This is a genomic window from Brevibacillus fulvus (genome assembly GCF_016908525.1).
GTDB lineage: Bacteria > Bacillota > Bacilli > Brevibacillales > Brevibacillaceae > Brevibacillus_G > Brevibacillus_G fulvus.
Genome location: NZ_JAFBEB010000015.1, coordinates 1 through 57671, shown reverse-complemented (window position 1 = coordinate 57671; position 57671 = coordinate 1). Strand labels below are relative to the sequence as shown.

The window sequence follows — 57671 nt, the reverse complement described above, 5'->3', positions numbered from 1 at the left end:
ATCAGCTCTGTTTGGTTGTAGCAGCTGTTATGCCGGGATTGGACGCGGAAAACTGCAAGTCGGCGCGAAAAAGCGATTTGGCGATGACGTCAGCCATTTGCATGACGACATGCAAACGCGTATTTTGCAACACGAAATATTCCATGAAGCCGCCTACATTAACGATTCCTGTAATATGGAAGGTTCCGACGGATGGCAGTTCTTTTTTGACACCGGCACCAGGCTTAAGCGGACCATCAATCACATTGATGTTTCCGACATTGCTATATTGCCCCAAACAAGCATCGATCGCAATGACAGTGGATTGCGGATGAGTTCGGTGGATGTAGTCGATGTTGTCCTGAAGGTTCATGGCATGTACGGGGTTTTCCAAAGTGCCATAAACGCGTAAATGCATCGGCTCAAATGATTGCAGTTTGCTGCCGACAAGCGGGCCTAATGCATCACCGGTTGAACGATCCGTGCCAATGCACAAAATCACGGTCTCATGCGGAACATGATGGTCATGCAAACGTTGTACCAGATGGTGACTCAGCTGATCAACCGCATGTTCATTTGTATACTCGACCTTGAAAGGGGATAAGGCATGCTCGTCTTTCCGTTCAAAAGGATACATAGTTACCTCCGCAAGCTAAAAGTATTCACAGTATATGCCAGATAGACGGAATCTAAACCTGTTAAACGAAGGTTAGGGAGGTTCGGAAAACTCAGCAAAACTGGCGCTTGTTTTAGGAAACAGGTAAAATAGTGAAGAGTGCGAGACGACAAGCAAGGGGGGAAGGAGATGATGCCAATGGAAGAGCAGAACTTTATACAAACGCTGTACACTCGGGTACTTTCATATCTAACTGATCCCAACCGCTGGGAACTGATTTTTTTAACCCTGATAAAAGTTATCGTCATAATTGTTGCAGCCAATCTTTTGCTGAAAATCATTCATGCCGCGGTCAATCGGATTTTTGGTAAAAGGGAAGGCGGGCTGATTGACAAGAGACGTATTGATACGTTACGGGAATTGGCCAACAATGGTGCTACTTATTTAATCTATTTTGTTGCGATCTTGTTGGTTGTACAGCAATTTGGCTTTGACCTGAGACCCTTATTGGTCAGTGCCGGAGTGTTGGGGCTGGCCATTGGATTTGGGGCGCAAAGCCTGGTTCGCGATGTGATTACCGGTTTTTTTATTTTGTTTGAGGACCAATTTGCCGTAGGTGATACGGTAACCATCAATAATTTCACGGGGACGGTTGAAACAATTGGCTTGCGAATTACCCGGATCAAAAGCTGGACTGGGGAAATTCATATTATCCCCAATGGAAGCATTACACAGGTGACGAATTTTTCTTTGCAGAATAGCATAGCCGTGGTGGATGTTTCAGTTGCTTATGAAGAAGACTTGACCCATGTCGAAAAGGTACTGGCTGAAGTGGCGGTACAAGCCAAACAGCAGTTGGACGATATTGTCAAAGAACCGCAGGTATTGGGGGTACAGGCATTTGGCGCACATGACATGGTGATTCGGATGACAGCGGAATGTAACCCGAATACGCATTTCGCGGTAGCGCGTAAATTGCGGGCGATGATAAAGGCGGAATTTGAAAAACAGGGAATTGAGATTCCATATCCCAAAATGGTGATGGCCAACAACCAGACCAAACAATCGGGAGGTAAAAATGGAACGGAAGCAATTTAATTTGGGGGACATTGTAGAAATGAAGAAGCCGCATCCATGTGGCAAAAACGCCTGGAAGGTAATCCGCATGGGCATGGATATTCGGATCAAGTGTACGGGATGCGAACACAGTGTGATGATTCCCCGGTTGGAGTTTGAGCGAAAACTAAAGAAGGTTCTGGTGCACGCGGCTGCACCTGAGAACGAGGATTAACAAAAGAGAAGGATGCCAGATCGTTGGCATCCTTTTTCATGATGACTGTACGCAAGTGGCTTGGTTCGTATGAAGGGCCCAACCGGCGAAGCGGGCACCGGTCGGGGTACAACTAATGGGCGAAGAGAAAACTGCTGGTTGTATTCAGGCAGTAAGTTCTCCGCAGTCCATCGGGGAATTGATGGGAGACAGATTATTCTTCAGCAGCACCAACAATTACGAGAAGAATGAACAAAACCAAAATCAACGCAAAATCATCAAAATCTCCGTTGAAAAGACCCATTAGTTAAACACCTCCTCCCGTAGATTCAATACATATGCTATGTAAGGATCTGACCAGAGGTATGGGCATTCGTCTAAAACAACTAAAAAAATATTATCCACAAAACATCCACAGAAATTGTGGATATTTTTTTGGCGAAAATTGCAGTTAAATTACGGCTTTGTGGATATTGCCGGAGAAATGTATAGAGTTATCCACAAAGTTATTCACAATCAGGGGATAAAATCGAGCTAGTTCTAGGCAGAAAGTTGCAATTTTAAAAAATAGGCTGTGGATACAAAGGTTTTTGTGCAACTGGATATAATTAGTAACTATGGATATAAACTAAAAAGGAAACGAAAAAAGGGGCGATGAACAGTGAACAGAAAGAAAACTTTCATGCTTGCAATAGCAGCCTTAACTTTTACGACGTCCACGGCTGTACCGTTTATCCCTTACAGCACGCAAGCTGTAGCGGCTGCTGCGGTATCGGCCGCGGTCGATTCAGTCCCTGTCTATAAAACGAGAGAGGAAATCCCCAGTGCGTACAAATGGAAAATTACTGATATTTATAAAGATGATGCAGCGTGGAAACGTGATGTGGAGAAAGTTGAGCAAATGGCCAATGCACTGACTCAGTATCAGGGAAAACTGGGGCAGTCGGCTGCGGAATTGCGTAAGGCGTTGGATGCTTACAGCAATCTGTCACGGCTTCACGACAAGGTGTACGTCTATGCCAATCTTTCCTTTGATGTCAATTCGGCCAATCCCCAAAAGCAGGAGCTCGCCGATACAGCAGAGCGGCTGTATACGTTTGTTCAACAAAAAACCGCCTGGATGACACCGGAAATCGTCGCCATTCCCGATGATAAAATGAAAAGTCTGCTGGCTTCGGCGGAACTGGAACCGTATAAGATGTTTTTGGCGGATATCGTGCGTACCAAGCCGCACACGTTAACGAAGCAGGAGGAAGAACTGCTGGCCCAATCAACAGCAGTGGCCAATTCCCCCAATAATATTTACGGCATGTTGTCAAAAGATATCGTCTTTCCAAAGATCAAGGATGAGCAAGGAAAGAAGGTTGAGCTGACCCAGGCAAATTTTGTGACCTATTTGGAAAGCAAAGATCCAAAGGTGCGGAAGGCAGCATTTCAGGCTTTTTACAGCACTCTTGAACAGTTTCAGGATACTTTTGCCCAGATTTTCTCCGCAAAAGTAAAAGCCGACAATTATTATGCCAGTGCGCGTCATTACCAGTCAGCCTTGGAAGCCAGCTTGACGCCGAACAACATACCGACGAAGGTTTATGACGAACTCATCAGTACGGTGAATAAAAACTTGCCGTTATTGCACCGTTACATGGATCTAAAGAAAAAAATGCTTGGGGTTAAAGAACTGCATATGTATGATATTTATGTTCCGATTGTTGAAGCGGACGATCGCTACATTCCGTTTGAGGAAGCGAAACAGATCGTTGCCGATGGATTGAAACCTCTGGGCGACGAGTATGTGAAAGTGTTGCAGCAAGGGTTAAACGGCGGATGGGTGGATGTCTACTCGACGCCTGACAAACGAACGGGCGCATATCAATGGGGCGCATATGATACGCATCCGTTTGTGTTGCTGAACTATCAGGGAACAACTGATGACGTTTCCACGATTGCCCATGAAATGGGCCATGCCATGCAGTCTTACTACACAAATAAAAAACAACCGTATATTACGTCCAACTATCCGACCTTTACCGCTGAAGTGGCTTCGACCATGAATGAAACGATCTTGTTCAAGAGCTTGTACGCAAAGGCGAAGACCAAGCAGGAAAAAATGTATCTGCTGAATCAGTATCTGGAGAACTTCCGCTCCACTTTGTTCCGGCAAACACAATTTGCTGAGTTTGAAAAAGCCATCCACGACAAGGAGCAAGCAGGGGAATCTCTGAATGCGGAGAGTCTGAAGAAACTATACCTGGACATTAACAAAAAATATTATGGAACGACGATGATTTCCGATAAAGAAATCGCCATGGAATGGGCGCGTATTCCTCATTTTATCAACTACCAATACTATGTCTACCAGTATTCAACCAGCTTTGCCGCGGCACAGGCATTAGCGAAGCAAGTGCTGGAGGAAGGTCAGCCTGCCGTTGAACGGATTCGGAAACATTTCCTCGAAGCGGGCAATTCGGCACCGCCTATTGAAGTGTTAAAAGCGGCGGGAGTGGATATGTCATCTCCAAAACCGATCGAAGATGCCATGAAAATTTTTGAAGAAACATTGGATGAGTTGGAAAAGCTCGTCAATGAAAAGTAACTAAAACAGCAACGATAAAAGGCTGCACCCGGGAGGAATGAGTGAATGGCCACTCAGATCTATACCGGGTGCTTTTTGTTTGAATGCGCTTCATCCACGGGAAGTTGGTTTGGCGATTTAAGAAAAAGGGTACAGAGCTTGTAGGAAGGGAGTGGACCACATGAGATTGCAAACAAAGTCACTGCGGAGCAAGTTAGTGATCTTTTGTATTCTTGTTTTGTTAATTCCAACGATCGTGATCGGAATCAGCACTTATCAGACGACCAAAAGCGAGTTGAATGAAGCGGGCAGAAACCAACTGAAGCAGAACGTTAAAATGGTTATCGCCATGATTACGCTAATGAACCAGCAGGTAGAGACCGGCAAGCTGACCTTGGAAGAAGCGCAGGAGAAGGTTCGCCAAGAATTGTTGGGACCGAAAAATGCCGACAATGTTCGTCCCATGAAACAGGAATATTTGGTGGGCAAGACAGGGTATCCGTGGGCAGTCAACAGAGAAGCGATTTCTGTGATGAACCCGAACAACGAAGGCCAGAATTTGATCGACGTGAAGACTGAAGACGGGGTCATGCTGGGGAAAGAAATTGTCTCGGTCGGGACAAGCGGCGGCGGATTCCTCACCTACAAATATAAACTGCCAGGCAATGTCAACCGGGTGGAAACTAAAGTCAACTATGTGGAAGTGGACCCGCACTGGGGTTGGATTGTTGGTTGCGGGGCATATTATTCCGAATTCAACAGTTCAGCCAACCTTATTTTATATATGGTTGGACTGATCAGCGTAATTTCTCTTTTAGCGGGGATTGTGATTGTTTATTATTTTGCGGGGCGTTTTACAAAACCGATTTTGCAGATTGCCCAAAAATTAAATGTAGTCGCTGATGGCGATTTTACCGTAGAAGCGGTAAAAGTAAAGTCGAAAGATGAAATCGCTGAGCTTGCCCGCGACTTCAATCATATGATCGAAAATATGAGAAAATTTGTCCAAACGGTTCATGCTTCGAGTCGGCAAGTTGCAACCTCTTCAGCCGAGTTGAGAATCAGTGCCGAACAGACCAGTCAGGCAACGGAACAAATTACCATTTCCATTACCGAGTCAGCAAGCGGAGCGGAAGACCAAAAAAACTCTTTGCAGGGTGCAATGCGTTCATTGGAAGAGGTAGCGATTGGCATGCAGCATATCGCAAAAAGTTCGGGGAGCATTTCGGAATCGTCCGCGGATACCTCGGGAATGGCGCAAGCAGGTGGTGCGGCCATTGAAAAGACGGTAGAGCAAATGAGTTCCATCTTTCAGTCAGTTCATGAATCCGATACGGTCGTTAAACTGTTGGATCAGCGGACAAAGGAAATTGAAGGTATGTTAAAAGTCATATCTGACATTTCCGCGCAAACCAATTTATTGGCGCTAAATGCAGCGATTGAAGCGGCGCGTGCCGGTGAACACGGCCGAGGGTTTTCGGTTGTCGCAGACGAGGTCAGAAAACTTGCCGATCAATCCAATCAATCTACGATGCAGATTGCCAAACTGATTGAGGAAATTCATGGCGACATGACCAAAACGATCCGGACAATGGGCAAGGTGAAAGAAGAAGTGGAGTCCGGTATGGATATTGCTACGGAAGCGAAGCAAAAATTCAGCGAGATTCTGCTGTCTACCGGGCAAATTTCACAACAAATTGAAGAGTTGGCCAGCTTGACACAGCAAATGTCAGCCAGTTTGCAGGAGGTTTCCCGAAGTGGCGATGAGGTATCCCGGATTGCGGAGCAAGCTTCGGATCGTTCGCAAAATATTGCTTCAGCTGCCGAAGAACAGCTTGCTTCCATGGAAGAAGTAACCGCTCTGGCAACGACTCTCGCCAATTTGTCAGAAGAACTGCAATCGGTACTTGGCCGGTTTAAATTTTAAGAGAATGCAACGCCCCTTCTTTTTTCTGATAAAGAGAAGGGGATTATTTTGTTTGGCTGCAAAGGTTTTTTTGACAATCGGATTAAGATGGGACATGATGAACGTAGGCAACATTGTATTCTGTCGGGCGACTCTTTATAATAGTAAAGATATGTGATAAAGAAAACGAGGAGTGTATATAGATGGGTGCATCATGTGGAATTGTAGGGCTGCCTAACGTCGGGAAATCGACCTTGTTTAATGCGATTACGCAGGCGGGGGCAGAATCAGCCAACTATCCGTTCTGTACGATCGATCCCAATGTCGGGATTGTGGAGGTTCCGGACCCGCGCTTGGTGAAACTGACCGAGATCGTCGTGCCGAACAAAGTGGTGCCAACCGCTTTTGAATTTGTCGATATTGCCGGTTTGGTAAAAGGAGCGAGCAAGGGTGAAGGATTAGGCAACCAATTTTTGGCGCATATACGCGAGGTTGACGCGATTGCCCAGGTTGTCCGCTGCTTTGAAGATGAGAATATTACCCATGTGGCCGGAAAGGTAGATCCGTTAAGCGATATTGAAACGATTAATCTGGAGCTTGTATTTGCCGATCTCGACTCTGTTGAGCGCCGAATCGAACGGATTGGCCGTAAGGTAAAGGCCGGGGACAAGGAAGCCAAACAAGAACTCGATGTACTGGAAAAACTGAAGGCGGCCTTCGACGAGGGACGGCCCGCGCGCAGCGTGGAGCTGGATGAAGAGGAGCAAAAATTGATCCGCGATCTGCACTTGTTGACGATCAAACCGATGCTTTATGTATGCAATGTAGCGGAGGATGGGATCGCTGACGCCGACGAAAATCCACATGTACAAGCCGTGAAAAAGCACGCGGCGGCTGAAGGCGCACAGGTGGTCGTGATCAGCGCGAAAGTAGAATCGGAGATTGCTGAGCTGGAAGGGGAGGACAAGCAAATGTTCCTCGAAGAGCTCGGTTTGAAAGAGTCCGGTCTCGACAGATTGATTCGTGCCGCGTATGAGTTGCTCGGCTTGATCACATATTTTACCGCCGGTGTACAAGAAGTAAGAGCTTGGACGATCCGGAAAGGTACCAAAGCGCCGCAAGCAGCAGGCGTCATTCACACCGACTTTGAACGAGGCTTTATTCGGGCTGAGGTCGTCGCATATGATGATCTGGTTGAAGCCGGTTCGGTCAATGCCGCTCGTGAAAAAGGCAAATATCGTTTGGAAGGAAAAGAATATGTCGTGCAAGATGGAGATGTCATGCATTTCCGGTTTAACGTATAGGCTTTTTCCTTGATTCATATCGACAGGTTTGTTATAATATCAAAATGCGAGTATTAGATTGGGTGCATATAAATTATGTAGTTCAATGGCACTCGCTCCTTGCCCTGTCAGGGCCGTTAGTCCAAAAGGAGGTGAAAAGGTTATGCGTCAATACGAAGTAATGTACGTATTACGTCCAGACCTTGAAGAAGAAAAAGTGAAAGCAAATGTTGCTCGTTACAGTGAAATCGTAACGAACTACGGTGGCGAAATCACAAAACTTCAAGAAATGGGTAAACGTCGTCTTGCGTATGAGATCAACAAGTTCCGTGAAGGATTCTACGTTCTGATGAACTTCAACGCGAATGCTGATGCTGTAGCAGAAGCTGAGCGACTCATGAAAATTAACGACGACATTATTCGTTTTCTGTTCGTAAGAGAAGATAAGTAATTGTTGTCGCTGGAAGAGGGGAACAAATAAATGAATCGTGTCATACTCATCGGCAATCTGACCAAAGACCCGGAGCTTCGTTACACCCCAAACGGTGTAGCTGTGACTACTTTTACCTTGGCGATCAATCGTCCCCGGACCAATCAGGCTGGGGAGCGGGAAGCTGATTTCATTAACATTGTTGCTTGGCAGAAACTTGCGGATTTATGTGCCACATATTTGCGCAAGGGAAGACAAGCTGCCGTGGAGGGCCGCTTGCAAACGCGTTCCTATGATAATAAAGAAGGTAGAAAAGTGTATGTGACAGAGGTTGTAGCGGAAAATGTCCAATTTCTCGGAACGAGAACCGGGAATGAAGGCGGCGGCTACGATCCAGGCTTCGGTTCGAGCAGACCTGCCGGACGTGATGATGCTGATCCATTTGGAGATCCCTTTGCCGGTGCTGGCAAGCCAATCAACATTTCTGATGATGACTTGCCGTTCTGATGGAGTGCTAAAATCAGAAGAAACTTTCACATTCCTGAAAAGGAGGGACTTTTATGTCACGCAAAGGACGTCCAAACAAACGGCGTAAAGTTTGCTACTTCACTGTAAACAAGATCAAAAAGATCGACTATAAAGATACTGATCTGCTCAAAAAGTTCATCAGTGAACGCGGCAAAATTTTGCCTCGTCGCGTAACCGGTACTTCTGCGAAGTATCAACGTATGTTGACCGTCGCAATCAAACGCGCACGTCAAGTCGCTTTACTGCCATATACGGCTGAATAATGAATAAAGAAAAAGGGGGACACAGATACGTGCCCCTCTTTTTTTCCATATTTACGAGAGAGGAGTAGTGCCATGCCTACTCGTGGGAGACAGCTGGTTGAACTGGCTCTGGTTTTCATCATCGCCTTCGCTCTGTTGATAATCGGAACCACTACCTATATAGGGATGGTTGCTCTATTGCTTGTGCCTACACCTTTTATTTATTTGGCAAGACAGCATCGATTGAGAGAACGGGTCATACCTGTCTTTCTTTTTATCCTGGCAAGTTTATTGCTCCTCGGCCCGCTCGGAGCTTTTGCAGCACTGTTTCTCGGTTTGCTCGGAACGGTGATGGGGCATTTTTACCGGAATCGAAACAGCGGTCTTCCTGCGGTAATAGCTGGTGCGGCTACAGTATTAGGTTCATTTTTGCTTGGTCTGCTTTTGCTGACAACTGTCTTTGGTTTTGATTTGGCCGCAGAGATGAATCGGGCCAAAGAGGTGGTCATCAATGAAGGATTGCGGTTTCCGGTCTCCTCGCCGGTTACGGATGATGAGTGGAAGAAGTCAGTCGAGCAAGAATTTGATATGATACAGATGATTTTGCCTACATATTTTGTCAGCAGCAGCATTGTTTTTAGTGTCGTGGTTCATTGGTTGTCGCGATGGCTGTTGAAGCTTTGCAAATATACGATTCCGGCGATGCCGCCTGTCCGCGAATGGAAATTTCCGCGCTCGCTGCTGATCTATTATTTTGCTGCGATGCTGATTATGCTGTTGATGGGTGAAAATATGACCGGGAGCTTTTGGGAACGCGCTTTTCTTAACCTAAAAGTTCTGCTTGATATCGTGTTTACCATTCAGGGTGTCAGCTTTTGCTTTTTTGCATTTTATTTAAAACGGTGGAGGATACTGGGACCGTTGCTTGTTGTCTTTCTATTTATTTTTCCGCTGTTAACTTATATACTTAGTATATTAGGCATATTTGATCTGGGCCTCAATTTCCGAAAGAGACTGGAAACAAGAGTGAAGAGGAGCTGAGGAAATGCCCAAGTTCCTGTTGAAGCGTTGGTACGGGCTGCATACAGTCCTAGCTCTCGGCTTTAGCCTGTTGTTGCTGGCGATCTTAACTTTATACCACTGGTTGTACGGAGCGATTGGCTTCGTCTGCCTCATTGGGTTAGTCGTCTATGTGATTCAGGCGGAGAAGGGATTCCAACAGGATTTGCGTCTTTACCTGGCTACAATTTCGCACCGGGTGAAAAAAGCTGGCGAAAGTGTAATTCAGGAAATGCCCCTAGGGATTCTATTGTACAACGATGAGCGAGTTGTGGAATGGAATAATCCATTTATGCAATTGATGGTTGGTGAAGAGTTATTAGTCGGGAAAAACCTGAATGAACTGTTCCCCTCGCTTGCTTTCAAACCGGATCAGAAACGTTTGGAATATACCTTTAACGAGCGAATCTACGAGGTGTTGCATCGTCCAGAGGAAAAGCTCCTCTTTTTTAAAGATATTACCGAGTTTAAGGAGCTTTTTGCCCGGTATCATCGGGAGAAGTCCGTATTGGCGATTGTCCATCTGGATAACCTTGATGAAGTTGGTCAGATGATGGATGACCAGAGCAGAACGTTGCTTTCAACCAACGTGTCAGGGGTCATTAGTGATTGGGCTCAGAAACATGGGATTTATCTCAGAAGGTACACGTCTGACAAATTCCTTGCTTTAATGGATCGGCAGACGCTTGAAAAACTGGAAGAGAGTCGTTTTGATATTTTGGACGTTGTTCGTGAAATGACGGCTGATAATAAAATACCGCTGACCTTGAGCATTGGGGTCGGGGCCGGTGTCGATTCCTATATTGGACTGGGTCAAATCGCACAGTCCAGTTTGGATATTGCATTGGGCCGCGGCGGTGACCAGGCGGCAGTGAAAGTAGGCAACAAACTGACTTTCTACGGCGGCAAATCAAATGCTGTGGAAAAACGTACGCGGGTGCGTGCGCGGGTAATTGCCCATGCGCTTCGCGACTTGATCAATGAGGCCGAACAAGTGATTGTCATGGGCCATAAGCAGCCGGATATGGATGCGATTGGGGCAGCGCTCGGAGTGTTTAAGGCTGTTCGTTTTCAAAACAAGAGTGCCTATATTGTTTTGGATGAAGTGAATCCTTCGATTGAACGTTTGATGAAAGAAATTTACGCCAATGAAGAGTTGGCTGAGTTCTTTATCACCCCTGAGCAAGCGATCAGACTTGTGACAGGAAGGACGTTGCTGATCATTGTCGATACTCATCGTCCGTCACTGGTGATTGAACCAAGGTTGTTGGAAGAAACGAGCCGCGTTGTCGTCATTGACCACCACCGCCGTTCCGAAGAGTTTGTTGAGGATCCCGTCCTGATTTATTTGGAACCTTATGCTTCCTCTACGTCCGAATTGGTGACGGAGTTGCTTCAATACCAGAGCGACCGGATCAACATCGAAAGCGCCATCGCAACGGCATTGTTGGCCGGGATTGTCGTCGATACGAAGAGTTTTGCCTTCCGAACGGGGTCGCGCACCTTTGAGGCTGCTTCGTTTTTGCGAAGAAACGGAGCGGATACGGCCACTGTTCAGCGTTATTTGAAAGAGGACCTCGGTCAATTCGTAAAACGGGCCAAGATCATTATGAACACCGAAACATATCGCGATCATCTGGCCATCGCTGTGGGTGATCTCCATGAAGACTATACCCAGGTACAAGTTGCTCAGGCGGCGGAATTGTTATTGACGCTGTCGGGCATCCAGGCGTCTTTTGTCGTGGCGAGAAGAGCCGATGACAAAGTGCTGGTCAGTGCCCGCTCGCTTGGTGATATCAATGTGCAAGCCATTATGGAATACCTCGGCGGCGGCGGGCACTTGACAGGTGCTGCGGCACAATTGGACGGTGTTTCTATCAAGCAGGCAGTCGGCCGACTGAAAGAAGCCATTGATTCCGTTTTGTAAGGAGTCAGCGGAGCAAATCTGCGTAAAGGAAAGATCACCCGACCAAAAGGAGGAGTCACAAATGAAGGTTATCTTTTTGCAAGATGTAAAAGGACAAGGGAAAAAAGGAGAGGTCAAGGATCTCTCGGAAGGCTATGTTCGCAACTTTCTCTTGCCAAAAGGTCTGGTAAAAGAAGCGACGGACAGCAATATTAAAAGTTTGGAAGCAAAAAAACGCAGTGAAGATAAACGAAAAGAACAGGAAAAAATCGAAGCCCAGGAATTGGCGGAAAAAATGAAAGAGATGACCGTCAAAATCAAAGGGAAAGCGGGCGAAGGCGGTCGTTTGTTTGGGGCGATTTCCAGCAAACAGGTTGCCCAGGTATTGGAAGAGCAATTTCAAGTAAAACTGGATAAACGCAAACTGGAGATGGAACCAATTCGTTCTTTGGGTGTAACGCAAGTGAAAGTGAAGTTGCATCATGACGTTACCGCCATTTTGCGTGTGCATGTCGTAGAAGAATAACTTATGAAGACAGTGAGGGGTCTGACGTGAGCGACCTGTTTTTGGACCGAGTCCCGCCACAAAACAATGAAGCGGAACAATCTGTGCTGGGTGCCGTGTTCTTGTCAAAGGAAGCTCTCATTACGGCCATTGAGATACTTCGACCGGAGGACTTCTACAAGACAGCCCACCAGCGTATCTTTAAAACGATGCAGGATCTGTATGAAAAGGGAGAGCCGGTCGATCTTGTAACGGTTACAGCGGAGTTGCAAGATCATAAGCTGCTGGATGAAGTTGGCGGTGTCACCTATCTAACCGAAATTGCCAGCTCTGTTCCGACTGCAGCAAACGTGGAATACTATGCCCGGATCGTCGAGGAAAAGGCGTTGCTGCGGCGGTTGATTCTCACCGCGACGAAGATTGCCAACGACGGCTATTCGCGTGAAGATGATGTTGGACAAATTATTGCCGATGCTGAGAAATATATACTAGAGATTTCGCAAAACCGCAACAGCGGCGGATTTGTTCCGATTCGTGACGTATTGTTGGAGACGTACGAGCGCATCGAGCTGTTAAGCCAGCGGCGCGGAGATGTAACCGGAATACCGTCGGGATACCCTGATTTGGATAAAATGACGTCCGGGTTCCAACGCAGCGATTTAATTATTCTTGCTGCCCGTCCGTCCGTAGGGAAAACGGCGTTTGCCCTCAATGTGGCGCAAAACGTCGCTGCGCGCGCCGGAGAAACGGTCGCCATCTTTTCTCTGGAGATGGCCGCGTCGCAGTTGGTACAGCGGATGATTTGCGCGGAAGGCAATCTGGATGCGCAAAAAATGCGGACAGGCCGCTTGGAAGAAGACGATTGGCAAAAGCTGACGATGGCGATTGGTACTTTGGCCAAAGCGCCGATTTATATCGACGATTCGCCGGGAGTTACCGTTCAGGACATTCGGGCCAAGTGTCGACGACTGCAAACCGAACGCGGCCTCGGCATGATTTTGATTGATTATTTGCAGCTGATTCACGGCCGTGGAAAAGGGGACAACCGTCAGCAGGAAGTCTCCGAGATTTCCCGAACGTTGAAGGGGATCGCGCGGGAATTGAATGTTCCGATTATTGCTTTGTCCCAGTTAAGCCGCTCTGTAGAACAGCGGCAGGATAAACGCCCGATGATGTCAGATATCCGTGAATCCGGTTCGATCGAGCAAGATGCCGACATTGTTGCGTTTCTTTATCGGGATGATTACTACGATAAAGAAACGGAAAACAAAAATGTAATTGAAATCATTATTGCCAAACAGCGGAACGGCCCTACGGGGACAGTAGAGTTGGCATTCTTGAAAGAATATAATAAATTCGTCAGCCTGGAGAATCGTTATCGCGATATTGCCGGCTGATAACCTTAATCAGACAGAAATACTTCTTCCGGTATTTCTGTTTTTTTTATACAATTACTTTTTTGGCAATCGTTTGAATTATATCCGAACATAGATATAGGCTCTGGTTGGATTGTTCGGAATTTCATTGACAGCGCCACTTTAGTTTTGTAAACTTAGATTGTTTCTTGCCCAACGTGGACATGATGAAATCAGGAGGTGTTTTTCGATGTCAACTGTCGTTGTCGTCGGAACCCAATGGGGCGATGAGGGAAAAGGAAAAATTACCGATTACTTGGCGGAAAGCGCCGAGGTAGTGGCGCGTTACCAAGGTGGTAATAATGCAGGCCATACGATTATTTTTGATGGCAAAAAGTATAAACTGCATTTGATTCCTTCCGGTATTTTCTACCAAGATAAAATCTGTGTGATTGGAAATGGGATGGTAGTCGATCCAAAGGCGCTGGTCGCCGAACTGGACTACTTGAAAGGATTCGGAGTTTCCACCAAAAACTTGAAAATCAGCAATCGTGCGCATGTAATCATGCCTTACCATATCAAATTGGACAGCATGGAAGAAGATAGCCGAGGACATAACAAAATCGGCACAACCCGCAAAGGTATCGGACCTGCTTATATGGATAAAGCAGCGCGCATCGGGATTCGGATTGTCGATTTGCTGGACCGTGACGAATTTGCAAGCAAATTGGAGCGCAACCTGGCGGAGAAAAACCGGCTGCTTGAAAAAATGTACGACACGACCGGTTTTGATTTGAATGAAGTTCTGGAAGAGTATTTGGGCTATGCGGAGATCATTCGTCCGTATGTAACGGATACGTCTGTTGTCTTGAATGATGCGATTGACCGGGGCAGCCGCGTCTTGTTTGAAGGAGCGCAAGGAGTGCTGTTGGATATTGATCAAGGTACTTATCCGTATGTGACTTCTTCCAACCCGATTGCTGGCGGCGTGACCATCGGCTCTGGAGTGGGCCCAACGAAAATTCATCAGGTAATCGGTGTGGCCAAATCGTACACGACTCGTGTCGGTGACGGACCATTTCCGACCGAATTGCATGATGAAATCGGCGACCAAATTCGCGAAGTTGGTTATGAATATGGAACAACAACCGGTCGTCCGCGTCGGATTGGCTGGTTTGACAGCGTAGTTGTCCGGCATGCTCGCCGTGTCAGCGGTATTACCGGTTTGGCCATCACCAAACTTGATACATTGACTGGCCTGGATACATTGCGCATTTGCACCGGCTATAAATACAAAGGTGAAATCCTGGAAACCTTCCCGGCCAGTTTGAAAGTATTGGCTGACTGTGAACCGATTTACGAGGACCTTCCGGGATGGCATGAAGATATTACCGGCGTGCGCAGCATCAATGACTTGCCGGCAAATGCCCGTCATTATATGGAGCGAATCACGCAACTGACCGGGATACCGCTGTCGATTTTCTCTGTTGGCCCAGATCGCGAGCAAACCGTTGTGGTTCGGGGTATATACGCTTGATCGCTTGAATTTTTCCAAGCTGCCGTTTCAAACGGCAGCTTTTTTGGCATGAAAAAAACTTGCAGTAACTTTTATCGTGGACAGTCACCAGTTGCTGCCTTCTGGGCATATGGTATCCCATAACAAATCGAAAATGAGGTGTTGACGATGGGATTCGATCAGAAAGCAGTGAAATTGATTGGCAAAAAAGTAGAAGTTAAGATGTTCAACGGAAGCATTATTAGCGGGACAATGACTCATTATAACAAAGGATATATTTGCTTTACGTTCAAGACTGCCGATCAAGAAAAAACGACAATCCGCCGCTTGCCTTTGCGCGATATTACCTCGATGGTCGAGTTGAAGCGCTAATGGAACCAGCCAGCCAGACCGCCTCGGCCGTAGGGGAAGATTCTGCCGCCGAAGAGTCGGAGCATTTGCGGAACGATAAAAAATTGCCACCCAATGCGATAAACAGGGCAAAGGGTGGCAAATATTTTGAGCGGGATTTATGGTTAAAATTGACCTCCGCAAGAACGAAGAATTTGGGACGCTTCCTCGCTGCGGTTTTCCGGAACAACTGCCGTCAACAGGAAACTGGGGCCAACACTGTCTTGCCCGCCGTCAGACAAACCGCTGGCATCCGGATCGGCCGCGGCCAAAATACTGGCATTACGTCCGCTCGGGAAATCAGCGTCCAGAGACAAACTGCCCAGCGAGGGAATCTCCCCTGTAATCGGGTTGGTGAGTTGGTCGAGGCCTCCGCCAGGGTATTCACCAATGTGGCTCACCTGAACGGTCTTGAATCCCGCCTGCTGCAGTTGCTTCGCTGCCTGTTCCGCGCTTTCCATCGTACGGAAACCGGCAAGGATATTTCGTTCTTTCAACAGGATACCCTCCTTTAATTGGGGTTTCATAGCGAAAATGAGAACTTGTTGAACTGTCAATTTACTGGAGACATACAAATCTTGGCTGAGCTATGTCCATATTATGACACTTGACAATCCAAGTTATTCGACACCATTTTACACTTGATGAAGGAGCTAAACGTGTGTTAAAGTCGTTATAGTTGGTTTCTTTAGGTAATTTGGGAGATTGTGGTTGGGTTATACTGGGAAAAAAGGCACGGAATTGTAAGAAAATGATGTAAATAATTGGTGAAAACAGTTAGAAAATTTAAGAAATGCGTTTGTGGGAGGGAAGGTTATGGAAATGGCCGAGTGGACATCCAGACTGAAAAAGCGCATGACGCTTTTGCTCAGTCAAACCGGTCAGCAGACAAAGAACATTAAAGAAAAATCATGGTCATACATAATGAAACATAAAAAACAGTCGCTCTCGATTGCGGCGGGGGTGCTCATTCTGGCCGTAGCGGGAGTTTCCGCTGATTATTACTATACAAGCAATACTTACTCCATTTACCACGTCTATGTTAATGGAGAGGAAATCGGGGTTGTCAACGACCCGAATGTTATACATAGCTGGGCTGCCCAGAAACTGAAAGAAGAAGAGGAACAAAAGAGGGGACTCAAACTTACCCTTGCAGATACGATTTCGTTTAAGGAAGAAACAAAGTTTAAAGGCGACTTTGATAACACGGCAGCAATCACGGCTTTATCCGATATTGCCAATATCAAAGTCGAGGCAGTCAAAATTGTCATCGATGGCAAAGCGATTGGATATGCCGCCAGTGTAAACGAAGCGCAAGCTGTCTTGGACAAGCTCAAGGAGAAGTATGCCGGCAATGATGGCGCTGCGACGAAAAAAGCGGTAACGACTGCTTCGCTGAGCGAACCGGCGCCAGTTGAAAAACAGGTTGGGATCAAAGAGGAAGTCAAGTTTGAAAAAGATACGGTTACCTCTGCAGAAGTCTTGTCCGAGGACAAGCTTGCCGAGCTGATTTCCAAAGGAACTTTGAAACAAGTGATCCATACTGTCGTCGAGGGCGATTGCATCGGATGCATCGCCAAGAAATACGGAATTACCTCCGAAGATATTTATCGGAACAATCCTGGCATTACCGAGGACACGGTTTTACAGCTTGGTCAACAAATCAATGTAACGGCGATGCGGCCGCTTGTCACCGTTCAAGAGACCGAGCAAGTCACCCAGCAGGAAAAGGTCGATTACAACGTTCAGATTGAGAACAATGCCAATTTGCCGAAGGGCGAAACCAAGGTGATTCAGGAAGGAAAAGAAGGTTCGAAGCTGGTCACTTATGAAATTCTCAAAGAAAATGGACAAGTAGTAGATAAGAAAGTGTTGAGCCAAAAGGTTGTTCAGCAACCGGTCGCGAAAATTATCCAGCGCGGCACAAAAGTGATTCCTTCACGGGGGACAGGCAGTTTTATCTGGCCGGCCAGAGGGGTAATCAGCAGCGGATTTGGCACGCGTTGGGGCAAAATGCACAAAGGGATCGATATAGCCGGCTCCGGAGCGATTGCAGCGGCCGACAATGGCCGTGTCGTCTTCGCCGGTTGGGATGGAGATTACGGCAATGCCGTCATTATTGACCACGGAAACGGAATGGAAACACTATATGGTCATATGCGGCAAATCAAAGTAAAAGTCGGCGATGTCGTCGCCCAAGGCAAAACGATCGGCATCATGGGGTCAACAGGAGACTCAACCGGTGTTCATCTCCATTTTGAGGTTCATCAAAATGGACGACTGCAAAATCCGCTTCGTTTCCTGCGCTAAACAAAATAGTTTCAAAAAAGGCCATTTCTCGGATGAGAGTGGCCTTTTTCCTGATTTTTCAGCAATCCGCTCAGGCAGGAAATGAGGCCGTTCAAGTTGAACTGATTATGGAAAGAGGGGTGAGCGAAATGGCCAAACTCCTGGTCGTAGACGATGAACGGCCAATTGCCGATATTTTGAAATTCACGTTTGAAAAAGAAGGCTATCAAGTGGTCTGTGCTTATGATGGCGATGAAGCGATAAAGCTGGCTCAAGAGGAGCAACCTGATCTGATTCTGCTTGATGTCATGTTGCCCGGCCGCGACGGAATGGACGTGTGCCGCGATGTTCGCCAATTCTCCGACGTTCCGATTATTATGCTGACGGCGAAAGACTCCGAACTGGACAAGGTGCTGGGGCTTGAATTTGGCGCCGACGACTATGTGACCAAGCCATTTAGCGCCAGAGAATTGATCGCGCGGGTGAAAGCGCATCTGCGCCGGCAAAAACCGAAAACCGATGAGCAAAACGATCGCTATTTGCGGATTCACGAGCTGGAAATTGACTTGCATTCCTACACGTTGGTGAAGGCAGGCGAATCGCTCGATCTGACGCATCGTGAGTTTGAGCTGCTCGTCTATTTGTCGCGCCATCAAGGTCAGGTGTTGACACGAGAACATTTGCTGCAGGCTGTTTGGGGTTATGATTATTTTGGCGATGTCCGCACTGTCGACGTTACGATCCGGCGACTGCGAGAGAAAATTGAAGACGACCCGAGCCAGCCGAAGTATATCATTACTCGCCGTGGTTTGGGGTATTCGTTGCGTAATCCGGTCAACGGAGGACAGCCGTAATGGCCAAATTGCGCCTGTTTCACACGGTTCAATGGAAAATCATCGCGATTTACATGCTGTTGATATTGATTGCGATGCAGTTTATTGGCGCCTATTTTGCCCGAGAAGTAGAAAGCTACTACACCAATAACTTTTCCGAAACATTGAACACCCAGGCAACACTGCTTTCGACGCATCTGGAACGATATTTGCAGCCGAAAGACGAGAAAGAGCAGGATGTTGCGGAAACGAAAGAAGCGATAGACAACCTGATCTACAACCTGGTCAAGCTGAACAGCGCCAATGTGCAGGTTATCGATCAAAATGGCAGTGTCATCAGTACGACGGAAGAAGACAAGAGCATTATCGGACAGCGTACTTCGCAGCCGGAAGTGACGGTGGCGCTGCTGGGGACGCGCAGCGAGTCGCTGCGGATCGATCCGCGGACCGGAAACCGGGTCAAGGTGTTGGTTGTGCCGGTCAAAAGCAACAATGCCGTCTATGGAGCGGTCTATATGGTCGCTTCGATGGAGAGCGTCTATACGACCATCCGCAAAATGACCAACATATTGGCCACGGGCACGGGTATCGCCTTGATTTTTACCGTTGCCTTGGGGGTTGTGCTGGCCCGCACGATCACGAAACCGGTCAAGGAGATGACAAGGCAGGCAAGAGCGGTCGCTGAAGGAGAATTCGATCGGACGGTTCGGATCTATGGCAGTGATGAAATCGGTCAATTGGGGATGACCTTCAATGACATGACCGCACGGCTGAAAGAGGCAATCTGGCAGCAGGAAGAAGAGCGGGAAAAGCTGTCCGGCATCCTCGCCAACATGTCTGATGGCGTGATTGCAGCCAACCGCGACGGCCAGATCATTTTGCTAAACCGCTCGGCTGAAGAGATGCTGCAAATTACAATCGATGATGTACTGGAACATGGCAAGACGCTGTACGATATTTTGCGGCTGCCGCCGGAAGAAGAGATGCCGCTGTTTGTGGAAGCGGAACCGCTGGTAATCGAGATGATGCTGGATAATCGGGAAGTGGTTACGCTGCGCGTCACGTTTACACCGCTGCAGCATGACAGCGGCAAAAAGGGCGGGATTATTGCCGTACTTCAGGATATTACGGAACAAGCCCGTTTAGAGCAGCAACGGCGGGAGTTTGTGGCCAATGTATCCCATGAGTTGCGAACGCCGTTAACGACGATAAAAAGCTATACCGAAGCTCTTTTGGAAGGCGCGGTCGATGATCCGGAGCTTTCCAATCGTTTTTTGCGGGTGACGATGACGGAGACAGAGCGGATGATCCGCCTGGTCAATGACTTGCTGCAGCTCTCCCGCTTCGACTCACAAGGGATTCATTTGCATCGCAAGCGGGTCAATGTGATTCGGCTGCTGCAATATGCAGCCGACCGGTTCTCGATGATGAGTGAACAACAGGGAATACGCTTGACCCTGGAGGTGCCGGAGCAGCTCCCGGAAGCCCATGTTGATCAGGATGCGATCAACCAGGTTTTGGACAATTTGTTATCCAACGCGATCAAGTATACGCCTGCTGGCGGTTCTGTTGCGTTGCGAGCGATGGTGGACAGACAGCAAAAGAAAATTGAGATTGTGGTCATGGATAATGGCATCGGGATTCCCGCGCGTGATCTGAAACGCATCTTTGAGCGCTTTTATCGAGTGGACAAGGCCCGCTCCCGTGGACAGGGCGGCACAGGGCTTGGGCTTGCCATCGCGCGTGAGTTGGTGCAAGCGCACGGTGCGGATATTGAGATCAACAGCAAGATCAACGAAGGGACAACGGTCGGCTTTTGGATTCCGGTAGCGGAGGAGGGAGAAGCATGATCAGCTCGTGGAAAGAGCCTGTCAAAACCGTCATGCTTGTTTTGCTTGTCTTAACCAGCTTTCTGCTGACTTCGCTTTTGTGGAATAACCGAACGCAATATCAGTTGATTGAACCGGTGCAATATGTCAAGTCCAAGCCAGTCGATACGAAACAATTGGAGGATCTGATCGTTCCCTCATCGATCGTCTTTCATTATGGAGAAGATCGCCACACGCGGGCTGTTTCCACACAGGCTGTTTACAGTTTGATCAGAACCGAAATGACAAGGTGGTATTTTTTCGATTTTGTTACTTATCCGCTGTCGGAAGAAAAATGGACGGCACTCACCCGACAAACGGAAGGGCTGGAAGTGCAGTTCCGCACGCAAATCCCCGTCGAGATCGCAAGCGAACTGCTGAAATTCCAGGATGAACAGGGATATCAGCAGATGGCAGGCATTGACCGGATTTGGCTGTATTACTCAGAAGAGGAAGCCAGTGTGTTCGCGTTGCTGATGGACACGAAAAACGGGGAAATCGTTCGTGCCCGCACAGCAGTCAGTTTTAAAGATTTGCATGACTCCTACTTGCCGCTGGGAAAAATGCTGCCGGAACAAATTATGAAAACGCAAGAGGCAGAAAGCTTGACCCGGCCGGACTATCCTTTTTGGAACATCTTTTATTTGCCGAAGCAGCAGGTGAAGATGCAAAAGCTGGACTATCGCTATTCTGCAACGAGCAATAACGATTTGCTGGAGGCTTATTTCCTCGATCCGAACCTTGTCCGGCAAATTGTCGAGCGAGATGGCACGATTATTTTTACCGACGGCAGCCGTTCGCTGCAACTGCGGCCAAACCAGCAAATTATCACCTTTACCGATCCGGCGTTTCAACAGGGAAACGACTACTTGAGCAAGGAAGACAAGCTAAAGGGAGCGGTCGCTTTTATTAACTCCCATTTGGGCTGGTTGGATGACTATTATCTGCAGCAGATCGAAGGAAACGATCATGAGGCGAACTTCATTCGTTTTCAGCAATACTTGGGCTTTTATCCGCTAATCAGCGGAGATGATCAGCATCTTGATTCCATTTCCGTCATGATCGAAGGCGGGCAGGTCGTCACGATGAAACGATCGCTGTTCGATTTGGACAAGCTGGAACATCAGGAAACTTGTATGGTGATGTCTGGACCGGAGTTGTATGAATGGATTCGGACGAAGAAACTGCTCGATCCCATTCAAGTGAAAAATGCCTACTTGGGCTACCAGACCCATCTCGACCAAAAACAGAAACAAATCAAGCTGCGGCCGGTTTGGGTCGTGGAAACGGTCATGGGTACCCGGTATTACATCAACGCGGTTGTTTCGGAAGGAAAGGAGAAGGGCAATGGATTGGAGTAGAGCGAAAACGATTCTGATCTTGGCTTTTCTCATTCTTGATCTGTTTTTGGCCTATCAGGTGTACAGCACACGGACGGAACTTTGGAAAAATGCCGACGCCTCGGAAAATGACCAATGGAATTTGGAGCTTTTTTTACAGCAGCAAAATATCGATTTGCAAGCGACGATACCGGAAGAAACCCCGGAGCTGTCTTATCTTAACATAAAGATGCCTGGCGTGGATGCGATCCTGTTGAAGAAACTGCAAGGGGTCAAAATCACGGCGGAGCGGTCGTCGATTTACAGTGAATTGCAGCCGCCGATGCCTTTGCCGGACCAGACCAACCCGGAGGAATTGCTGCAGGAATTGGATGACCGGCTGCTGTACGCCGGGCAATATCAAATCGATCCGTATTTCTCGACGGGCGATCGGCTGGTGTATCATCAGACGTACCAAAACTTACCTTTGTATATTGCCCCGCTTGAAATTTATATTCAAAACGGTGCCGTAAAAAGTTATCGGCAAACATACTACCAGATCAGCCTGGAAGGAACGGCGCGTGAGACAATTTCGGCCTACACCGCCCTGCGTTCGTTGGTGGAAAAACAGATGATTGAACCGGGAGAGAAAATCATTGATGTCTCCCTCGGCTACTACGGCTTTCATTACGACGCCGATATACAGGTGCTGGCCCCGGTCTGGCGGGTTATTACCCAAGGCGGAAAGACGCAGTACCTGAATGCATTTACGGGCACGATGGAAAGGCCGATCCAGCCGGAAAGAGTCACAAGAAAATAGAGCAGTGCAACATAGAAGGATGTGAGCAAATTGAAATTTAGTATATTGGCGAGCGGCAGTACCGGCAATGCCATTTATGTGGGCACCGATCGTTACTCGCTCCTGATCGACACCGGGATTACCGGCAAACAGGCGGAAGCGGCATTGCAGGAAATCGGCGTCAATCCGCAAAGTTTGAATGCGATCCTGGTAACGCATGAACACGTGGACCATATTAAAGGACTCGGTGTGATGGCGCGCCGTTATAAAATCCCGATCTATGCAAACGAAAAGACGTGGGCGGAAATGGACGGGCAAATCGGGAAGATCGCCGAACAGCAACGGCAACTGTTTCAAACAGGCGAAACGAAAGAGTTGGGCGATCTGACCGTTCAATCGTTTGGCATTTCTCATGACGCAGTGGAGCCAATGGGCTTTTGTGTGTATCACGGAAACAAAAAACTGAGCATCGCGACCGATCTCGGCTATGTCAGCGACAAGATCAAAGAGACGATCCGCGGGGCGGATGCCTATATTTTCGAAGCCAATCACGATGTGGAAATGCTGCGCATGTCGCAGTATCCCTGGAGCATCAAACGGCGCATTCTCAGCGATGTCGGACACTTGTCCAATGAAGCTTCCGCGGAAGCATTGGGCGATTTTCTCAAGGGAGAAGCGGAACGCGTGTTTCTTGCTCATCTCAGCAAAGAGAACAACATGATGGAGCTGGCGAAACTGACCGTATCGAATATTTTGCAGGAAAAAGGCTTAAAGATCGGCAATGACGTGCATCTCAGGGAAACCTATCCGCATCGACCTACGAAATTGGAGGTGTTATAATTGGAGTAAGGGCCCGGCCCTTTTCCTGTGCCTGATGCAGGTAAGCGGAGTCAAGCTGGGCTGCTTTCGCCTGCAGTTCTTGCTCGCTGATCACGCCTTTCTCGATCAGCAGGTCGATCAAAGCGTCCAAGAGCAATCGGTTTTGCTCGTTCCATTCTTGCAAGTCGGCCAGTTTGGCGATCATCTGAACTTGCTGAAGCGGCGAGAAAGAAGAAGCTTTCATTCTATCAATTCATCCTTTCCTAGCGTTTTTCGCGTGTTACTAGGATATACAGGATGAACCTGTTTTATGATTGATTTTGCGGTGATTCCACAACCTTTCCATATTTCTCACGCTACTTTGCCGAAAACGAATCGTATACTAAAAACACAAAGGAAGCAAGTATACGACAAGGTGAAATCAGTAAACCTAGGAATAGTGAGGAAGGAGAGATTTTCTATGGGTTTTTACGATAATCATCAAGATATGTATCCCGCACCGGAACGTAAAAAACGGCGGGAATCTACGTTAGGAAAACAAATCGTCACTTCTGTTTCTTCAGCGGTTATCGGTGGTTTGGTCGTTCTGCTGATGATGCCGACACTGGCGAAAACGGGATACCTTCCCCAACAGCAAACCAATACAGCGAAAGCGATGGAAACAAGCATCACTAGCGGCAACACATCGGGGATTACCGCTCAACCGATCTCGGTCAGTGTGGAGAATGCGACCGTTCAAGCTGTAGAAAAGGTTGAAAATTCGGTAGTGGGTGTCATTAATATCCGCCAGGTGAGCAACTGGTTTAGTCAGGAGCAAAGTTCGGTGGAAAGCGGCGAAGGCTCCGGGGTCATTTTCGAAAAGAAAAATGGCAAAGCTCACATTATTACCAATTATCATGTGATTGAAGGAGCACAACGCGTGGAAGTTGCCTTGCCGAACGGCGATAAAGTGGAAGCGAAAATTATGGGCGCTGACCAGTTTACCGACCTGGCCGTGCTGGAAATCGACGGTTCCAAGGTAACGTCTGTAGCTGAACTTGGCGATTCCGACGCTTTGAAAGTCGGGGAACCGGCTATCGCCATCGGGAACCCGCTCGGTCTGAAATTCTCTCGCACGGTAACGCAAGGAATTATCAGTTCCACCGACCGCTCGATGCCAGTCGATTTGGATAATAACGGACAAACCGACTGGGAAATGGACGTCCTGCAAACAGATGCGGCGATCAACCCGGGGAACAGCGGAGGCGCCCTTTGCAATATTTACGGTCAGGTGATCGGGATTAACAGCATGAAGATTGCGCAGTCTGGCGTAGAAGGTCTCGGCTTTGCCATTCCGATCAACGATGTCAAAAAAATCGTAACGGAATTGATGCAAAACGGCACGCTGCAACGCGCTTACCTGGGCATTTCCCCGTACGATCTGGCGAATGTGCCGAAATACCACTGGAAAGAAACGCTCAACTTGCCTGACAGCGTCACTGAAGGGGTCGTGGTCATGGATGAAGTGACGCGCTTCTCGCCGGCAGGCAAAGCGGGCTTGCGGCAATACGACGTGATCGTCAAACTGGATGATACGAATATCTCCAACGGCGCACAGCTTCGCAAATATTTGACCTTGAACAAAAAACCGGGCGATACCGTCACAATCACCTTCTACCGTGACGGATTCAAAAAGACGGCAACGGCTACTTTGGAAAAAACGCCGGCGCAATAAAGACGAAAAGAGGTGCCAAAAGGTGCCTCTTTTTTCGTGCAACCTTTCTCCTCCATTCCCAGTCAAATAGCGTAGGACTAAAAGGAAAGCGAGAAGCGGGAAGAAACGAGGGGACGATCTGATGAAACGGTTTATGGGCATGTTGCTGGCAGTCTGTCTGGCGCTGTCCGGCGTGAGCGCTGCCGCGGCGGCGAAGGAACCGGATATCAAAGTGGAGGTAAACGGAAAGCTGCAGACGTTTGACCAGCCGCCGCTGATCAAGAACGGGCGCGTACTCGTCCCGTTGCGGCACATCTTTGAAAGTTTGCAAGCCAAGGTAACCTGGGATGCGAAGACAAGAACGGTGATCGCAACGAAAGAGAATGTGGCGACCATTGTGTTGAAGATCGGGGACAAGACCGCTTACGTCACGGCCAATGTGGCGGGAGTGAGCAAAGAATATCCGGTCGGGCTGGATGTTCCCGCGGAAATTCGCAATGGGCGGACCTTGGTGCCGTTGCGTTTTGTAGCCGATAGCATTAACGGCAAAGTCGATTGGCAGGCCGAGCAGCGGTTGGTGCAGATCAGCACGGCGGTGTCGGCTTCCTTTATCAAAGATCCTGCCGTCGAGCAGGCGGTGCGCGACTCCCTTGGGAAGCAGACAGGCCCATTGACGATCGAGGATATGAAAGCGGTGGACCATCTCAATCTCATGAAAGGGACAATCGACTTAAGCGGGCTTGAGTATGCCAGCAATCTCAAGCATTTGTTTCTCAATGCCAATCAGGTGACGCATCCGGAAGCGCTGCGCTCATTGTCGGCCTTGGAGGAGTTGAGCCTGGATTACGTGAACGTGACCGATCTGAGCTTTTTGCAAGGAATGCCGCGCTTGCAGTCGCTTCATCTCTCGGCGGTGCCGGTGACGGACATCGCCCCGATCAGCAAGCTGACCCAGCTGACCCGTTTGTCGATCAATCAGGCGCCGATATCGGATATCAGTCCGCTCGCTTCCTTGAAACGGTTGCGCGAGCTCGCTCTGGAACAAAACAAGGTTGCCGATCTCGGTCCATTGCAAGGATTGACACAATTGGAGAGGCTGACCGTCTACCAAAACCCGGTGACGACCGCGGCACCTTTGGAGAATTTGTCCAAGCTGACCCATTTGTCGCTGACCGCTACCGAGATTGCCGACGGGCAGCCGCTGGCCGGTTTGACCAATCTGCAGGAGCTGGCGCTGAATCAAGGAAAGTTGCAAAACATCGATTTCGTCAGCAACCTGACGCACTTGCAGCTGCTCAACGCAGCGGGCAACCAGATCGCAAAGCTGCCGCAGTTGAGCAAGCTGACCCAGCTGCAGACGTTGTTGATAGGGGAAAACCCGATCAGCGATCTGACGCCGCTAACCGGCCATCCCGCCCTGAAAAGCTTGGTGCTCGATCAGACAGACGTAACCGATCTTGCGCCATTGGCCACCTTGCCGTCTTTGCGGGAAGTCACGCTGTTTCAGCTCGGAATTGATTGGAACACCGATGCGGCGGCGCTACAACTTCGCCAACGGTTGGAACAGGCGGGTGTGTCGGTGAGATCCTAAAAAAACCGCTTGTGTAAAAAACGGCCGTTTTTCGGTTCCGTTTTTGCAAGACCGCTCGCTGACCGATCCTGGGGACAGCGCAAAGGATGTGCCGCTGACCCCCCGATCCGCATGCTCATAGCTGGTCTGTCTGAGCTGATTCGCATCGGCCAGGGGAAACGGACCTTTTGGCAACTCAAACAGAATGGTCGAGTGAACTTGGAGAGCACGTAACCGTGCTCTTTTTTTGTTGGCGATCGGCGCGGCGCTGTTCCTCCAATTTCCTGCGTGAGCAGTTGGCTCGCCGGGGCAACTTGGGTAGAATAAGTAGGAAAGCAAAAGAACGGAAGGGAAGTTGGAGTCATTGTCACAACAGGATAGAATCATACAAATTGAAGGAAAAGAAACCGCGATTCACGCTGAACACCCGGTTGAAGTTGTTTGTCTGGAGCATGTTGAGGAAGCGATTGATGACTATGTCAACCAATATGAAGTCGCCCCGGACACCTTCCCGCTGGAAAAAGTTGCTGATCCCGCTGTTGGACACAATTGTGCCGTTTGCGGTCAGCCCGGAGCAGTCGTCTTGCTGCATGTGAAAGGATTGTAAACGATGCAGATTGCGATCATCACCGTCGGCAAGTTAAAGGAAAAGTATCTCAAGGAAGGCATTGATGAATACAGCAAACGATTGTCCACCTATTGCAAGCTGCAAATCGTCGAAGTCAGCGACGAGAAAGCGCCGGAAGAGATGAGTGCAGCCGAGATGGAACAAGTAAAGCGCAAAGAGGGCGAGCGCATCCTGGCGCAACTCAAGCCCGATCAGCATGTGATCGCCCTCGCCATCGAGGGCCAGATGTGGAGTTCGGAAAAGCTGTCGGCCGAATTGGACAAGCTGGCCCTGCATGGCCGCAGCCAGGTGGCGTTTGTCATCGGCGGCTCGCTGGGATTGTCCGATGACGTGCTGAAGCGGGCCGATGCCCATTTGTCGTTTTCCAAGATGACCTTCCCGCACCAGCTGATGCGGTTAATCCTGCTGGAGCAGGTGTATCGAGCGTTTCGGATTAGTCGGGGGGAACCGTACCACAAGTAACGGCAACGGTTTTGAAAAAACTATTGTTTCCATTACTAGCACTACAGTCCCAGTTTTTAGTATAATAATCAGTATATTCATATATCTATGTCCCTACTGGGAGGGAACAAAATGGCAGTACCTGCGAGAAAAGTTAAAGCATCTAAAGTAACTAATGTAGGAGACTTGGAAGCTAAGATAAAAAAATTAGTTGTTGGAGACGGTAAAGACTTAGATGCTTACTTCAATTGTGTAGCAACTAACATACAAATACTAAATACGAAGGCAAAACTTCATTGTCATACAATTTCTCATGATGGCAATGATCGCCCGAGAGTTAAAGATTTAGCACGCGCTGTTGCTGCGGCAGTTATAGATTATTCTATTCCTAGAAGTGAAATTCTTGAAGCACATAATCATATGATTAAAACTAGGTCAACTGTTAAATGGACTGAGTTGGCAGTTAAAGCTAGGCAATTATTCACTTCACTCTCACAGACTGGAGAAGGTGGTGAAATGCTCCTGTACTTATTGACTCAAACTTTTCTAGGATTGCCACAGGTAATGTGTAAAATGCCCTTAAAAACAAGCAAAGAAATGCATTTTCATGGATCGGATGGGATATATGCCCAATTTGATAACAATACACAAAAACTATCACTCTATTGGGGAGAATCTAAATTATATACCAGCATTGATAACGCAATAAGTAAATGCTTAGACAGTTTAAAACCATTTTTAATAGATGATGGCGGCACAGACTCTGCACAAGATAGGGATCTTCAATTGTTCCGAGATAACATTGATTTATGTGATCCTTTGCTCGAACAGGCATTCTTAAATTATCTGAACCCTAAAAGCCCAACTTTTAAAAAGCTAGAATATAGAGGTGTTTCTTATTCCGTTCCCATCGGTTGATGATTTTCGTGAAGCCTTTTTAAAGGAGATTTCCTATGCCCTCTAAAGAAAAAGGATTGCCAGAAAAATTAATAGAACTCGATGGTTTTCAAGAGTTATACCAAAATTTATTACTACAATCAGTTGGTTCCCAGTTCCCTCTAATAAGCAAAGATTATGAGTGTAGTTCTATCGATTGGAATTATATGCTTAAATGTGCGAGCGTATTAGCAAAAAGTGAAGTAGGAGTATGTCAAGACGCTGCTTTAAGAATTGCTCAGTATTGCTTAAATTCAGAGCCAGAACATAATAATTATAAAATTGCTTCTGCAATAATTTTGGATACATTGACAAATACCCCTTCACTTAAACTTGCTATGAGAAGGAATTTAATTCCAAAAAATTTTGAAGAAAATATACCGTTTCCTCTACATTTGGATATGATGCAGAGAAGGATTAAGTTTTCTATTTTAAATTCTGAGGATTACAAAATCGTATCAATTAATAGGTTCCAAAAGTCAGTTTACGATAGTGCCCAAAACAATCAGTGGCTAAGTATCTCAGCGCCTACGTCAGCAGGTAAATCCTTTATTTTGAGGAGAATTGTAGAGGATAGCTTAATAGCAGGCGAAGAAAAAAACATTGTGTTTATGGTACCTACAAGAGCATTAATTCAACAAGTTGAGTTTGAAATAATTGATGCTTTAAATGAAAGAGGACTTGATAATGTATTTGTCAGTTCAGTTCCAAGCTTACCCAATGGTTGGAACAAAAAAAGGATAGTTCTTATATTAACACAAGAGAGGTTACAGTGGTTACTAAGTGATTACCCAACTTTTAAACCGCATTTATTAATAGTTGATGAAGCTCAAAAAATTGGTGATGGAACAAGAGGTGTTTTATTGGAGCAAGTTATTGAGGAAACAAGAAGGAGAAATAATTCAGTTAGGGTATATTTTTCCAGTCCCATGACCGAAAACCCTGAATTTTTGCTCAAACAAGCTCCAGAGAACTCAATAAAACATCCCATATCATCAGAGCAAGTTGCAGTAAACCAAAATTTAATATGGGTTTCCCAAGTGTCTACAAAAGCAAAGCAGTGGCAAATGGAATTATGTTATAAAAATGAGATACTAAAATTAGGTAAGTTTGAGGTATCAGATAGACCAGCAAGAAAAAGTATGAGGTTACCAATTGTTGCTTTTTCTTTGGCTAGTAAAAATGGTGGAAACCTAATTTATGTAAATGGTGCCGCTGATGCTGAAAAAACTGCTCTACAATTATGGACATTACAAGGAAAAGCGTGTGAAACAGATGATGAAGAAATCGTAGAATTAATCAACCTTGTCAAGAAAGTAATAAATAAAAATTATACTCTTGTGCAAGCGTTAGGTAGAAGAGTTGCATTTCATTATGGAAATATGCCTTTACTTGTCAGAAATGAAATAGAAAGACTGTTTACAAGCGGGAAAATTCATTTTCTTGTTTGTACTTCAACACTTATTGAAGGAGTAAACCTTCCAGCAAAAACAATATTTCTTAGAGGCCCAAAAAAAGGCATGAAAAAACCAATGAGCGAGATTGATTTTTGGAACTTAGCAGGGCGAGCAGGTAGACAAGGGAAGGAATTTCAAGGAAATGTAATTTGTATTGACCCCAATGATAAAGTATGGGGAGATGGGCCTCCACGTAATAAAAGGAAGTATCCAATTACAAGTACCATAAAGGAAGTCTTGCAGAAAAAAGGCGATGATTTAGTTAAATTTATATCTGATGGAACACCACGGAAAGTTGCGGCGTCTGAACAAGAGTTAGAATATACATTTACTTATCTCTTAGGAGAACGTATACGATATGATGAACTAAAAAAATCACCTGTTATTTCAAGATATCCTTCTAGTGATGAAATAATTGACCAAATTGAACATGAATGTGCTAAGGTTCTCGAAAAAATTGAAATACCAAAGAAGATTATTTACCGAAATCCAGGAATAAGCCCTATAGCACAACAATCGCTACTTGATTATTTTTCTTCATTTGAGAGAGATTATACTGAGTTAATACCAGCTTTACCTGAAAGTGAAGAGGCATATGAAAGTTATGTAAGAGTAATAGGGAGAATCTCAAAACATCTCTCAGGTGATCCGCCACAGCTAAACGAATATAGAGCAGTGCTAGTCACAAATTGGATGAGAGGATATGGGTTGGCTTGGATTATTGAACGGAATTGGGGATATTGGAGAAAAAGAAAGGATAAGAAGAAAACATTACCTAGCGTAATCAGAGAAACAATGCGGGACATAGAGGAATTTGCAAGATTTAAATTTGCAAAGTATTCTTCGTGCTATATTGATATCCTTAAATACTTCCTTGAAAAGGAAGGGTTTACAGATTTAGCAATGGATCTACCAAAACTAAATATCTGGCTTGAGTTCGGTGCATCACAGCAAACACAAATTTCCCTAATGAGCCTTGGACTTTCTAGAACTACTGCCATCGCATTGTCAGAACTGATTGTTCATGATAATTATAATACTGACCAATGTCTTGAGTGGTTAAATACTGTTAATCTAGAATCGCTTGAATTGTCCCCAATAATAATTCAAGAGGTTATGCATATTCTTATCGGGCGAAATAGCTAAGTAGATACCGATTAATGGTCAAAGAACAGCAATATTGGACGGAATATTTCTTTTTCCATTACCAACAGTTTTCTTGAAGCGAAACGATGAGGGAGCAAGGCGAAGCACTTATTTTGCTTCGCCTTGCTTAACCCTTTAGCTAGCTTACGAGTAAAGTCTCCTTTAGATCATCAAATTTCCATTCAATCTTATCTATCTTCCTACCGGATGTCACAGTTATTTCCTTTATCAACGCATGTACCAACTGCTTTCTTTTTACATGATCAGCCCGCTTAAATACCTTCCGAAACTCCCTTAGCATACCCTTCAATACCTCAAACGGTATGGGAGTGATATCACCAGATTTCAGTTGATTCTCAATTTCCGCTTTCCGTATAGACAGCCGTTGCTCCATTTCAGATAATTCTCGTACTCGTTTTCTCAACTCCTCGGCTTCAAGCTGATCATTTTCATACAATACAAAGTACTTACTAATTTTTCGCTTTAAGTCGGCAAGTTTTTTATCGACATGCTTCAATTCCTGCTCAAGTGGCTCTTTGTCCACTTCTTGGCGTTGCCCAAGCTCCTTTGCCACATCTGCCGTAATCTGTGGCTGGCTTACTATCTTCTCTATACGAGCAAGAATCTCTTCTTCAGCATAATCTGCCCTAACGCTATTCGCCCGGCATACCGCAGAGCCTTTATTGGCAAACTGTCCACATTGATAGTACAGTGTGTATTTGATTTCCCCATTCTTGTTTTTACGAGTGGCACGCTGAGCAACCATACCATGCCCACACATAGGGCAGCGCATGACCCCAGTAAAGGGAAAGGAGCCATGAAACACCTGTGCTGGCTTTTCGGATTTTGTCTTGTACATGGCTTGTACGGTGTTCCAGAGTTCTTCAGAAATGATTGGTTCATGCTCACCATCTGCCAGAATGGGGCTGGCATTGGTACCTTTACGTCTTTTAACTGTCCAATTCTCTTGTTTATTGAAACGGATTTTGCCTACATAAAGCGGGTTATTCAGGATGTCTTTAACTGCCACTACACTAAAAGGCTTGCCCCATTTGGTCTTGTAGCCGAGGTGATTTAGTTCATTGGCAATCGCTTTTATCCCTTTTCCACTGGCGTATTTTTCAAAGATCATCCGTACCAATGCCGCTTCTGATTCCACAATTACGAGTCTGGTCTCCTTTCGTTTACGGAATGTACTGCCTTCCACTTCAACAGACTCATACCCCAAAACTTTACCACCGTTCCATTTCCCTTGTCTGGCACGTTGTTTCATGCCCATTTTGACGTTATCGACAATTGTATTACGCTCCAGTTCCGCAACTGACCCCATCATTTGGAGAGCAAATCTGCCCATTGGTGTCTCTGTTTCAAAATTCTCGGTATAGCTGCGGAAGGAAACACCATGTTTTTGCAGTTCGTCTACGATGGTCAACAGATCAAGTTGGTTACGTGAAATCCGGTTAATCTTCCAAACGATCACTTCTTGAAACAGCCCTTGTTTGGCATCTCGCAGTAACTGTTGGAGTTGAGGACGATTCTGTATTGACTTGCCAGATATACCTTCGTCTTTATACTCCTTGGAAACTATATATCGGTTTTGTTTAGCATATTGTCTCAATGTGTCCAACTGAGCCTGTATAGAGTAACCTTCCTCAGCTTGCTCCTCAGTACTTACTCGAGCATAGATCGCAACGGATTTCAAGTTATCAAACATCTACAACGCCTCCCTATGAATCAGTGCATTTCCACACTTGGCAGAGCCTCATCAAACACAAATTTTTTCGATGAGGGAACCGCATCTCAATCCCTTTTTTCGTGAAAATGCTCTACATAAAAGAAGGCGAGAACATCAAAATTTACTCCCTGTATCTATGACGACTGTGAAGATTACAGGCTTTTTGAGATATAGATAACACTTTGAGCCAATTACAGAAGCGGGAGAGTTTAGAAGTAAAGTGGACATGTTTGGAGGGAACGGCAATGACGGGACTGGATGTGTTATGTGTGTTGTTTGGACTGTATTGCTGGGATAGGATTCTACAGCACAGGCTAAAAGAATGGACGGGACAGCATACCACACTTAGAAATCGTGGAAGAAAACGATTTGTCATTCGATCATTTAAGGTAAGAGGAAAATGAGCAGAACTAGAAGGTTTGTATCCTTAGGCGGGTATGGTTATTATCCTGCCGACTTCATCTGCTCAGCAACCAAGCTCATTGCCGAGTTAAGGAGTGAACATAATGGCAGGAACAAAAGTGGCACTGAACCGATCACAAAAGATGCTCAGCCAATTGGAAAAGCAAGATCGGGAACAGATACAGAAGAGAATAGCCCGATTAGGCTTTGTTCCAGATGAAGTGCTGGCAACGTTACCACTGGAAAAGAGAGCTACAAGGGCAAGACTGCTCGTTTTCTTGGAATACGAAGAGATCAATCAGGCGTATGCCTGTTCCCATATAACAGAAATCCATTATTCTTGTACCTTTTATCCCAGCGTGATGATCGAATACCTGCATTATATGCTGGATGAGGTAGGGCTTTTACCAGCAGAAGAAATAGACGTTTACAGAGACTTGATTGTGGCTACAAATCCAGACGTAATGCAAAACTTTGATCAGTTGGAAAGGAAGTGGAGAGCATGTCTAGCTCAGGTGTAACCATTGAGACCAAAATACCCTTGCCGGATAAAACGGCAGACTCGCTCACATCCGTCATGACGATAACGGATAAAGAAGAGCGGGGGAAAAAGATCACTACGGTTGACCATATGATCTATCTGGACAAGGAAGTGGGGAATAAGCCGAAACGGTCTGGGAATCAAGCGGCACTACAGCAGATATTTGACAAAGTGCTGCATGGGAAGAAGCTGAATCGTACCGAAACATCGACTCTGTTGAAAGCAATAGCGGCTGTAGTGGAGAAGTAACCCCCCCTAAAGTTTTCTTTTTACTGGATAAGAAACTTATGTTTCCTTAGATACTACCATCCCAGCCGTACCGCCCATGATGGAAACGAGTTCAAAAATTACACAATCCCGATCAACAAAAAGTAGGTTTTTCTCCATGAGAAACCTGCTTTTTTCTTATGCTGGGTATTGGAAATGTAAGCTCATCCCCCCTGTTATGTGGCAGATAAGCGGGATGGGTTGTGCCGCCCATGATAAAGAGATGATAACCGATTTTCGCAGAAAAAATTTCTGACGATGAAACACCTTGACGGAACCGATCAGCTAAGCAAGTTGATAGACGAAAATCGCCCAGATCGCTGCCGAATTGGTTCGGGGCTTCCGATTACGGACAGATGGAGCAGATGAAGAACAAGGTGATTCTGCCGTGTCCATATCATCAGTATGTGGTTGGGGTGTGATATGTAGGAGTTCCTAGGAACTTATAGGGCAATTTTCAACGAAACGGTCGAGGACGATAAAACATACCAGCCGAGACAGATCGCCTATAAAGTTCCTAGGCTATAATCGGTCTGGTGATGTGCTGAAGAGGGGGAGCAGAGGCAGATTGATTTTTAAGAATAACGAAAGCAATGAAAGGATGGAACTCGGAATGAGCAATATTGTGCGTATTCCAGTGAAAGCAGAAGAGGGTAAGCCAAAGAAGCGGAATGTGTATGTGCAGTCTGCCAGTGATGTGAAACGACTGCTCAATAATACGATCAATGAACTAAGGAATGGCGAGATAGACAGTAAGAGTGCCAATTCGATTGGCTATCTGGCGAACATCTTGCTCAAGGTGTTCGAGACAGAAGAAGTTATCCAGAAAGTGAAGGAACTGGAAGAAAAGTTTACACTGATTACCGACCATAGCCGTCCATAAGGGCGGCTATTATCCTGTAATAAATGACAATAAAACCATTTTGAGTAAATATATTCCTTTTAATTACATCAGTATATAAAATTTACCAGATTGCCCAGCCCAGTATTCTCCACACTGGTCATAGTACGAGGGGGTAAATTTTGATGTTTCGGGTTATTTCTTTTAGATGGATTTTTTATCGGGCTACGTTTTGTACGACAAAATGACCGCTCCATTTTCCATCTACAAATACACAATTGTGGAGGCTGATTAGCATGGCAAAGATCAACATTAACGGAGTTAAGAATGAAAAAGGGACGGGTTTTACGCCCGTACCTGAGGGGGTCTATGAAGCGATCATTACCAGAGTAAATATCACCACATTTAGTTCTGGTAATCCGGGACTGAACCTCATGTTAACCATTCGTACTGATGTGGAGCAACCATGCGGAAATCGTAAACTTTTTGACAATTTAGTACTTGTAGAGAGTTCCATGTACAAATATGATCTGGTTGCTGAGGCTACAGGGTTCCCAGAAGACCAAGAAATTACCTCGTTGGAGCAGTTCAGAGACTATATCTTGCATAAGCCTGTACAGGTCAAGGTACTTCATGAGCCTGACAAATATAACCCAGAAAAAACAAGAGAGCGTATCAGCACATACAAAAAAGGACTGGAGCTTAGCGAAGATACTGAGCTTCCAGCAACTGAGGATGAGGTTGTAGACAAGATGACCGAGCAAGTAAAGGACATCATACGTAAGAAACGGGAGAAAAAGGACATGCAAGGATAAGAATATTCGAGTGTCAGCGGGAAGCGGGCGATACCAGCCCTATTACCGCTGAACGGGAAAAAGTGGCTCTGAGAGGAAAGGGAACTGGAGAGGGTACAGGAGAGCATACAGTCCCAAAAAGAAGAGAAAACCAAGCGGACATGGGGGCGCAGCCCCCACCACGCAGGGGAATCAGGAAACTCTTTTATTTCTCTTTTATTTTCTCTTTTAAACTCTTTTAAGGATTCACCTATTGCCGTTCCGTATGGGGAAAGGGGCAGATTTCCTCGTAAATCCTCCAGTTACCCTCTTACATCCACCACCTGTCCGCTTACCTTCTACACCTGTCCTCGTAAATCTTCCACTTGTGAAAGGTAATGCAATCAGTGGGGAATCAGGACGTGGAGATATTGGGAGGAAGGTAGGCTTCCGTAAGAATGCAGGGAAGTGCCTAGCCTAACTTTATAAGATATATTGCCAGATTGTTTGATTTTTTCATTATCATCGAAAACAGTATCGGGGTGCATAATATGGAAATTATATCCTCAAGCATGCCAAGAGGGCATCTAGCTTTTCATCTCTTGAGTGAGCGAGCATTGGATGCCATGAATCTATGCGGCAATCGGGGTAGGCTCTCTAAAGGAGATTTGCCAGCAGAACGAGTATACCAATCCAGTAATAAAGAGGAAGTAAGATTACAACTGCCTTGTATAGACGGAAAGTACGAAGAAATTACGCAAAATGATCTAGACGTTTTACGTGCGATCACGACCCATTATGCAGAGATAAAGGAAATACATTGCCCATTTGCCACACCAGACCCTACGGAGTGGGTCGATGAATCATTATCAGGTGCCCAGTTAAAAATAGTAGATTCCTCAGACATTTTTGACTTATGGCATGATGGAAAAGCCATTGCGATAGGCATTACTCCAGAACAAATACGGAAGCGGCTCGGCAACGTGACAAATAAACAGCTCCCTACAACTACCATTACCCGTTCCCTACAACGCCTTTCACAGATGAGAGTGGAGGGAATCTATAAGGTACGATCTGAAAAGGGAACACTTGATGTTCCGATCAATGGAACGCTACTCCATTTTGAGATAGGGACAGGGAGTAACCGTAGTATCGTGTACAATATCTATTTTGCGACTCAATGGGGGCGACTCTATTTACACAATGTCCAGTGGGGAAACCTCATTCGAATATATACACCAGATTATCTTACTCTTTCAAATGGGGCCAAGAATCTGTTCATGACAGTCATGGTATTTCCTAATCCCGTTTTCATTCGTAGGGAAGATACACTACTTTCCATGCTGGGGATTAAGATTGGCAAAAATCGTAATAGAGCCGTACAAAATCTGGTTAGGTATGCAGATGAACTGGAACAACATCAATTTATTACTTGGCAATGTAAGAACGGAACCTACACCATTGAGCGTTTGATCGACCCTGCCATTGTACCAGGAACAGAAGCAAAAGAAGATCAAGACTGGTAAGGAGTGAGCCAAGCTATGACAGAATGGGATGAGAAAGAACAATATCTGTTGTTTATTAAGCTCCTAGCTGATTTGATACAAGAAGAGGTCAACAAGAGAAATGCTGAGCAGATCGCAAGCTAAGCAAAAAGGGAACCAACTCAAGATGAGCGGTTCCCTCATTATGTTTTTAATCAGTTTCTTTGCTGGAGATGATTAGCATGACTGTACCAGGGTCAACAGAGAGTACTTTGACGTATTTGTTCTGTATGTATTTGGTTGGTTCTGGAAAGTATCTTTCGCTTCTAAATATTTGGAACTGCTTTGATACCCAGCTTTTCACCTGTTCTACAGTTCGATCATCATCGAAAAAGCCACGAATCATTGCACCAGTGTAAATCCAGTTGGCATCTGCTCCAAGTGGGATGTAAGCGTTGGCTGATTCAATTTTACTGAGGTCTTTTCCAGAAAGGGCAAGGGAAAAACCAAACGGTGATTTCATATATAGGAAGAAAGTCTCCCCGCCATCTTGGTAACGAAAGCCTTCTCGTTCATAAAATTGAACCATGCTTTTTACTTGTTGCTCGTCTACTTTCATGTAACCATTAGACAAAAATAGAGTAGTAACAATAACGGGGATGAGTACGACACCGATACCTTTCCAGCTAGTGCCTCCAACTTCTTTGATTTTCTCTCGTTGTGTGGATAGTTCTCGATATAGGTTGTTAATGCTTGTGATTTTTTTATTCACATGTTGATAATACATGGTGTTGCCAAGGAAACCACAGATAAGCATGATAGGTATGGAGGCAGTCAGGACATTGGAGAAAAGAAATTCGGAAGCAATGATGTAAAAAACAGTAAGAATGAGTGCTTGCAGATACATCCTCCTGTACCCCATCCAGTAGACATTCCCGATAAAGGCAGCCCAGTTCCAACCTGCCCTTTTGGTTGAGTCAGATGAAGTTGACCATTTTGACAGGTAATAATCAGCATTATGCCCGATAAATAGCCGGAAAGCTTCATCTTGATTCAGAATATGTTCAGACTGGGATACAGATATGGCTTGATTAGTTGATTCATCTAAAAGTGGTAGTTCCTGAGCCGTCGTTGCCACAGTCTCTTCAAATACTGATTCAGACGGAACTTGTAGACCGCATGAAGAACAAAATCGGGCATTGTCAGGTATAGTAACTCCGCAATTTGTACACCGCATTATCAGATCACTTCCTTATTGGGCATTGAAAAAAGCTATAAGATTAGCTTCTGGACTGTTTTTGCCAGTAACTTGACGTTGAGGTTTTTCCACGGTTACTTTTAGCGTCCCAGTAGCAAGATTAGCAAAAATGGATGTGGGATGCTGTTTATTATCTAGTTTTACAACCAGTTCAATCCTAAAGTCAGCAACCCTATTTAACAGCAGGTACTGATTATCATTGACGGAAAAGACAACATAGCGTCTTGGGATCTTCATCTGAATACCCTTCTGCGATAGTTCCTGCTGACATTGACGAAAATAGCTAATAAGGGACTCTTCGATGAAATAGTAAGAAGCAATTTTTACATCCATGAAGTGTTTATTATAGTTCGTGTCCAAGTCCTGTGGATTTGGTGAGTACTGAAAGGTAAAATAAGCTTCGTTACTGGCAGCGTCATAAGTTAATTTAGCATTTGCCAAGTCAGGTCGATCTTGAGGGAATGCCTCTTTTAGCTTCTGAACGATCTCAGATTTCCTATAGATCAAATTGTTGTGTCCTTTTTCAACAATGGAGAAGTTTTTCCTGAAAATCTCTTCTAAGCTAGAGTCTACGCCCTTTAGTTCAAGAGTGATACTCGGTAGATTTTCAATATCTGTAGCATTGTTGTCACTTGGTGTTGTTTTGCCCTTTGCCGAATGCAATAGAGTAACGATCTCAGGAAAAGGTTCTGCCGCTTGTATTGCAGTGGAACCATCTCGGTACTTTCCATTTGGGTCAGCACCTGCTTCAAGTAACATTTTGACAAATTCTGTGTTTCCGTTGTATGCAGCCCAATATAGAACAGAGTCACCTTGTGAGGATGTAGCATTTGGATTTGCCTTATGTTCCAACAATATTTTTGCAATTTTATTAAAGGCGAAGTTATTTCGGTCTCTACTGCCAAAAGCAGTAGTAAGCAAAAGCGGCTCACCTGAAGAATCTTTGGTATTGGGATTCGCTCCTTGCTTCAGCAAAGATTCTACAGTTGCCGAATCGATTGCTTCAACTGCCTTTACAAGCTGTTTGTCTAATTCAGGATTGGGAGCGGGAGCGGAGGTGCTTGTTTGGACGACTTGGGTAGTTGGTTGTTGTGCTGGGGGTGTGGATTGTACCTGTCCACACCCAGCAACTACTATGGAAGTAATGAGAATACCGTTGATAAGCTTTCCATGTCTCATTCTTTATCCCCATCCTGGCTTGATTCGGTCTCTAAAAGTTCACCAAACCGTATACTGTCCACTTCAAAACCCCGAGCAAACCACTCAGGTAAGAACTTTTCGGTACACTCCACTTTTGCTCCGTTTTCTTTATTTACCATGACATAGATTTTTGTGTTTTCCATGTTCGCTCATCCCTTCTAAATTGGAAAAAGTAGTACAAAACTAATATACAGTACTCATGAGTACAATTAAAGCATTTGGTTTTGACTTTCCGTTACTGTTGTAGGGTGTCCCGCTTCTCTAGTCTGATAGAGAGGTGGTTGCGGTGTCGGCATTTCTAAAGTCAGTTGGTGAACGGATTCGTTCTATACGAAAAGCGCAAGACTCAACACAGGAAGCCCTTGCAGAAAAAGCTGGTCTCCATTACTCCTACATTGGCGGTGTGGAGCGGGGAGATCGGAATATCTCGCTTGAAACACTGGAAAAGATTATTGATGCACTGGGAGTATTGCCGGTTGAAATATTCCAGTTCGATTATGCTGATACTGAACAGGAGCAAGTTGATAAGAAACAGGTTTTGGAAGCTCTCAATTCATTGTTGATTGGACGCAATATTCAAGAAGTTAAGATGGTTCATCGGCTTGCAAAAGACATACTGGCGACAATTGATGAACAGAAAAACATATAAATTTTGGAAGCAACACGATTAGCCCCATTCCTCAAGCAGAGGATGGGGTATTGCTATTATTGATGTGCTTCAGCCTATGAGCGAGGGTGTTCTTTTCCAGTTTCACATGAAGAAGCTGGAGTTGGGCTTGTTGGTTCTTGTGGTGAATGTCGGTCAGTACGTCTTTGAGCGTTTCAAGGTGCAAATTGATGGCATTCGTGTAGGTGTAAGTGAGCGTGGATTCGATCATCTGGTTGTAGGTTTCAATTTGTGCTACCAGGTGATCTTCTTCGTCAATAAGATGCTCGTAGCGTTCGGAAGCTTTTTGGTTGTTCATTTCAATTCATCCCCTTTTTGCTGATGAAGCGGGGAAATCCCACTTTTTTGGCATTTTTTCAGCAGGGGAGCGGGAAGTAAAGAGATGAATTTCAAAAGTAGTAGTTCAAAGTACCTGTAAAAAAGTGTAATATGAGCTTGTATTAGTAATGAAGGGGGATAATTGTCGTGTCAAAAGTTGTTAGCGTTATAAATCTTAAAGGCGGTGTTGGAAAAACAACCGTAACCGTAGCATTAGCTGAATTTTTAGTAGTTGAGCATAACCTTAAAGTACTGGTAATTGACTTAGATCCTCAGACCAACGCAACAGTGGCATTGATAGGAGAAAAGGAATGGGGTAAACGTAATAAAAAAGGCTTAACATTATTTAACTTATTTAAAGACCATATAGATGATACTAGTACTTTTGATTTAGAGCAATCAATTGTAAAGAAGACCTCTAATCTGCAAGGAGGACTAAGCAATTTACACCTTTTGCCATCTAGTCTAGACTTTATTCAAATACAGGATAGACTAATTAATATTGGACAAACTGCGTTAATGAGACCTATTGATGTATTGAAGAAGGCAGTCAAGGATAGATTGGATGACTATGATATAGTATTGATTGATTGTCCTCCCAATTTGGGAATAGTTACACAAAATGGGTTAAATATTAGCGATTCATTCTTAATTCCTGTTATTCCTAATCGACTTTCTACATATGGTATTCCGCAGATATTAACTAGTGTGAAAAGTTTCAATCGTAGAACAGAATCTAATGTTCAACCTTTAGGTGTGGTTATATCTATGTTTAGATCAAATGTTCAGAACCATACTTTAACAAAGAACCAACTAGAGGCACAGGCTCAAGAAGGAAAAATGCCGAGAATATTTAAAACGATAATTCCATTAGCATCAAAAGTTTCTGATGCAACTGACTATGAGTTAGTGGGAATAAATACGCTAAAACAAAAGTATGGATGGTCAGGATCAAATTCAATGGAAGCATTCACGAACTTAACAAGGGAGTTTATGCAGTATGTTGGATTATAATGATAAGGATTTTAACAAAAAAGTAGCATTTATCTTGTATAAGATAGCTGAAAGAGTGGAGAATGACCAAGAGTTAGCTAAATACCTACTCGAACAGTATAGGACAGCTTTTTCCTCTGTAACAGACATAACATTTAAGGATGACGAGAAGCAATCAATAGTGAACGTGGTCAAAGACAATATAGAGACAGATATTTCCGATGTGTTTTCAATTTTTTCAAAAGAAGGGGCAGAGGGACTGCGTAACAATTTAGAACAATATGATATAGAAGCTATTAAGAAAATTGTTGCTGTAAATGGTCTTGATCCTTCACAAAAAGTAAGGAGATGGAAGACCAAAGTGAAAATTATTGATTTTGTTGTAGAGGTTATTGAGAAAAAAATGTCACATGGTAGTGCCTTTATCGATGAAAACTAATTCTACGCAAAAAGCTCTTACAGCAATGGCAAGAGCTTTTTGCCATGTATATGGCAAGTTTTTGTCTACCATTGGGAAAATCGTTGCAGATTTTCAAAACTCGGTGAACCGTACCACAAATAAAGGTAAAATGTTAAGGGACTTCATTAAGTCCCTTAGGCTGTCGGTATCGATGCTGTTCAGATTGTCTAGCACATAAGGTTCAAGCGGGGAAATAAAGTCACATTCTTGGATCGCCGCTAGGCGGGTAAGGAGTATCGAGGAATCCTTCTGCAATGTTTCGATAGTAAAGTCAAATAGAAGGTTGATTTGGCTAATCTGCCGATCGACTCGCTTGGGAGCATCCTTGGTTATGCGGATACTTTCAACCACCAATCGCAGTAACGCCTTTTGTTCATCCGCATCTGCTTTTAGTAGTGCGTCCTTGATCAGACTCAGCAAATTATGCAAAGAGTCAGGGTCAACCGGTTTTTTGTTTTGCCCATCCAGTTCAGCTTCAATAGCTTCCAATCGCTTTTGAAGCTGTTCCTGTTTGGAGTGCGTTTCTATCAAGCCCGACTTGAAGTATCCAACCAACTCAGGATCATTCAGAATGTTATCTTTGATCTTTTGAAGTTTTTTATTGATGTAATTAAGCTCTGCAACAACCGCCTTCTTTTCCGCGATTATCGGAGCGTCGGAATTTCAACGCATTGCATTGACATTGATTTTATCAACGAGTTGCCGAAGGATGTCTGGCCTCGACGCTGCTTTTACAAGTTCCTGAAGCACTTGGTCCTCGGCAATATCAGCCGGCATCATATTTGAGCGGCAAACAGACTTGCCTTTATTGTGAAACTGTCCGCAGACATAATATCGATACGATTTGCCTCCGGCCCCCTTGGATCGGGCTGGAACCATTCCATGACCGCAGGCAGGGCATTTTAATAAACCGCTTAAAATCTATGGCTGATGGGAGCGGGAAGGCTTGTTTGAACGTTGACCGAGCTTCTGGTGGACGCTTTCCCATATATCAGATGTGATAATCGGCTCATGCGTTCCATCAACAACGAGGAAGTCAGGGTTTTTCCCCTTTCGGCGTTTTTCCGACCAATTCCGAAGCTGATTGTATCGTATCTTTCCAATGTAGAGGGGGTTGTTCAGTATCGTTTTTATCCCGCAAACATTGGGAGGCTTTTCTATCTTGGAACGATAGCCTTCTTCACTCAGGCGTCGGGTAATGGCCTTGAATCCCAGTCCTTGATTGGCGTAATTAAATATTTTGCGGACGATGACAGCTTCTTTATCGTTGATAACAAGGCTCTTATTAACGCTATCATAGCCCAAGACCTTGCCACCGATGATTCTCCTTTTTCTGCTCTCTATAACATACCTGATTTTACCCGTTCACAATGGAATTGCGTTCATGCTCTGCGAATGAAGCAGCAATCTGGTAAATTAACTTTCCCAGTCCTGTAGAAATATCAACTGGCTCTTTCGGGCTTTTCAGGGATACATATTTCTTTCGAGAATTTCGCTGATCTCAGTGAATCCTTAGTACACAAATATCGCGAAGATAAAAACTTCTGTGCTCAATGCGGAAAACCTGTAAACCGGGATAATATATCCGAGAATGATCAACCGCAGAGCATGCGTCAACGTCAAGAAGTACCAAGGAAAAGGGCCGGATTCATTATTTCGGTTGCAGTATGCAGTCTGCTGATGACGGTCGGACTGACAGCAGGCATGTTTTACATTGCGGATAAAATTGAGCCATCCAAGCCGCCTTTACGGCCAATTGTAACGAGCGGCAAGACTTCAACCAAAGCATGGGAAAACTTGGTGCCAGCAGAAGTATTGTATAAGGATAAATTCGACAGTGCAGACGAATTGACCCAAGCGGCATTCCAAAACAATAGCAATGATGTCGCTAATTTATTGGCCGACGGAGCCGACCCTACTCAATCCAATGCCATATTAGTGGCTGCCGGAAACAAAAATATGAAAATCATGGAGCTTCTATTGAAACACGGAGCCAATCCCAACTACATGAGAGCAGGAAAAACGGCTTTGAATTACGCTGTAGAAAATGATGATATTGAAATGGCCAAGTTTCTTCTGGATTCGGGTGCCGATCCAAATGTAAGCACTGAATCGGCGATATGGAAAGCGGTAGAAAAATATTTGCTACAATTCGCCAAGGAATCTGGACTGACAGAGATAGCTGACTTGTTAAAAAATGCTGGAGCAAAAGAGAGCAAACGAGGTTAGATATACGATTAATAAGGCTGGGTTTTAAACTACGGGCTGAACTTGATGGTTCGGCTTTTTCTGTGTTACGTTACAATTTATCAATATTGACGATATATAGAATAATGATTTGCCGACAGTAACTCTTTATCAATTGTTTTTGTGGACTTTTGGCTTGTTTCATTGGAATTCTTGCCTGGGTAAGGCGGTGCTGAGGCCGAAACATCAATTTTTTCAAGTTCACCACCCAATTCACGTTACAAAAGTCATCATCGAACAATATATTTCCTCAAATAGGAAATCAGAACTACTTCAAACAAGGAATTTCAACGGGGGATGTCGAATAGGAAAAGTTGCGTGGTTTCGGGCGGAACAAGAGGTGAACTATGGAAATCATCAATAATATCGACAATCTTCTCGGCGAAAATTTGAAACTAGAGGTTCGTAAAGGAAGCAAGGTATCGATTGCTGCATCATGCTTCTCCATTTATGCATACGAAGCCTTAATGAGAGAACTGAATCAGGTGGAAGAAGTCCGGTTCATCTTCACCTCTCCCACCTTTATTGCGGATAGTATAAAGAAGGAGAAGCGGGAATTTTATATCCCGAAACGGAACCGGGAAAAAAGCTTGTACGGCACCGAATTTGAAATCCGGCTCAAAAACGAATTGACACTCAAAGCGATTGCAAAAGAATGCAGTGACTGGATTCGTAAAAAAGTCACGTTCAAATCGAACCGTACTTCAGGATCGATGCAAGGCATGCTGAATGTGCAGACTGCAAACGAGCCGATCACCTATATGCCGATCGATGGCTTTACGACCGTTGATCTTGGTTATGAAAAGGGCAATGCTCTCTCCAAGATGGTGAACAAGTTCACAGAAGCTCCGTTTACCAAAATGTATTTCGATCTGTTCGATCAGGTATGGAATGACAAAAGCAAGCTTGAAGATGTCACGAACCAAGTTGTGGAGCATATTTCATCGGTGTATAAAGAGAACTCTCCGGAGTTCATTTACTACGTCATTTTGTACAATATCTTCAACGAGTTCCTATCAGACATCACAGAAGACATTTTGCCCAACGAAGCAACTGGATTCAAAGAGACGGAAATCTGGAAACGTCTCTATCATTTCCAGAAAGACGCAGTTCTTGGTGCGATCAATAAACTGGAAAAGTACAACGGATGCATCCTTGCAGACAGCGTTGGTCTGGGAAAAACATTTACGGCTCTTGGCATCATTAAATACTATGAACTTCGCAACAAGTCCGTGTTGTTGCTATGTCCCAAAAAACTCGGCGACAACTGGCTTACCTATAAACAGAATGTAACCAACAATATTTTGTATGCTGACCGATTCCGCTATGATGTACTCTACCATACGGACATATCGCGGGAAAGAGGCAAATCAAACGATATCCCGCTTGACCGATTGAACTGGGGTAATTATGATTTGCTCGTCATTGATGAGTCACATAACTTCCGTAACAACGAAGCCAAGAAAGATAAAGAGACGCGGTATCAGAAGCTGATGCGGAAAGTGTTGAAAAGCGGCGTGAAAACGAAAGTGCTCATGCTCTCCGCTACTCCGGTGAACAACAAATTCATGGATCTTCGCAACCAGCTTGCCTTGGCTTATGAAGGGAATCCTGAAGAAATCAACAGCAAGTTGGGGACGGAGCGGGGGATTAACGACATCTTCAAACGAGCCCAGTCCGCGTTTAACCAGTGGTCTAAGATGGATGTTGCTGAGCGGACAACGGAGACGCTTCTTGGTATGCTCGACTTCGACTTTTTCGAGCTGTTGGACAGCTTGACGATCGCCCGGTCACGCAAGCATATCCAGAAGTATTACAAAGCGGAGGAGATCGGCGAGTTCCCCAGACGGCTGCCGCCTCTATCCAAGTTCTGCGATTTGACCGACAGAGCGGATGTGATCGGGTATAATGAAATTTTTATAGAGTTGTCCAGAATCAATCTCGGCATCTATGCACCATTCAAATACATTCAGCCGAGCCGATTGCGTTTCTATGAAGAGTTGTATGACACCAGTGTAAGGGGCGGGAGCGGGAACTTCAGGCAGATGGATCGCGAAGGCAGCTTGCAGCTCTTGATGCGGATCAACCTGCTGAAACGCCTGGAAAGCTCAGTGGAATCTTTCCGATTGACCCTTTCCAAGATTGTCTCCAAAATCGATCAGACGCTACAGCAAATCGAAGCGTTTGAGAGAAGCGGGAAATCCGACGCTGTAGGTTATACCGATATTGAGGATGCCAATCTGGACGATGACGATTGGCTGGACGATGATTTCAGCATCGGGGATACAATTAAGATCAATTTGTCTGATATGGATGTTCTTCGCTGGAAAGAAGATTTGACGAACGACCATAACATTCTCTTCGCGTTGCTGACTGAAATGCAGAAAGTTACGCCTGAACATGATGCGAAGCTAAACACGTTGAAGCAGGTGATTGATCACAAAATCAATCATCCGATCAATCCCGGCAACCGCAAAGTCATCGTTTTCAGTGCGTTCACGGATACCGCGGCGTACTTGTACACGCATTTATCTGCGTACATGAAGGCGAAGTACAATATCGACACGGCCAAAATCGTCGGAAGCGATGAGAACAAAAACACCGCTGGTTTGCGGAATGATATCAGCACATTGTTGACTTGCTTCTCGCCTCGATCCAAGGAGAAGAAGCTGACCATGCCGGATGTCAAAGGCGAGATTGATTTGCTCATTGCGTCCGATTGTATTTCTGAGGGGCAAAACTTGCAAGATTGCGACTATCTGATCAACTATGACATTCACTGGAATCCGGTGCGAATTATTCAGCGATTCGGTCGGATAGACCGGATCGGGTCGCAGAACAAGGAGATTCAATTGGTGAATTTCTGGCCCAACATGACGCTGGATGAATACATCCAGTTAAAAGAACGGGTCGAGAATCGCATGGTCATCATGGATATGACAGCAACCGGCGATGATAATGTTCTGTTCAATCAATCCAGCGATCTGGAATATCGGAAGCAGCAGCTTCATCGATTGCAAAGGGAAGTCGTTGATCTGGATGATATGAATACGGGCGTCTCCATTACCGATTTGGGCCTAAATGATTTTCGCATGGACTTGGTGAACTATGTCAAGGAGAACGGAGAACTTGATTCTGTTCCAAGCGGACTGCATACAGTTGTGGCTGCTGACGAAGAGAAGGGAGCAAAACCCGGTGTCATCTTTGTTCTTCGCAATGTCAATGAGGTGCTGAACCCTGACAAGCAAAATCGGCTGCATCCCTTTTACCTTGTCTATATGAGCGAAGACGGCGAAGTCATCACCAATCATATGGATGTCAAAAAGACACTGGATATTTTGCGAGCTCTATGCAGAGGGCAATCCGAACCGATGATGGATGCTTGCCGCAGTTTCAATCAAGCGACGAAAGACGGCAAAAAAATGGACATGTATTCCATGCTATTGGAAGAGACCATCCGCTCGATTGTTCAGGTAAAGGAAGAAAACGATCTGGATAGCTTGTTCAGTTCGGGAGGCACGACAGCATTGATCGACTCGATTAAAGGGCTTGAGGACTTTGAACTCCTCACCTTTGTCGTCATCAGGCAGGTGAATACATGATGTTTCAATTGCCGTCAAGTACACTCGTAAACCGCAAAATTCCGAAGAACAAATTTTATGAGAAGCTGCATGCAAACCAACATCTGAAGGAATTGTTTACTGAACAAGTCGAATCGATCCTCTGGAAACACAAGTTATCCAAGGAGACGATTCGTCTCGATCCGAAAGACGACATTGAAGAAATTCAGATATTCGAGATTCATTTGAAGGAGCAAACCTACTCCCTTGACTTGCTACGGAGTATAGACAAGGCAATCCCTTATCCCATCTTGCATGTCTTGATGGTTGAGGATCAGGCCAAGCTTGCCATCGCGTATAAAGAACGAAATCAGACCGACGACAATCGATCTGTCATCCGTTCTTACCATGAGACGGACTGGCAGCCGGTGGAGAGTATCAAACTCGACATTCTCCAAGGACTCGATCTGAAGGCTGTTTATGAGAACATCATTCGTCAACTTCTTCCAATCAAGGTGAAGCCGGAAATCGAGCTTACAGCCGTTTTGGAGCGGCAAGCCCAAATTGACAAACTGACGCAAGAATGCCAGCGGCTGGAGTCCAGGATTCGGGCTGAAAAACAATTCAACAAGAAGGTTGAATTGAACATGGAACTACAACGCAAGAGAAAAGAACTGAAACAACTACTCGATGAGTAATCGGAGGCGTACTTATGAAAAAATTGACGATGAAGTCGGTTGATTTGACTCGAGTCAATATCTACAAGATTGCAGAGTTGTTCCCCAACGTGATTACCGAAGCTAGAGATGAACATGGAAAAATCAAACTAGCGGTCGATTTTGATTTGTTGAAGCAGGAACTTTCCGATGTTCTTGTTGAGGGTGAAAAAGAACGGTATCAGCTTACTTGGCCTGGGAAGAAACAGGCTATCCTTAATGCGAACACGCCGATTGACAAAACATTGCGTCCGGTTAAGGAAGACAGCGTTGATTGGGATAATACGCAGAACTTGTACATTGAAGGCGATAATCTTGAGGTGTTGAAGCTGCTTCAGGAGTCGTATTTGAATAAGATAAAATGCATCTATATTGATCCCCCTTATAATACGGGTAAGGATTTTGTTTATAAAGATGATTTTAGAGAATCTGCTGAAGAGTACCTTGAGGAGACAGGTCAAATAGATGAACAGGGTAATCGCCTTTTTCAGAACACAGAGTCGAACGGCCGTTTTCACAGTGATTGGTTGACTATGATGTATTCGAGGTTGAAAATAGCTAGACAATTGCTTAAGGAAGATGGAGTTATTTTTATCAGTATAGATGATAATGAAATTGATAATATAAAAAAATTGTGCGATGAAGTATTTGGAGCAAGTAATTTTGTAGGTATTTTTGTTTGGAAAAGGAGAACAGGAGCAAACGATTCGAAACGTTTTTTTGTTAGTAATGACCAAGAGTATATTATCTCTTATGCAAAAACAGAGGCTTTTGTATTCAATGGTATCATTAAATCAACAGAGAATTACCAAAATCCTGACAATGATCCAAGAGGGCCTTGGGCAAGAGATAATTTAACATGTAACAAAACAGCTTCAGAAAGACCTAACTTATTTTATCCTATTACTGACCCAAATACAGGAATTACTTATCAGTGTAATCCCAATAGAGTTTGGGTGTATGAGAAAGCTCGTATGGAAAGATTGATTATGGAAGGAAAAGTTCTATTTCCACCGAGTGGGAATGGTACTCCAATGTACAAAAGACATCTATCTGAACTGAGATCAAATAAAAAACCTTTGTCAACGTGGATTCTCCCTTCTAATTTGTCGGATGGAGAAGACAATAATAGCACTTTGATATTTCCTCTAAATTTTGTTGCTACTAAAGAATTAAGAGATTTATTAGATGGTCAGTATTTCGATTACCCCAAATCAGTTCAAATGTTATATGGAATACTGAATCAGGCTGTTGAAGATAAAAGTGACGATATTGTTCTTGACTTCTTCTCTGGGTCTGCAACGACTGCCCATGCTGTTATGCAACTTAATGCCGATGACGGAGGCAATCGGAAATTTATCATGGTTCAACTACCAGAACCAACATCCGAAAATTCCGAAGCCTACAAAGCCGGTTACAAAAACATCTGCGAAATCGGAAAGGAACGAATCCGTCGTGCCGCGAAGAAGATTAAAGAAGAAACAGGGGCAGACATCGATTACGGCTTCCGGGTATTCCGCGTGGATTCATCGAACATGAAGGACGTTTACTACACACCGGACAAGCTTAAACAGGGTGAACTGTTTGATCTTGCATCCAATATCAAAGAAGATCGTACCGGGGAAGATTTGCTCATTCAAGTCATGCTGGAACTCGGCCTTGAGCTTTCGTTACCTATGGAAACGAAGCAGCTTGAAGGGAAGACCGTTCATTACGTTGCCGGGAACTCTTTAATCGCATGTTTTGATGACAACGTGCCGGAATCCGTCATTAAACAAATTGCGGCGGAACATCCGCTTCGGGTTGTATTCCGCGACAGTTCCTTTGAAGATGATTCCGCACGAATCAATGTAGAAGAATTATTCAAGATGCTCTCTCCGGGCACAGAAATCCAAGTGCTGTAAGGTGGTGAGCTCAAATTGAAGATCAAATTCAAACATCAGCAGTTTCAGTTGGACGCCGTAAAAAGTATCGTGGATTGCTTTGAGGGGCAACCTAATGAGTTGTCCCGATTTACACTTGACCGAGGCAGAAGACAAAAACCGGAACAAATGGTCATGGATGATCTCGCGAATGCCGAACAAGCGAACATCGGATTCAAGAACAACGCCATTCAATTGATTGATCAGGAAATCTTGAAAAACATCCAAACGGTTCAACGGAAGAACGGTTTGAAAATATCTGAAAAGCTTGAGGGCAAATACAATCTGACGATCGAAATGGAAACCGGGACAGGCAAAACCTATACGTACATCCGTACCATGTTCGAACTGTACCAAAAATACGGATGGAGCAAGTTTATTGTCGTTGTTCCTTCTATCGCCATTCGCGAAGGTGTGCTCAAGACGTTCCAGATCACGAAAGATCACTTCATGTCTGAATACGGTACAAAGGCAAGATACTTTGTGTATAATTCGAAGCAATTGCATCATATTGAGAAATTTGCCAGCGACGCCGGAATCAATGTCATGATTATCAACTCGCAAGCCTTTAATGCGAGAGGGAAAGATGCAAGACGCATTTACATGGAACTGGATGACTTCAACAGTCGCAAACCGATTGACGTGCTGGCGAGCACGAATCCGATCATGATCATTGACGAGCCACAATCCGTTGAAGGCAAGCAGACGAAAGAATCCCTGAAGGCATTCAATCCGTTGTTCACCTTGCGTTATTCGGCGACGCATCGTGAAGATTACAACAAAGTGTACCGGCTCGACGCCCTGGATGCCTACAACAAAAAGCTGGTGAAAAAAATCAGCGTGAAGGGGATTTCGGCCAAAGGAAGAAGCGGCACGGACAGCTATCTGTATCTGGAAGGCATCGATGTGAGCACGAAGCTGGCTCCGGTGGCCCGGCTGGAATTCGAAGTGAAGACAAAAACGGGTCTTGCCAGGAAGACGCATAAAATCAGACAAAATGATGATATATACCAATTATCCGGTGAGCTTGAGCAGTACAAGGGATATAAAGTGTCCGAAATTAATGGACAAAATAACAGCATTAGCTTTATAAACGGCGTAACTTTATACGCTGGTGACGTACAGGGGGATGTAGGAGAACTGCATTTCCGCCGTATTCAGATTCGGGAAACGATCAAGTCCCATTTTGAAAAAGAACGTGCGTTGTTTCATCAAGGGATTAAAGTGCTTTCGCTCTTTTTCATCGACGAAGTAGCGAAGTATCGGCAGTATGACAAAGATGGTTCAGAGCTTAATGGTGTTTATGCGGAGATGTTTGAGGAAGAATACACGGCCTTGCTCAATGAGCAATTGTCGCTGTTTGCCGATGATCCATACATCCAATATTTGAACCGGATACAAGTGAAAGAAACGCATAAGGGGTATTTCTCGATCGATAAGAAAAGCAACCGTTATGTCGATCCGAAGGTATCGGCAAGAGAGACGGACTCCGATGATGCGGACGCTTATGACCTGATTATGCGGGATAAAGAACGATTGCTTAGCTTCTCGGAACCAACCCGGTTTATCTTCTCCCACTCTGCTCTTAAGGAAGGTTGGGATAATCCGAATGTGTTCCAGATTTGCACGCTGAAACATAGCGATTCCACCATCAAGAAACGTCAGGAAGTCGGGCGGGGACTGCGGCTTTGTGTCAATCAGAATGGTGAACGGATGGATTCGAGTGTACCAGGTATCGACGTTCATGAAATCAACGTGTTGACCGTCATTGCCAGTGAGTCGTACGAGCAATTTGCGAAACAGCTGCAAAACGAAATCGCTGAAACGCTGTCCGATCGCCCACGCAAAGCAGATCGCGACTTCTTCCTGGATAAGGTGTTGAACAATGCACGCGGAGAGCAATTGAAATTAGAAGATACCTTAGCAAGCAAGTTACTGTACACGTTTATTAAAAATGATTATGTGGATGATCAGTACAATTTGACGGATGTTTATTTTAACGCTGTAGAAAATCAGAGCCTCAAACTCCCCGAGGAATTGACGGACTTTCAGGAACCGTTGGTCGAATTGGTGAAGTCGATTTATGTAGAGGGTAAATCGAATCTGGCTGATAATGAACGGAACCGAAATATAGCTTCCGTTACGGTCAACAACAATTTTTATAAAAAGGAGTTCCAAGAGCTCTGGAACCAAATCAATCGGAAATCTGTGTATACTGTCAAATTCGACTCCGAGGAACTTGTGAAAAAGTGTGTATGGGCTTTGGACAGTCATTTACAAGTGCCTGCGATCCGATATGCAATCAGGCATGGCGAAATGAATCGAATTGAGTCCCAGCAACAGCTAAAGTCGGGGGAAGCTTTTCAGACGCGAGAAACTAAAACCGAGCTTGTGGAAGTGAAACCGGATTTTCGGGTGAAATACGATTTGGTCGGAAAGCTCATGGACGAAACGCGGCTGACGAGAAAGACGATCGTGGCCATTTTAACGGGGATCAAAGAAGCGACTTTCCTTCAATTCCGCAAAAACCCGGAAGAATTCATGATTCGTGCCGCCAAGCTGATCAACGAGCAGAAAGCGACGACGATTATTGAATCCATCACTTATGATGTTCTCAATGATAAATTCGAAGCGGACGTATTTACGAAAAACACATTATCCGGGAAACTGGGGGAAAATGCGATTCCGGTTGAGAAGCACGTTTATGACTATGTAGTTACGGATTCTAAGATCGAGCGTGCTTTTGCTAAAGAGCTTGATGTCAGCAATGAAGTCCGGGTGTACGCCAAGCTGCCGCGGGGATTTTTCATCCCGACGCCAATGGGCAATTACAATCCGGACTGGGCGATTGTTTTCAAGGAAGGTGATGTGAAGCACATTTACTTCATCGCGGAGACGAAAGGCTCCATGGAATCCATGGAACTGCGTGAAGTGGAGAAGGCGAAGATTGAATGTGCCCGGAAACACTTTGCCAAGTTGAACTCCGACCGATTGAAGTACGATGTTGTCAACAGCTATGAGAAGTTGTTTGAGATCGTCAAGGGGTAAAAAAATGGGGAGGGGATGAATTAATACTCCATCCTCTTCCCATTTACATTTTCTTGCGTTTGGCACCCCTATTATGGTAAAATGTTGACAAAAACGAAAGGAGGGGTTATAATGCAAATTTTTAAGCTTTTCTATACTGAGAGGGTAATGCCAGAACTTAATGTGGAATTCATTAAGGGAAGTAATCCCGAAGTATTCGGTATTCAGGTTAAACCGGAGAATTATAGAGAGTTTATGAATTCACATTATAACTTGCTCCGCCGTTACAAGGTACAGCAACACATAATGTCTAATTATAAGTTCATACAACTTATTAAGTCTAAAAGTCGGTTTGGGATTCATATTGGTGACATCAAATTTACCGAAGAGGAAGATCTTGTTCAGACTAACAATGAAATGTATCTCGAATTACGCAAGGCAATTTCGGCAGATGATTTTAACTCGGTAATTGAATGTCTTCAAGCCCTTGATGCAGATGGTTATAAAATATCTAGAATTGAGTGTTTCACTGAAACTGGCGAGCGTATAAATGTTCATTACAATGGTACGATATCCTTTAGTAGTTCACTTGAAACGATGGAGCCATATATAAAGAATAGTTTATTGATTGATTATCTGGTAAAAGGTCCTGAGGTGTTACATTGAGGGACAGAATAACTGCAATTATTATAAAAACATTCTCGGACGTATTAGCCATTTGGCTCGTTTTTTCATTGGCGAATGATTCATTGACTCAGTTATTGAATGCTCATGGGTTTTCTGATCCTAAGGCTGTATTGGGTATAGTATCGGCAATAACGCTTGCAGTGTCAGGGCTATTGATAATCTGTTTAGAACTATTATTTTTTCATGTGTTATTTAAGCCCTTATCGATTGAAGTAGGCTTTTTGAGTAAAAACAATCGTCCACTGACAAAAGAAAAGTTGAAAGCCACTACAAATCCGATGGACTGCCAAGCTGATTACAAACTTAATGTTGAAATAAGTGGCGGAAACCGACTTACAAATCTGTTATTAAATGCTCTTGGGAGCGACTTGGTCATTAAGTACAGACCAGATGCATATGACACAGAGATATCGAATGGCTGGGCAACAACACCGCTGCAAAATCTATATAAAAATCGTAGTGGACAAGTAAGATATTATTGGACTGACTCATTAAGAGGCCATAATACAATTGATGAAGAAGATGCCATCATTTTAAGACCAGAGCTTATAATCAAACCTAAACGATTTGACGTCCATAAGTGCAACGTAGATGTTAGCTTACGGTCTTCTGAAAAACGACGGTTTCTCTTAAGAGCGGTCTTTTTTACACTTAAAATTTTTTTGGTTAAGTATGAGGTAAAGTCATTCAGAATAATTTTTGAATAGGGGACTTATTAATGGCGAGCACCGTATTTTACCGGTTAACAGCCGATATTGCTAGTCTTGAGAACGTCATTGAAAATATATTAACTATTAGGAAAGTTGACGATATACGACACGTTACTGAAGAACAGTTGGCACGAATTCCACAAGAAGAGAGAACCTTTGTTTCAAAGTGGAGGTCGTATGCCGATTATCCGGGTATTTCCACTTTACAAATGCCAAACAATCAAACAATAAGGTTTCTTGTAAAAGAGGCTTATGTGGAAACCTCAAAATATCGTAGGAATATGTTCGAAAACGATGAGTTGCTTCCTAAAGCCCAGAGAACAATTTTTGAAACCGTAAGAACTGTTTTCTTTGAACGCAGTGACAGAGTCTATGTTGCTATCTTTACAACAAGCCAAACAGCACTCAACAAAATAAAGCAAAAGTTGTTTGAGGATGAGACCTACATAGATACATTAGATAATGATTACTTAATTGATGGCGATTTGTTTTATTGGTTGTTCTATAAATATGAAGAGAAAAATAAGCTCATTGCAGAAAGGTTTGAAGTTGAAGCTATTTCGGGCTTTTTAGGGAATATTGCTGATGAAACCCATATAATTAGAGGAGAAAGCGAAGTCACACCCACGTTACTCGTAACAAAGGCATTTGTTAGTAAATTCCACCCGATTCGAAGTTTGAATGTTATGTTGAAACTCGATGACTATCGCTTAAGTTTTATTTTTAATGATCTGTGCCAATGCTCTATAAGTTCTAGCTGCCGAATTCCGAATAACCGCTATGATATTGAAGTAGCTTCAGCACTGGTTATTTATGCGTTTATTCTCCCATACTTATCTCATTTATTTGAAACTGATGAAGAATGGAATCCGGATACAAAAACAGTTTTTGCAAAACGTATAGGGAAGGAAGTAATCAAAGAGATTGCAGACTTTCACGGGATTGATTTGAAGAATCTTGATTAGTACACCAGGGGAACCCCCTAGTGTACTATTTTTATTTCAGTTTACCATATCAATAGATACGGTGAACCGTATCATAAGTAAATGATGTTTTTAAAAGGGGGGCCATAAAAGGGCGCCCTTTTCTTTTTAGTTTCATAACAAAGGTCAAGAAAAGCTCCCGTTCTGAAGTCCGTATTAAAACTTTAAAAACAAGAATCAAGGATTTACAAAGGAAAATACAGGATCAATTTGTGAAGAAATACCGTTAAATTAAGGGCGGGTTTGTTAAAAAAGGAAATAAATGAAACCGCTAGAATAAGTAAAGGATATCAATCTTAATGTCTAACTATGGGAACTAACGAAGCATAAAGTTGAAGAAGCAAAAGTTTAAACTAAAATAATGGCGGGGGTTAAAAAATATGAAAAAAATGGGAACTATATACTTTTTCTGCGGAAAAATGGGAGCTGGGAAATCAACGAAATCAAAACAATTGGCGATAGATAAACAGGCGGTACTGTTGTCTGAGGATGAATGGCTTTCATCTCTTTATCCCGATCAGATTGCATCCTTTGAGGACTATCTAAAATTTTCAGCGCAGATCAAGCCGTTGGTGAAAAGGCATGTCCAAAATATATTAAGTGTCGGTACAGATGTAGTGATGGATTTTCCAGCTAACACGCAAAAACTGCGAAAGTGGTTTTTGGATATGGCGTCAGAGGTCAATGCAAGCCATCAACTAATTTTCCTTAATCTAAGCAACGAGCAATGTTTACGTCAAATAGCACAAAGGCGTAACGAACAACCGGATCGAGCAGCTTTTGACACGGAAGCGGTGTTTACTCATGTTACTAAATTTTTTGAAGCACCAGATGCATCCGAGGGTTTAAATATTTTAGAGTTTAGCGGAAAGGAATAACAAGGAATTAATGATTCGTGTGTATAGAGTACCTTTTTTCTGGGAGGTGCTCTATTTGATTGGCAAACTGACTGGAATTCCTTACAGTCTCACAACAATTTGGAAAAAATCAACCCTACTTCTCAAGTGTCAGTGTAAGCCCCCTATTGCGATTGTAAAGAGCAGCGGTACAGATGCTTATATAAAAAAGGCCCCGTCCACCTTGGGGGTGGGCGGGGTTCGATGCCTTGAAGTTTTAGACCTTGGCCGTTGCACCTTCCTTTTTTGTCGTCTTTCTCGTTAACGAAAAGACCGCGCATAGTAAGGAAACAATCACCAAGGCGCTGCCAAACCAAGCTGTACTGGAAACGGTACCGGTTTGACTCAACACGATGCCGCCAAATGCTGATCCAAGCGAAATCCCGATTTGCAACGCTGAATTATTAAAGCTTTGCTGAATGTCAGACGTAGCGGGATCTGTTTGAATCAAGTAGCTCTGCTGCGGTGGAGCCAGACTCCAACTGAGTGCTGCCCAAATCATCATGATCGGTATAAAGACAATCAGTGAAAAAGTGTTTATGGCAGACTAAAAATGTAGGTTATGGCAGTTAATTTATGCAGACCCGTAGGGGCTGCATAAATTAAAAAACCACTTGCCAACATCCCCT

55 protein-coding genes and 2 pseudogenes are annotated in these 57671 nt (G+C 44.7%); 44 read left to right on the top strand and 13 right to left on the bottom strand.

The genetic code is table 11. The features are described 5' to 3' along the window. Position 1 precedes the first annotated feature (1 nt). Positions 2–616 carry a spore protease YyaC gene (gene yyaC, locus JOD01_RS16925; RefSeq protein ID WP_204519495.1) on the bottom strand — a complete coding sequence of 205 codons (615 nt, stop codon included), beginning with the start codon at positions 614–616 and terminating at the stop codon, positions 2–4. Between the two features lie 177 nt (positions 617–793). On the opposite strand from yyaC, the gene JOD01_RS16920 reads away from it, so the two are divergent. The 15 genes from JOD01_RS16920 to JOD01_RS16850 all read left to right on the top strand — a co-directional run bounded on the left by JOD01_RS16920 (position 794) and on the right by JOD01_RS16850 (position 15539). Beyond that, positions 794–1693, top strand: a complete 900-nt coding sequence (locus JOD01_RS16920) for a mechanosensitive ion channel family protein (protein WP_204519523.1) — start codon at positions 794–796, stop codon at positions 1691–1693. Continuing rightward, on the top strand, positions 1674–1886 hold the full coding sequence (locus JOD01_RS16915; protein WP_204519494.1) for a DUF951 domain-containing protein: 213 nt from the start codon (positions 1674–1676) through the stop codon (positions 1884–1886). Before JOD01_RS16920 ends, JOD01_RS16915 begins: the two co-directional genes overlap by 20 nt. A 115-nt stretch (positions 1887–2001) precedes the next feature. Next, positions 2002–2172: a hypothetical protein gene (locus tag JOD01_RS20100; protein WP_425550342.1), complete on the top strand. Its 171-nt coding sequence runs from the start codon at positions 2002–2004 to the stop codon at positions 2170–2172. 375 nt (positions 2173–2547) lie between these two features. Continuing rightward, entirely contained in the window at positions 2548–4458 is a 1911-nt protein-coding gene (pepF, locus tag JOD01_RS16905; protein ID WP_204519522.1) for an oligoendopeptidase F, read from the top strand. A 160-nt stretch (positions 4459–4618) separates the two neighbouring features. After that, the gene (locus JOD01_RS16900; RefSeq protein WP_204519492.1) at positions 4619–6364 is read left to right on the top strand and encodes a methyl-accepting chemotaxis protein; all 1746 of its coding nucleotides are present in this window, start codon (positions 4619–4621) and stop codon (positions 6362–6364) included. Between the two features lie 182 nt (positions 6365–6546). Next, positions 6547–7647: a redox-regulated ATPase YchF gene (gene ychF, locus JOD01_RS16895; protein ID WP_204519491.1), complete on the top strand. Its 1101-nt coding sequence runs from the start codon at positions 6547–6549 to the stop codon at positions 7645–7647. A 142-nt stretch (positions 7648–7789) separates the two neighbouring features. Then, a complete protein-coding gene (gene rpsF, locus JOD01_RS16890) occupies positions 7790–8077 on the top strand; it encodes a 30S ribosomal protein S6 (RefSeq protein ID WP_204519490.1) in 288 nt (95 codons plus the stop codon). A gap of 30 nt (positions 8078–8107) precedes the next feature. Beyond that, positions 8108–8563 (top strand): single-stranded DNA-binding protein, encoded by a 456-nt coding sequence (locus JOD01_RS16885; protein ID WP_204519489.1) that lies wholly within the window; start codon positions 8108–8110, stop codon positions 8561–8563. 53 nt (positions 8564–8616) lie between these two features. After that, entirely contained in the window at positions 8617–8847 is a 231-nt protein-coding gene (gene rpsR / locus JOD01_RS16880) for a 30S ribosomal protein S18 (protein ID WP_204519488.1), read from the top strand. Positions 8848–8919: 72 nt separating this feature from the next. Next, entirely contained in the window at positions 8920–9867 is a 948-nt protein-coding gene (locus tag JOD01_RS16875; protein WP_204519487.1) for a DUF2232 domain-containing protein, read from the top strand. Between the two features lie 4 nt (positions 9868–9871). Continuing rightward, positions 9872–11812, top strand: a complete 1941-nt coding sequence (locus JOD01_RS16870) for a DHH family phosphoesterase (RefSeq protein ID WP_204519486.1) — start codon at positions 9872–9874, stop codon at positions 11810–11812. Between the two features lie 61 nt (positions 11813–11873). Then, positions 11874–12317 carry a 50S ribosomal protein L9 gene (gene rplI / locus JOD01_RS16865; RefSeq protein WP_204519485.1) on the top strand — a complete coding sequence of 148 codons (444 nt, stop codon included), beginning with the start codon at positions 11874–11876 and terminating at the stop codon, positions 12315–12317. 26 nt (positions 12318–12343) lie between these two features. Further along, positions 12344–13693: a replicative DNA helicase gene (gene dnaB, locus JOD01_RS16860; RefSeq protein WP_204519484.1), complete on the top strand. Its 1350-nt coding sequence runs from the start codon at positions 12344–12346 to the stop codon at positions 13691–13693. A gap of 208 nt (positions 13694–13901) precedes the next feature. Next, the gene (locus JOD01_RS16855; protein ID WP_204519483.1) at positions 13902–15188 is read left to right on the top strand and encodes an adenylosuccinate synthase; all 1287 of its coding nucleotides are present in this window, start codon (positions 13902–13904) and stop codon (positions 15186–15188) included. Positions 15189–15335: 147 nt separating this feature from the next. Continuing rightward, positions 15336–15539, top strand: a complete 204-nt coding sequence (locus JOD01_RS16850) for a hypothetical protein (protein ID WP_204519482.1) — start codon at positions 15336–15338, stop codon at positions 15537–15539. Between the two features lie 143 nt (positions 15540–15682). Here the strand turns inward: JOD01_RS16850 and JOD01_RS16845 are convergent, their stop codons facing one another. Next, on the bottom strand, positions 15683–16054 hold the full coding sequence (locus JOD01_RS16845) for a hypothetical protein (RefSeq protein ID WP_204519481.1): 372 nt from the start codon (positions 16052–16054) through the stop codon (positions 15683–15685). A gap of 319 nt (positions 16055–16373) precedes the next feature. Between JOD01_RS16845 and JOD01_RS16840 the strand changes: the two genes are divergently transcribed. From JOD01_RS16840 to JOD01_RS16815, 6 genes are all read left to right on the top strand, one after another. Beyond that, complete coding sequence (locus JOD01_RS16840; RefSeq protein WP_204519480.1) at positions 16374–17867, top strand: M23 family metallopeptidase; 1494 nt, start codon at positions 16374–16376, stop codon at positions 17865–17867. 128 nt (positions 17868–17995) lie between these two features. Continuing rightward, a complete protein-coding gene (gene yycF, locus JOD01_RS16835) occupies positions 17996–18700 on the top strand; it encodes a response regulator YycF (RefSeq protein WP_204519521.1) in 705 nt (234 codons plus the stop codon). Continuing rightward, entirely contained in the window at positions 18700–20529 is a 1830-nt protein-coding gene (gene walK, locus JOD01_RS16830) for a cell wall metabolism sensor histidine kinase WalK (protein ID WP_204519479.1), read from the top strand. Before yycF ends, walK begins: the two co-directional genes overlap by 1 nt. After that, positions 20526–21908, top strand: a complete 1383-nt coding sequence (locus JOD01_RS16825; RefSeq protein ID WP_204519478.1) for a YycH family regulatory protein — start codon at positions 20526–20528, stop codon at positions 21906–21908. Before walK ends, JOD01_RS16825 begins: the two co-directional genes overlap by 4 nt. Next, positions 21895–22686, top strand: coding sequence for a two-component system regulatory protein YycI (locus tag JOD01_RS16820; protein ID WP_204519477.1), 792 nt, complete (start codon positions 21895–21897; stop codon positions 22684–22686). Before JOD01_RS16825 ends, JOD01_RS16820 begins: the two co-directional genes overlap by 14 nt. Before the next feature lie 30 nt (positions 22687–22716). After that, positions 22717–23505, top strand: a complete 789-nt coding sequence (locus tag JOD01_RS16815; protein ID WP_204519476.1) for an MBL fold metallo-hydrolase — start codon at positions 22717–22719, stop codon at positions 23503–23505. Here JOD01_RS16815 and JOD01_RS16810 read toward each other — a convergent pair. Next, positions 23483–23728, bottom strand: coding sequence for a hypothetical protein (locus JOD01_RS16810; protein WP_204519475.1), 246 nt, complete (start codon positions 23726–23728; stop codon positions 23483–23485). The two genes, JOD01_RS16815 and JOD01_RS16810, sit on opposite strands and share 23 nt — an antisense overlap. Positions 23729–23944: 216 nt before the next feature. Here JOD01_RS16810 and JOD01_RS16805 point away from each other — a divergent pair, with 216 nt between their 5' ends. The 6 genes from JOD01_RS16805 to JOD01_RS16780 all read left to right on the top strand — a co-directional run bounded on the left by JOD01_RS16805 (position 23945) and on the right by JOD01_RS16780 (position 31355). Then, positions 23945–25198: a S1C family serine protease gene (locus JOD01_RS16805; RefSeq protein WP_204519474.1), complete on the top strand. Its 1254-nt coding sequence runs from the start codon at positions 23945–23947 to the stop codon at positions 25196–25198. Positions 25199–25319: 121 nt separating this feature from the next. Then, positions 25320–26768 (top strand): leucine-rich repeat domain-containing protein, encoded by a 1449-nt coding sequence (locus tag JOD01_RS16800; RefSeq protein ID WP_204519473.1) that lies wholly within the window; start codon positions 25320–25322, stop codon positions 26766–26768. A 343-nt stretch (positions 26769–27111) separates the two neighbouring features. After that, entirely contained in the window at positions 27112–27354 is a 243-nt protein-coding gene (locus JOD01_RS16795; protein ID WP_204519472.1) for a CxxH/CxxC protein, read from the top strand. A gap of 3 nt (positions 27355–27357) precedes the next feature. Next, positions 27358–27837, top strand: coding sequence for a 23S rRNA (pseudouridine(1915)-N(3))-methyltransferase RlmH (rlmH, locus tag JOD01_RS16790; protein WP_204519471.1), 480 nt, complete (start codon positions 27358–27360; stop codon positions 27835–27837). A gap of 111 nt (positions 27838–27948) precedes the next feature. Next, a complete protein-coding gene (locus JOD01_RS16785; protein ID WP_239565542.1) occupies positions 27949–28734 on the top strand; it encodes a HamA C-terminal domain-containing protein in 786 nt (261 codons plus the stop codon). Between the two features lie 35 nt (positions 28735–28769). After that, positions 28770–31355, top strand: coding sequence for a DEAD/DEAH box helicase (locus JOD01_RS16780; protein ID WP_204519470.1), 2586 nt, complete (start codon positions 28770–28772; stop codon positions 31353–31355). A gap of 139 nt (positions 31356–31494) precedes the next feature. On the opposite strand, the gene JOD01_RS16775 is transcribed toward JOD01_RS16780, so the two are convergent. Continuing rightward, entirely contained in the window at positions 31495–33069 is a 1575-nt protein-coding gene (locus tag JOD01_RS16775) for a recombinase family protein (RefSeq protein WP_204519469.1), read from the bottom strand. Positions 33070–33596: 527 nt separating this feature from the next. Here JOD01_RS16775 and JOD01_RS16770 point away from each other — a divergent pair. The 5 genes from JOD01_RS16770 (at position 33597) to JOD01_RS16750 (ending at position 37440) form a co-directional block, all read left to right on the top strand. Beyond that, the gene (locus tag JOD01_RS16770; protein WP_122953252.1) at positions 33597–34013 is read left to right on the top strand and encodes a hypothetical protein; all 417 of its coding nucleotides are present in this window, start codon (positions 33597–33599) and stop codon (positions 34011–34013) included. Next, complete coding sequence (locus JOD01_RS16765) at positions 33995–34282, top strand: hypothetical protein (RefSeq protein WP_122953251.1); 288 nt, start codon at positions 33995–33997, stop codon at positions 34280–34282. The genes JOD01_RS16770 and JOD01_RS16765 overlap by 19 nt, the downstream gene beginning before the upstream one ends. 643 nt (positions 34283–34925) lie before the next feature. Further along, positions 34926–35183, top strand: coding sequence for a hypothetical protein (locus JOD01_RS16760; protein ID WP_204519468.1), 258 nt, complete (start codon positions 34926–34928; stop codon positions 35181–35183). A 254-nt stretch (positions 35184–35437) separates the two neighbouring features. Continuing rightward, positions 35438–35956 (top strand): DUF669 domain-containing protein, encoded by a 519-nt coding sequence (locus JOD01_RS16755; protein WP_204519467.1) that lies wholly within the window; start codon positions 35438–35440, stop codon positions 35954–35956. A 509-nt stretch (positions 35957–36465) separates the two neighbouring features. Continuing rightward, positions 36466–37440 carry a hypothetical protein gene (locus JOD01_RS16750; protein ID WP_204519466.1) on the top strand — a complete coding sequence of 325 codons (975 nt, stop codon included), beginning with the start codon at positions 36466–36468 and terminating at the stop codon, positions 37438–37440. Between the two features lie 169 nt (positions 37441–37609). Here the strand turns inward: JOD01_RS16750 and JOD01_RS16745 are convergent, their stop codons facing one another. From JOD01_RS16745 to JOD01_RS16735, 4 genes and pseudogenes are all read right to left on the bottom strand, one after another. Next, positions 37610–38536 carry a DUF2628 domain-containing protein gene (locus JOD01_RS16745; RefSeq protein ID WP_338028577.1) on the bottom strand — a complete coding sequence of 309 codons (927 nt, stop codon included), beginning with the start codon at positions 38534–38536 and terminating at the stop codon, positions 37610–37612. A 36-nt stretch (positions 38537–38572) separates the two neighbouring features. Then, positions 38573–38635: pseudogene (locus tag JOD01_RS20080) on the bottom strand (zinc-ribbon domain-containing protein); the annotation flags it as partial. Between the two features lie 15 nt (positions 38636–38650). Next, positions 38651–39835, bottom strand: coding sequence for an ankyrin repeat domain-containing protein (locus tag JOD01_RS16740; protein WP_204519464.1), 1185 nt, complete (start codon positions 39833–39835; stop codon positions 38651–38653). Continuing rightward, positions 39832–39999, bottom strand: a complete 168-nt coding sequence (locus JOD01_RS16735) for a hypothetical protein (protein WP_204519463.1) — start codon at positions 39997–39999, stop codon at positions 39832–39834. Before JOD01_RS16735 ends, JOD01_RS16740 begins: the two co-directional genes overlap by 4 nt. A 143-nt stretch (positions 40000–40142) precedes the next feature. Between JOD01_RS16735 and JOD01_RS16730 the strand changes: the two genes are divergently transcribed. Beyond that, the gene (locus tag JOD01_RS16730) at positions 40143–40505 is read left to right on the top strand and encodes a helix-turn-helix domain-containing protein (protein ID WP_204519462.1); all 363 of its coding nucleotides are present in this window, start codon (positions 40143–40145) and stop codon (positions 40503–40505) included. A gap of 31 nt (positions 40506–40536) precedes the next feature. On the opposite strand, the gene JOD01_RS16725 is transcribed toward JOD01_RS16730, so the two are convergent. Further along, on the bottom strand, positions 40537–40821 hold the full coding sequence (locus JOD01_RS16725) for a hypothetical protein (protein ID WP_204519461.1): 285 nt from the start codon (positions 40819–40821) through the stop codon (positions 40537–40539). A gap of 167 nt (positions 40822–40988) precedes the next feature. Between JOD01_RS16725 and JOD01_RS16720 the strand changes: the two genes are divergently transcribed. Together JOD01_RS16720 and JOD01_RS16715 are read left to right on the top strand one after the other, a co-directional pair. Continuing rightward, positions 40989–41855, top strand: a complete 867-nt coding sequence (locus tag JOD01_RS16720) for an AAA family ATPase (protein ID WP_204519460.1) — start codon at positions 40989–40991, stop codon at positions 41853–41855. Then, positions 41842–42273: a hypothetical protein gene (locus JOD01_RS16715; RefSeq protein WP_204519459.1), complete on the top strand. Its 432-nt coding sequence runs from the start codon at positions 41842–41844 to the stop codon at positions 42271–42273. Before JOD01_RS16720 ends, JOD01_RS16715 begins: the two co-directional genes overlap by 14 nt. 93 nt (positions 42274–42366) lie before the next feature. Here the strand turns inward: JOD01_RS16715 and JOD01_RS16710 are convergent, their stop codons facing one another. From JOD01_RS16710 to JOD01_RS20070, 3 genes are all read right to left on the bottom strand, one after another. Then, positions 42367–42849 (bottom strand): hypothetical protein, encoded by a 483-nt coding sequence (locus JOD01_RS16710; protein WP_204519458.1) that lies wholly within the window; start codon positions 42847–42849, stop codon positions 42367–42369. Positions 42850–42957: 108 nt separating this feature from the next. Continuing rightward, a complete protein-coding gene (locus JOD01_RS20075; RefSeq protein ID WP_420829101.1) occupies positions 42958–43215 on the bottom strand; it encodes a recombinase zinc ribbon domain-containing protein in 258 nt (85 codons plus the stop codon). Further along, the gene (locus tag JOD01_RS20070; RefSeq protein WP_204519456.1) at positions 43216–43599 is read right to left on the bottom strand and encodes a recombinase family protein; all 384 of its coding nucleotides are present in this window, start codon (positions 43597–43599) and stop codon (positions 43216–43218) included. It lies immediately after the preceding gene. A gap of 375 nt (positions 43600–43974) precedes the next feature. On the opposite strand from JOD01_RS20070, the gene JOD01_RS16695 reads away from it, so the two are divergent. The 9 genes from JOD01_RS16695 to JOD01_RS16655 all read left to right on the top strand — a co-directional run bounded on the left by JOD01_RS16695 (position 43975) and on the right by JOD01_RS16655 (position 57024). Beyond that, the gene (locus JOD01_RS16695) at positions 43975–44523 is read left to right on the top strand and encodes an ankyrin repeat domain-containing protein (RefSeq protein ID WP_204519455.1); all 549 of its coding nucleotides are present in this window, start codon (positions 43975–43977) and stop codon (positions 44521–44523) included. A 365-nt stretch (positions 44524–44888) separates the two neighbouring features. Next, positions 44889–48143, top strand: a complete 3255-nt coding sequence (locus tag JOD01_RS16690) for a helicase-related protein (protein WP_204519454.1) — start codon at positions 44889–44891, stop codon at positions 48141–48143. Continuing rightward, positions 48140–48799, top strand: a complete 660-nt coding sequence (locus JOD01_RS16685; RefSeq protein ID WP_239565540.1) for a DUF4391 domain-containing protein — start codon at positions 48140–48142, stop codon at positions 48797–48799. The genes JOD01_RS16690 and JOD01_RS16685 overlap by 4 nt, the downstream gene beginning before the upstream one ends. Before the next feature lie 14 nt (positions 48800–48813). Beyond that, positions 48814–50721, top strand: coding sequence for a site-specific DNA-methyltransferase (locus JOD01_RS16680; protein ID WP_204519453.1), 1908 nt, complete (start codon positions 48814–48816; stop codon positions 50719–50721). Positions 50722–50736: 15 nt separating this feature from the next. Continuing rightward, positions 50737–53787: a type III restriction-modification system endonuclease gene (locus JOD01_RS16675; RefSeq protein WP_204519452.1), complete on the top strand. Its 3051-nt coding sequence runs from the start codon at positions 50737–50739 to the stop codon at positions 53785–53787. 111 nt (positions 53788–53898) lie between these two features. Then, complete coding sequence (locus JOD01_RS16670; RefSeq protein ID WP_204519451.1) at positions 53899–54432, top strand: hypothetical protein; 534 nt, start codon at positions 53899–53901, stop codon at positions 54430–54432. An 83-nt stretch (positions 54433–54515) separates the two neighbouring features. Next, positions 54516–55160, top strand: a complete 645-nt coding sequence (locus JOD01_RS16665; protein WP_204519450.1) for a hypothetical protein — start codon at positions 54516–54518, stop codon at positions 55158–55160. A gap of 11 nt (positions 55161–55171) precedes the next feature. Continuing rightward, positions 55172–56128: a hypothetical protein gene (locus tag JOD01_RS16660; RefSeq protein ID WP_204519449.1), complete on the top strand. Its 957-nt coding sequence runs from the start codon at positions 55172–55174 to the stop codon at positions 56126–56128. 398 nt (positions 56129–56526) lie between these two features. Continuing rightward, the gene (locus JOD01_RS16655) at positions 56527–57024 is read left to right on the top strand and encodes a P-loop nucleotide/nucleoside kinase family protein (protein WP_204519448.1); all 498 of its coding nucleotides are present in this window, start codon (positions 56527–56529) and stop codon (positions 57022–57024) included. A gap of 235 nt (positions 57025–57259) precedes the next feature. On the opposite strand, the pseudogene JOD01_RS16650 reads toward JOD01_RS16655, so the two are convergent. After that, positions 57260–57577 (bottom strand): annotated as a pseudogene (locus JOD01_RS16650) (MFS transporter); the annotation flags it as partial. Between the last annotated feature and the right edge of the window lie 94 nt (positions 57578–57671).

Coding starts and splice junctions, on each gene's coding strand:
- JOD01_RS16780 (WP_204519470.1), top strand. CDS start 28,770: ATGCCCTCTAAAGAAAAAGGATTGCCAGAAAAATTAATAGAACTCGAT.
- JOD01_RS16695 (WP_204519455.1), top strand. CDS start 43,975: ATGACGGTCGGACTGACAGCAGGCATGTTTTACATTGCGGATAAAATT.
- JOD01_RS16825 (WP_204519478.1), top strand. CDS start 20,526: ATGATCAGCTCGTGGAAAGAGCCTGTCAAAACCGTCATGCTTGTTTTG.
- rpsF (WP_204519490.1), top strand. CDS start 7,790: ATGCGTCAATACGAAGTAATGTACGTATTACGTCCAGACCTTGAAGAA.
- rlmH (WP_204519471.1), top strand. CDS start 27,358: ATGCAGATTGCGATCATCACCGTCGGCAAGTTAAAGGAAAAGTATCTC.
- JOD01_RS16850 (WP_204519482.1), top strand. CDS start 15,336: ATGGGATTCGATCAGAAAGCAGTGAAATTGATTGGCAAAAAAGTAGAA.
- JOD01_RS20100 (WP_425550342.1), top strand. CDS start 2,002: ATGGGCGAAGAGAAAACTGCTGGTTGTATTCAGGCAGTAAGTTCTCCG.
- JOD01_RS16870 (WP_204519486.1), top strand. CDS start 9,872: ATGCCCAAGTTCCTGTTGAAGCGTTGGTACGGGCTGCATACAGTCCTA.
- JOD01_RS16680 (WP_204519453.1), top strand. CDS start 48,814: ATGAAAAAATTGACGATGAAGTCGGTTGATTTGACTCGAGTCAATATC.
- JOD01_RS16660 (WP_204519449.1), top strand. CDS start 55,172: ATGGCGAGCACCGTATTTTACCGGTTAACAGCCGATATTGCTAGTCTT.
- JOD01_RS16725 (WP_204519461.1), bottom strand. CDS start 40,821: ATGAACAACCAAAAAGCTTCCGAACGCTACGAGCATCTTATTGACGAA.
- JOD01_RS16655 (WP_204519448.1), top strand. CDS start 56,527: ATGAAAAAAATGGGAACTATATACTTTTTCTGCGGAAAAATGGGAGCT.
- walK (WP_204519479.1), top strand. CDS start 18,700: ATGGCCAAATTGCGCCTGTTTCACACGGTTCAATGGAAAATCATCGCG.
- pepF (WP_204519522.1), top strand. CDS start 2,548: ATGCTTGCAATAGCAGCCTTAACTTTTACGACGTCCACGGCTGTACCG.
- rplI (WP_204519485.1), top strand. CDS start 11,874: ATGAAGGTTATCTTTTTGCAAGATGTAAAAGGACAAGGGAAAAAAGGA.
- yycF (WP_204519521.1), top strand. CDS start 17,996: ATGGCCAAACTCCTGGTCGTAGACGATGAACGGCCAATTGCCGATATT.
- JOD01_RS16770 (WP_122953252.1), top strand. CDS start 33,597: ATGGCAGGAACAAAAGTGGCACTGAACCGATCACAAAAGATGCTCAGC.
- JOD01_RS16690 (WP_204519454.1), top strand. CDS start 44,889: ATGGAAATCATCAATAATATCGACAATCTTCTCGGCGAAAATTTGAAA.
- JOD01_RS16765 (WP_122953251.1), top strand. CDS start 33,995: ATGTCTAGCTCAGGTGTAACCATTGAGACCAAAATACCCTTGCCGGAT.
- JOD01_RS16800 (WP_204519473.1), top strand. CDS start 25,320: ATGAAACGGTTTATGGGCATGTTGCTGGCAGTCTGTCTGGCGCTGTCC.
- JOD01_RS16750 (WP_204519466.1), top strand. CDS start 36,466: ATGGAAATTATATCCTCAAGCATGCCAAGAGGGCATCTAGCTTTTCAT.
- JOD01_RS16755 (WP_204519467.1), top strand. CDS start 35,438: ATGGCAAAGATCAACATTAACGGAGTTAAGAATGAAAAAGGGACGGGT.
- JOD01_RS16740 (WP_204519464.1), bottom strand. CDS start 39,835: ATGAGACATGGAAAGCTTATCAACGGTATTCTCATTACTTCCATAGTA.
- JOD01_RS16810 (WP_204519475.1), bottom strand. CDS start 23,728: ATGAAAGCTTCTTCTTTCTCGCCGCTTCAGCAAGTTCAGATGATCGCC.
- JOD01_RS16820 (WP_204519477.1), top strand. CDS start 21,895: ATGGATTGGAGTAGAGCGAAAACGATTCTGATCTTGGCTTTTCTCATT.
- JOD01_RS16785 (WP_239565542.1), top strand. CDS start 27,949: ATGGCAGTACCTGCGAGAAAAGTTAAAGCATCTAAAGTAACTAATGTA.
- JOD01_RS16715 (WP_204519459.1), top strand. CDS start 41,842: ATGTTGGATTATAATGATAAGGATTTTAACAAAAAAGTAGCATTTATC.
- JOD01_RS16805 (WP_204519474.1), top strand. CDS start 23,945: ATGGGTTTTTACGATAATCATCAAGATATGTATCCCGCACCGGAACGT.
- JOD01_RS16775 (WP_204519469.1), bottom strand. CDS start 33,069: ATGTTTGATAACTTGAAATCCGTTGCGATCTATGCTCGAGTAAGTACT.
- JOD01_RS16875 (WP_204519487.1), top strand. CDS start 8,920: ATGCCTACTCGTGGGAGACAGCTGGTTGAACTGGCTCTGGTTTTCATC.
- JOD01_RS16685 (WP_239565540.1), top strand. CDS start 48,140: ATGATGTTTCAATTGCCGTCAAGTACACTCGTAAACCGCAAAATTCCG.
- JOD01_RS16885 (WP_204519489.1), top strand. CDS start 8,108: ATGAATCGTGTCATACTCATCGGCAATCTGACCAAAGACCCGGAGCTT.
- ychF (WP_204519491.1), top strand. CDS start 6,547: ATGGGTGCATCATGTGGAATTGTAGGGCTGCCTAACGTCGGGAAATCG.
- yyaC (WP_204519495.1), bottom strand. CDS start 616: ATGTATCCTTTTGAACGGAAAGACGAGCATGCCTTATCCCCTTTCAAG.
- JOD01_RS16670 (WP_204519451.1), top strand. CDS start 53,899: ATGCAAATTTTTAAGCTTTTCTATACTGAGAGGGTAATGCCAGAACTT.
- JOD01_RS16735 (WP_204519463.1), bottom strand. CDS start 39,999: ATGGAAAACACAAAAATCTATGTCATGGTAAATAAAGAAAACGGAGCA.
- JOD01_RS16840 (WP_204519480.1), top strand. CDS start 16,374: ATGGAAATGGCCGAGTGGACATCCAGACTGAAAAAGCGCATGACGCTT.
- JOD01_RS16900 (WP_204519492.1), top strand. CDS start 4,619: ATGAGATTGCAAACAAAGTCACTGCGGAGCAAGTTAGTGATCTTTTGT.
- JOD01_RS16915 (WP_204519494.1), top strand. CDS start 1,674: ATGGAACGGAAGCAATTTAATTTGGGGGACATTGTAGAAATGAAGAAG.
- JOD01_RS16920 (WP_204519523.1), top strand. CDS start 794: ATGGAAGAGCAGAACTTTATACAAACGCTGTACACTCGGGTACTTTCA.
- rpsR (WP_204519488.1), top strand. CDS start 8,617: ATGTCACGCAAAGGACGTCCAAACAAACGGCGTAAAGTTTGCTACTTC.
- JOD01_RS16855 (WP_204519483.1), top strand. CDS start 13,902: ATGTCAACTGTCGTTGTCGTCGGAACCCAATGGGGCGATGAGGGAAAA.